Annotated in this window: 49 protein-coding genes and 6 pseudogenes (1 of these 55 cut by a window edge); 26 read left to right on the forward strand and 29 right to left on the reverse strand. The window is 69.6% G+C overall.

From position 1 onward, the window contains the following. The 3 genes in view from ACF08F_RS33570 to ACF08F_RS33580 are tightly spaced (at most 7 nt apart) and all read right to left on the reverse strand, a layout consistent with a single transcriptional unit that may run on beyond the window. Positions 1-590, reverse strand: partial view of a response regulator gene (locus ACF08F_RS33570; RefSeq protein ID WP_392302306.1) — the 5' portion only. It extends 133 nt beyond the left edge of the window; 590 of the gene's 723 nt are visible here — the first part of the coding sequence; its start codon is at positions 588-590; its stop codon lies beyond the left edge, outside the window. Further along, entirely contained in the window at positions 587-1,891 is a 1,305-nt protein-coding gene (locus ACF08F_RS33575) for a sensor histidine kinase (RefSeq protein WP_392302307.1), read from the reverse strand. The genes ACF08F_RS33570 and ACF08F_RS33575 overlap by 4 nt, the downstream gene beginning before the upstream one ends. A 7-nt stretch (positions 1,892-1,898) precedes the next feature. Further along, positions 1,899-2,564 carry a DUF998 domain-containing protein gene (locus ACF08F_RS33580; RefSeq protein ID WP_392302308.1) on the reverse strand — a complete coding sequence of 222 codons (666 nt, stop codon included), beginning with the start codon at positions 2,562-2,564 and terminating at the stop codon, positions 1,899-1,901. A 341-nt stretch (positions 2,565-2,905) separates the two neighbouring features. Here ACF08F_RS33580 and ACF08F_RS33585 point away from each other — a divergent pair, with 341 nt between their 5' ends. Further along, positions 2,906-3,358, forward strand: coding sequence for a hypothetical protein (locus ACF08F_RS33585; protein ID WP_392302309.1), 453 nt, complete (start codon positions 2,906-2,908; stop codon positions 3,356-3,358). Between the two features lie 274 nt (positions 3,359-3,632). On the opposite strand, the gene ACF08F_RS33590 is transcribed toward ACF08F_RS33585, so the two are convergent. Then, the gene (locus ACF08F_RS33590; protein ID WP_392302310.1) at positions 3,633-4,466 is read right to left on the reverse strand and encodes an NAD(P)H-binding protein; all 834 of its coding nucleotides are present in this window, start codon (positions 4,464-4,466) and stop codon (positions 3,633-3,635) included. 111 nt (positions 4,467-4,577) lie between these two features. Between ACF08F_RS33590 and ACF08F_RS33595 the strand changes: the two genes are divergently transcribed. Further along, positions 4,578-5,174, forward strand: a complete 597-nt coding sequence (locus ACF08F_RS33595) for a TetR/AcrR family transcriptional regulator (RefSeq protein WP_392302311.1) — start codon at positions 4,578-4,580, stop codon at positions 5,172-5,174. 415 nt (positions 5,175-5,589) lie between these two features. Here the strand turns inward: ACF08F_RS33595 and ACF08F_RS33600 are convergent, their stop codons facing one another. Beyond that, a complete protein-coding gene (locus ACF08F_RS33600) occupies positions 5,590-6,198 on the reverse strand; it encodes a hypothetical protein (RefSeq protein WP_392302312.1) in 609 nt (202 codons plus the stop codon). A gap of 243 nt (positions 6,199-6,441) precedes the next feature. On the opposite strand from ACF08F_RS33600, the gene ACF08F_RS33605 reads away from it, so the two are divergent. Beyond that, positions 6,442-6,897, forward strand: coding sequence for a hypothetical protein (locus ACF08F_RS33605; protein WP_392302361.1), 456 nt, complete (start codon positions 6,442-6,444; stop codon positions 6,895-6,897). 278 nt (positions 6,898-7,175) lie between these two features. Here ACF08F_RS33605 and ACF08F_RS33610 read toward each other — a convergent pair. The 6 genes and pseudogenes from ACF08F_RS33610 to ACF08F_RS33635 all read right to left on the reverse strand — a co-directional run. Beyond that, positions 7,176-7,467: pseudogene (locus tag ACF08F_RS33610) on the reverse strand (IS5/IS1182 family transposase); the annotation flags it as partial. A 100-nt stretch (positions 7,468-7,567) separates the two neighbouring features. After that, complete coding sequence (locus tag ACF08F_RS33615) at positions 7,568-7,771, reverse strand: EF-hand domain-containing protein (RefSeq protein WP_055645667.1); 204 nt, start codon at positions 7,769-7,771, stop codon at positions 7,568-7,570. A 982-nt stretch (positions 7,772-8,753) separates the two neighbouring features. Next, on the reverse strand, positions 8,754-9,278 hold the full coding sequence (locus tag ACF08F_RS33620; RefSeq protein ID WP_392302313.1) for an AAA family ATPase: 525 nt from the start codon (positions 9,276-9,278) through the stop codon (positions 8,754-8,756). Positions 9,279-9,303: 25 nt separating this feature from the next. Then, a pseudogene (locus tag ACF08F_RS33625) lies at positions 9,304-9,783 on the reverse strand (transposase); the annotation flags it as partial. A gap of 85 nt (positions 9,784-9,868) precedes the next feature. After that, entirely contained in the window at positions 9,869-11,158 is a 1,290-nt protein-coding gene (locus tag ACF08F_RS33630) for a hypothetical protein (RefSeq protein WP_392302314.1), read from the reverse strand. Between the two features lie 847 nt (positions 11,159-12,005). After that, entirely contained in the window at positions 12,006-12,500 is a 495-nt protein-coding gene (locus ACF08F_RS33635) for an excalibur calcium-binding domain-containing protein (RefSeq protein ID WP_392302315.1), read from the reverse strand. Between the two features lie 359 nt (positions 12,501-12,859). Here ACF08F_RS33635 and istA point away from each other — a divergent pair. The 3 genes and pseudogenes from istA to ACF08F_RS33650 all read left to right on the forward strand — a co-directional run bounded on the left by istA (position 12,860) and on the right by ACF08F_RS33650 (position 15,574). Next, positions 12,860-14,229: pseudogene (istA, locus tag ACF08F_RS33640) on the forward strand (IS21 family transposase). Then, entirely contained in the window at positions 14,226-15,020 is a 795-nt protein-coding gene (gene istB, locus ACF08F_RS33645; RefSeq protein ID WP_392302316.1) for an IS21-like element helper ATPase IstB, read from the forward strand. Before istA ends, istB begins: the two are co-directional and overlap by 4 nt. A 50-nt stretch (positions 15,021-15,070) precedes the next feature. After that, positions 15,071-15,574 carry a hypothetical protein gene (locus ACF08F_RS33650; RefSeq protein WP_392302317.1) on the forward strand — a complete coding sequence of 168 codons (504 nt, stop codon included), beginning with the start codon at positions 15,071-15,073 and terminating at the stop codon, positions 15,572-15,574. A 339-nt stretch (positions 15,575-15,913) separates the two neighbouring features. Here ACF08F_RS33650 and ACF08F_RS33655 read toward each other — a convergent pair whose 3' ends face one another. Then, the gene (locus ACF08F_RS33655) at positions 15,914-16,198 is read right to left on the reverse strand and encodes a Scr1 family TA system antitoxin-like transcriptional regulator (protein ID WP_392302318.1); all 285 of its coding nucleotides are present in this window, start codon (positions 16,196-16,198) and stop codon (positions 15,914-15,916) included. 138 nt (positions 16,199-16,336) lie between these two features. Then, entirely contained in the window at positions 16,337-16,786 is a 450-nt protein-coding gene (locus ACF08F_RS33660) for a DUF6879 family protein (protein ID WP_392302357.1), read from the reverse strand. A gap of 102 nt (positions 16,787-16,888) precedes the next feature. On the opposite strand from ACF08F_RS33660, the gene ACF08F_RS33665 reads away from it, so the two are divergent. The 5 genes from ACF08F_RS33665 (at position 16,889) to ACF08F_RS33685 (ending at position 23,852) form a co-directional block, all read left to right on the forward strand. Next, positions 16,889-17,614, forward strand: a complete 726-nt coding sequence (locus tag ACF08F_RS33665) for an antibiotic biosynthesis monooxygenase (RefSeq protein WP_392302319.1) — start codon at positions 16,889-16,891, stop codon at positions 17,612-17,614. Positions 17,615-17,807: 193 nt separating this feature from the next. Beyond that, positions 17,808-18,242: a DUF6892 domain-containing protein gene (locus ACF08F_RS33670; protein ID WP_392302320.1), complete on the forward strand. Its 435-nt coding sequence runs from the start codon at positions 17,808-17,810 to the stop codon at positions 18,240-18,242. A gap of 486 nt (positions 18,243-18,728) precedes the next feature. After that, the gene (locus ACF08F_RS33675; protein ID WP_392302321.1) at positions 18,729-21,116 is read left to right on the forward strand and encodes a DUF4157 domain-containing protein; all 2,388 of its coding nucleotides are present in this window, start codon (positions 18,729-18,731) and stop codon (positions 21,114-21,116) included. 585 nt (positions 21,117-21,701) lie between these two features. After that, a complete protein-coding gene (locus tag ACF08F_RS33680; protein ID WP_392302322.1) occupies positions 21,702-22,208 on the forward strand; it encodes a hypothetical protein in 507 nt (168 codons plus the stop codon). A gap of 831 nt (positions 22,209-23,039) precedes the next feature. Next, entirely contained in the window at positions 23,040-23,852 is an 813-nt protein-coding gene (locus ACF08F_RS33685; RefSeq protein WP_392302323.1) for a universal stress protein, read from the forward strand. 126 nt (positions 23,853-23,978) lie between these two features. On the opposite strand, the gene ACF08F_RS33690 is transcribed toward ACF08F_RS33685, so the two are convergent. Continuing rightward, positions 23,979-24,455, reverse strand: coding sequence for an SRPBCC family protein (locus ACF08F_RS33690; RefSeq protein WP_392302324.1), 477 nt, complete (start codon positions 24,453-24,455; stop codon positions 23,979-23,981). A gap of 428 nt (positions 24,456-24,883) precedes the next feature. Between ACF08F_RS33690 and ACF08F_RS33695 the strand changes: the two are divergent. Continuing rightward, positions 24,884-25,284 (forward strand): annotated as a pseudogene (locus ACF08F_RS33695) (transposase); the annotation flags it as partial. A gap of 29 nt (positions 25,285-25,313) precedes the next feature. On the opposite strand, the gene ACF08F_RS33700 reads toward ACF08F_RS33695, so the two are convergent. Beyond that, complete coding sequence (locus ACF08F_RS33700; RefSeq protein WP_392302325.1) at positions 25,314-26,213, reverse strand: aminoglycoside phosphotransferase family protein; 900 nt, start codon at positions 26,211-26,213, stop codon at positions 25,314-25,316. A 265-nt stretch (positions 26,214-26,478) separates the two neighbouring features. Between ACF08F_RS33700 and ACF08F_RS33705 the strand changes: the two genes are divergently transcribed. The 4 genes from ACF08F_RS33705 (at position 26,479) to ACF08F_RS33720 (ending at position 31,681) form a co-directional block, all read left to right on the forward strand. Then, positions 26,479-27,783, forward strand: a complete 1,305-nt coding sequence (locus ACF08F_RS33705) for a hypothetical protein (RefSeq protein ID WP_392302326.1) — start codon at positions 26,479-26,481, stop codon at positions 27,781-27,783. A gap of 142 nt (positions 27,784-27,925) precedes the next feature. Beyond that, positions 27,926-28,504, forward strand: coding sequence for a hypothetical protein (locus ACF08F_RS33710; RefSeq protein ID WP_392302327.1), 579 nt, complete (start codon positions 27,926-27,928; stop codon positions 28,502-28,504). 392 nt (positions 28,505-28,896) lie between these two features. Further along, a complete protein-coding gene (locus tag ACF08F_RS33715; RefSeq protein WP_392302328.1) occupies positions 28,897-29,148 on the forward strand; it encodes a hypothetical protein in 252 nt (83 codons plus the stop codon). Between the two features lie 1,165 nt (positions 29,149-30,313). Beyond that, complete coding sequence (locus ACF08F_RS33720; RefSeq protein ID WP_392302329.1) at positions 30,314-31,681, forward strand: pyridoxal phosphate-dependent decarboxylase family protein; 1,368 nt, start codon at positions 30,314-30,316, stop codon at positions 31,679-31,681. Positions 31,682-32,679: 998 nt separating this feature from the next. Here ACF08F_RS33720 and ACF08F_RS33725 read toward each other — a convergent pair. Further along, positions 32,680-33,021, reverse strand: a complete 342-nt coding sequence (locus ACF08F_RS33725) for a HopJ type III effector protein (protein WP_392302330.1) — start codon at positions 33,019-33,021, stop codon at positions 32,680-32,682. 413 nt (positions 33,022-33,434) lie between these two features. Between ACF08F_RS33725 and ACF08F_RS33730 the strand changes: the two genes are divergently transcribed. Then, on the forward strand, positions 33,435-35,024 hold the full coding sequence (locus ACF08F_RS33730; RefSeq protein WP_392302331.1) for an MFS transporter: 1,590 nt from the start codon (positions 33,435-33,437) through the stop codon (positions 35,022-35,024). Between the two features lie 176 nt (positions 35,025-35,200). Here the strand turns inward: ACF08F_RS33730 and ACF08F_RS33735 are convergent, their stop codons facing one another. Together ACF08F_RS33735 and ACF08F_RS33740 are read right to left on the reverse strand one after the other, a co-directional pair. Continuing rightward, on the reverse strand, positions 35,201-35,464 hold the full coding sequence (locus ACF08F_RS33735) for a hypothetical protein (RefSeq protein ID WP_392302332.1): 264 nt from the start codon (positions 35,462-35,464) through the stop codon (positions 35,201-35,203). Then, positions 35,454-35,660, reverse strand: a complete 207-nt coding sequence (locus ACF08F_RS33740; protein ID WP_392302333.1) for a hypothetical protein — start codon at positions 35,658-35,660, stop codon at positions 35,454-35,456. Before ACF08F_RS33740 ends, ACF08F_RS33735 begins: the two co-directional genes overlap by 11 nt. Before the next feature lie 372 nt (positions 35,661-36,032). On the opposite strand from ACF08F_RS33740, the gene ACF08F_RS33745 reads away from it, so the two are divergent. After that, a complete protein-coding gene (locus ACF08F_RS33745) occupies positions 36,033-36,950 on the forward strand; it encodes an NADP-dependent oxidoreductase (RefSeq protein ID WP_392302358.1) in 918 nt (305 codons plus the stop codon). On the opposite strand, the gene ACF08F_RS33750 is transcribed toward ACF08F_RS33745, so the two are convergent. From ACF08F_RS33750 to ACF08F_RS33760, 3 genes are all read right to left on the reverse strand, one after another. Next, the gene (locus ACF08F_RS33750; RefSeq protein WP_392302334.1) at positions 36,937-38,217 is read right to left on the reverse strand and encodes an ATP-binding protein; all 1,281 of its coding nucleotides are present in this window, start codon (positions 38,215-38,217) and stop codon (positions 36,937-36,939) included. The two genes, ACF08F_RS33745 and ACF08F_RS33750, sit on opposite strands and share 14 nt — an antisense overlap. 16 nt (positions 38,218-38,233) lie before the next feature. Then, positions 38,234-38,992 (reverse strand): two-component system response regulator CseB, encoded by a 759-nt coding sequence (gene cseB / locus ACF08F_RS33755; RefSeq protein WP_392302335.1) that lies wholly within the window; start codon positions 38,990-38,992, stop codon positions 38,234-38,236. A gap of 66 nt (positions 38,993-39,058) precedes the next feature. Beyond that, complete coding sequence (locus ACF08F_RS33760) at positions 39,059-40,075, reverse strand: endonuclease/exonuclease/phosphatase family protein (RefSeq protein WP_392302336.1); 1,017 nt, start codon at positions 40,073-40,075, stop codon at positions 39,059-39,061. Positions 40,076-40,789: 714 nt separating this feature from the next. Here ACF08F_RS33760 and ACF08F_RS33765 point away from each other — a divergent pair. Further along, positions 40,790-41,323 carry a hypothetical protein gene (locus ACF08F_RS33765; protein WP_392302337.1) on the forward strand — a complete coding sequence of 178 codons (534 nt, stop codon included), beginning with the start codon at positions 40,790-40,792 and terminating at the stop codon, positions 41,321-41,323. A gap of 225 nt (positions 41,324-41,548) precedes the next feature. Here ACF08F_RS33765 and ACF08F_RS33770 read toward each other — a convergent pair whose 3' ends face one another. Continuing rightward, positions 41,549-41,968, reverse strand: a complete 420-nt coding sequence (locus ACF08F_RS33770; protein WP_392302338.1) for an MmcQ/YjbR family DNA-binding protein — start codon at positions 41,966-41,968, stop codon at positions 41,549-41,551. Positions 41,969-42,060: 92 nt separating this feature from the next. Continuing rightward, entirely contained in the window at positions 42,061-43,461 is a 1,401-nt protein-coding gene (locus tag ACF08F_RS33775) for a hypothetical protein (RefSeq protein WP_392302339.1), read from the reverse strand. A 553-nt stretch (positions 43,462-44,014) separates the two neighbouring features. On the opposite strand from ACF08F_RS33775, the gene ACF08F_RS33780 reads away from it, so the two are divergent. From ACF08F_RS33780 to ACF08F_RS33795, 4 genes are all read left to right on the forward strand, one after another. Then, on the forward strand, positions 44,015-44,137 hold the full coding sequence (locus ACF08F_RS33780; protein ID WP_392302340.1) for a hypothetical protein: 123 nt from the start codon (positions 44,015-44,017) through the stop codon (positions 44,135-44,137). 534 nt (positions 44,138-44,671) lie between these two features. After that, on the forward strand, positions 44,672-45,340 hold the full coding sequence (locus ACF08F_RS33785; RefSeq protein ID WP_392302341.1) for a hypothetical protein: 669 nt from the start codon (positions 44,672-44,674) through the stop codon (positions 45,338-45,340). Next, positions 45,331-45,888 (forward strand): TetR/AcrR family transcriptional regulator, encoded by a 558-nt coding sequence (locus ACF08F_RS33790; protein ID WP_392302342.1) that lies wholly within the window; start codon positions 45,331-45,333, stop codon positions 45,886-45,888. The genes ACF08F_RS33785 and ACF08F_RS33790 overlap by 10 nt, the downstream gene beginning before the upstream one ends. A gap of 72 nt (positions 45,889-45,960) precedes the next feature. Then, on the forward strand, positions 45,961-47,646 hold the full coding sequence (locus ACF08F_RS33795) for an alpha/beta fold hydrolase (protein ID WP_392302343.1): 1,686 nt from the start codon (positions 45,961-45,963) through the stop codon (positions 47,644-47,646). A 695-nt stretch (positions 47,647-48,341) separates the two neighbouring features. Here ACF08F_RS33795 and dnaB read toward each other — a convergent pair. Then, positions 48,342-49,742 (reverse strand): replicative DNA helicase, encoded by a 1,401-nt coding sequence (gene dnaB / locus ACF08F_RS33800; RefSeq protein ID WP_392302359.1) that lies wholly within the window; start codon positions 49,740-49,742, stop codon positions 48,342-48,344. A gap of 546 nt (positions 49,743-50,288) precedes the next feature. On the opposite strand from dnaB, the gene ACF08F_RS33805 reads away from it, so the two are divergent. Continuing rightward, positions 50,289-50,912, forward strand: a complete 624-nt coding sequence (locus tag ACF08F_RS33805; RefSeq protein WP_392302344.1) for a hypothetical protein — start codon at positions 50,289-50,291, stop codon at positions 50,910-50,912. A 543-nt stretch (positions 50,913-51,455) separates the two neighbouring features. On the opposite strand, the pseudogene ACF08F_RS33810 reads toward ACF08F_RS33805, so the two are convergent. The 3 genes and pseudogenes from ACF08F_RS33810 to ACF08F_RS33820 form a co-directional block, all read right to left on the reverse strand. Then, a pseudogene (locus ACF08F_RS33810) lies at positions 51,456-52,294 on the reverse strand (IS5 family transposase). 515 nt (positions 52,295-52,809) lie between these two features. After that, positions 52,810-53,145, reverse strand: a pseudogene (locus ACF08F_RS33815) (IS5 family transposase); the annotation flags it as partial. A 123-nt stretch (positions 53,146-53,268) separates the two neighbouring features. Further along, complete coding sequence (locus ACF08F_RS33820) at positions 53,269-53,838, reverse strand: DUF6434 domain-containing protein (RefSeq protein ID WP_392302345.1); 570 nt, start codon at positions 53,836-53,838, stop codon at positions 53,269-53,271. Positions 53,839-54,022: 184 nt separating this feature from the next. On the opposite strand from ACF08F_RS33820, the gene ACF08F_RS33825 reads away from it, so the two are divergent. Beyond that, positions 54,023-54,430 carry a hypothetical protein gene (locus ACF08F_RS33825; RefSeq protein WP_392302346.1) on the forward strand — a complete coding sequence of 136 codons (408 nt, stop codon included), beginning with the start codon at positions 54,023-54,025 and terminating at the stop codon, positions 54,428-54,430. Between the two features lie 980 nt (positions 54,431-55,410). Here ACF08F_RS33825 and ACF08F_RS33830 read toward each other — a convergent pair. Beyond that, positions 55,411-55,755 (reverse strand): hypothetical protein, encoded by a 345-nt coding sequence (locus ACF08F_RS33830; protein WP_392302347.1) that lies wholly within the window; start codon positions 55,753-55,755, stop codon positions 55,411-55,413. Between the two features lie 400 nt (positions 55,756-56,155). On the opposite strand from ACF08F_RS33830, the gene ACF08F_RS33835 reads away from it, so the two are divergent. After that, entirely contained in the window at positions 56,156-56,515 is a 360-nt protein-coding gene (locus ACF08F_RS33835) for an STAS domain-containing protein (protein ID WP_392302348.1), read from the forward strand. 388 nt (positions 56,516-56,903) lie between these two features. Here the strand turns inward: ACF08F_RS33835 and ACF08F_RS33840 are convergent, their stop codons facing one another. Beyond that, on the reverse strand, positions 56,904-57,569 hold the full coding sequence (locus ACF08F_RS33840) for an alpha/beta hydrolase fold domain-containing protein (RefSeq protein ID WP_392302349.1): 666 nt from the start codon (positions 57,567-57,569) through the stop codon (positions 56,904-56,906). Positions 57,570-57,671: the final 102 nt, after the last annotated feature.

The raw sequence follows: 57,671 nt of genomic DNA on the forward strand, positions 1-57,671 counted from the left end.
GCGATCGCGCGGGTGATGTGGGTCTTCGCGGTGAGCGGGCTGATGAAGAGCTGTGAAGCGATCTGTTCGTTGGACAGGCCGGTCGCGATCAGGCGGGTCACTTCGAGTTCCCGCGCGGTGAGCGCGGTGAGCTGTCCGGCGGTGTCGGTGGGGGCTGGCGGGCGGTGTGCGAACTGTTCGATCACCCGTCGGGTCGCGCCGGGTGACAGCAGCGCGTCGCCGGCCGCCACGGCCCGGACGGCCTGGCGCAGGTCGTCCGGTTCGGTCTCCTTGGTGAGGAAGCCGCTCGCTCCCGCGCGCAGGGCTGCGAAGACGTACTCGTCAGTCTCGAAGGTGGTGAGGACGATGACGCGGCATCCCGCCAGTTCGGGGTTCTCGACGATCGTCCGGGTGGCGGTGAGGCCGTCCGTGCCGGGCATACGGATGTCCATCAGGACAATGTCGGGGCGGACAGCGCGGGCCACGCGGACGGCCTCGTCGCCTGTGCCTGCCTCGCCGACGACCTGGATGTCCTTGGCACGGGCGAGGAGGCTGGTAAATCCCGCCCGTACCAGGGCCTGGTCATCGGCGAGGAGCACCTTGATCGTCATGGGCGGAAGCCTGGCACAGGTATGACGGCCCGCACGAGCCATCCGCCGCTCTTTCCGTGCGGTCCTGCGGTGAAGTCTCCGCCGAGCGCCCGGACCCGTTCGTCCATCCCGCGTATGCCGTGTCCGTTGGTTTGTGGTGGCTGTGCCGGTGTCCGGCCGTCGTCGGTAACGCTCGCCTCCACCCGGCCGTCGTCGGTAACACTTACCTCGACCTGTCCGTCGGCGCATCGGATGTCGACCTTGGCCTGTGACGCCTGTGCGTGGCGGACCGTGTTGGTGAGGGCTTCCTGGACGATCCGGTGGACGGCGAGGGAGACGGGTGCGGGGACGGCCGCGAGGTCGCCTGTCGTCTCCACCCGGATGTCCAGCTCCGTCGACCGCATACGGTCGACGAGCGCCGCGATCTCGAGCACCCCGGCCGCGGGATCCTCCGTGACCTCTCCCGGGGCACGCAGCACGTGGACGAGCGCGCGGAGGTCCCGCAGGGCCTCGGTGCGGACCTGCTGCGCGGTGGCGAGAGCGTTGCGGGCTTCAGCCGGAGAGTCGTCCAGCGCCTCGGCGGCGACTCGGAGTTGGAGCCCGACGACGGTGAGGGTGTGCCCGACGACGTCGTGCAGTTCCCGGGCGATGTCCAGACGGGCCTCCGCGATCCGCCGGCCGGCCTCCAGGTCCCTTTCCCGCGCGGCCCGCAGCAGGCGCTCGTCGAGCTCGGCACGCCAGCGCAGCCGGTTACGGTAAGCGGTGGCGGCGGCAAGGAGGACTGCGAGCCAGAGGGCCTCGGCACCCAGGGATCCGACGGCCTCGCGCACGGTGGCGCCATCCGCGCTCATCTCCCAGGCTCCGGCGCATGCCAGCTCGGCCAAGCCCACGCCGGCCGCCCACGGCAGGCCGGGCCGTCCGGGCCGGTCGTCCGCGGCCAGTACGGCGTAGGCGGCGGAGACCGGCCACACCCAGCCCACGTCGGTGAGCCCGGCCGTGCGGAACACGACGACGGCCTGCACGCTGAGCAACAGCACAGCGAGCGGCCACCGGCGACGCATCAGGAGTAGCGCCCCCAGCCACGCGGCGAGCGGCAACGTTCCCACGACGTCCAGCCGGCCACCGAGCTGGGCGGTGACGGCCAGGACGGCAACGGCGGTCCCGGCCGCGAGGAGCCCGTCGACAAGCGGGGCCGTACGGGGAGCTGCCGCGACGAGCCCGTCGACAAGCCGGGCCGTGCGAGGGTCGGCCGCAACGAGCCCGTCCACGAGCCGGGCCGTACTGGGGGCGGCAGGAGCATCACGGACGGCGGGTTGTTCCATGCGTCGATCATGCACGACGGTCCCGCCCCCGCTCACGGGAAATACCCGCCACCACCGTGAGTGCGAGCGCGACCCACCCGAAGTCCACAGCGAGCACCAGGCGTTCGGCGAGACCCACGAGCGTGGGGGCGCTGCCCACGCCGAGCGACGGCCCGCCGCCCATCACATCGACCAGAAACACCGCGAGCGCGACCGTGGACACGACCGTGGCCACGGTCAGGGTGTTCAGGGCCGTTCGCAAGCCGGGCCGCCGGGCCACCAACATCCCGCGCAGCAGCACGGCAGCCGTCGGCAGAGCCGCGAAGGCAAGGAAAGCAGCGTTCCCGTGGACGAGTTCGGCAAGGGAAGGACGGCCCCAGTTGCCGGGCGGGTCCGCCGGGAAGAACGCCGCGACCAGGATGCCCACCGTCCACACGGCGAGTGCGGCCCGAGCCACCCGCCGGATCCCGGACCCCAGCCGGAACACCAGGACCGCGGACGCGGTGCCGACGGCCAGCAGCGCCGCCGGGACCAGCCAGCCGGCCGTGCCGTGCACGTACCGGCTCAGCGTCTCACTCACCAAGTCATACTCCGGATTGAGCACCTCCACCACAGTCATCGCCAAAGCCCCGATGCCGACAAGGGTGAGCGGAGCCCGCACCCCCGCAACCGGAGCCGCGTCCATCGCCGTCATACCGTCCTCCTCCGTGCAGTTCTCGTGATCCAGAACCTACGAAGAGGGCGGCAGCAGCCGCGTCGTCCCGATGCAGACAACCTGCCGTACACCAACTGGTGCTAACGCCTCGCCCGGCTGCACCAATCGGTGTACACACCACGGCAGCCAAAAGCCACGTACCTGCTGGAACAGCTCCACTCCAGCAAGGCCGGTCAGACACGGTTGAGGGAGAGCCAGACCGTGCCCTCCCCTCGGGAGGCTGCGGGGGCAGCCGCCGCGCGGGACGCGGGTCCAGCGCTCGCTTCCGCGCGGATCCCGGGTGCGAGTCCTTGCTGGACCCTGCATGCCAGGATGATGGTGTGATCGAACCCAGCAGCAACGCGGACTTGCGTGGACCTCTTCACGACGCCAATTCAGTGTCATGGGCAGTCCGAGCGGCTGCCGGGCGACGCCTGGCAGCCTCAGCAGACGCGGCAGGCGCCGCGGAGGCCTTGCGCCGCCTCCTACTGGACGAAGGGGATACGGCAGTCACTCAGACGACGGCGGAAGCGCTCCTGGAACGTCGGGACGTCGTCGGCTTGCGCCTGGTCTTGGAAGCCTTGAACGTTGCCGACGATGACACGGCCGATCAACTCGATGACGCCATCACCAACATCTGTCGTCAGTCCGACAGAGGCGTGGCACAGCTGGAACAGTTCTGCCGGGAGCTGGCAGCAGAGCCCGCCGAGAGCATTCGAAATGAAGCCTCCGCCATTTTGCTGCAGCTTCGCCGATCCAGCGAGGGCGGGCAGACAGGCACGCGAAGCTCCTGACAGACGCGGGCAATCTGAATCGAGCAGTCCCCTGGCGGGTGCGTCATCGTCATAGACGGCTGTCCAGCTCTTGGTCAGCGCCGTCAGCCTGGAAAGCTTGCCGACAGCCTCAAGCCGTCGGGCGCTGACTTCGTGTGCACCGGGAGTTGCGGCACAGCCTGTGAGCCCCCTGATCTTGTTCGGAACAAGGGGCCGACCGGCTTTCCGAAGGGCCAAACGTGCAGGAGCCGCTCCCCGGCCCTGCAAGCGTCCCGATGCGTGCCGGCTCCGTCGGTCACGTGAAGGCGGCGGCGTTGCGCTTGGCCCAGTCGGCGAAGGTGGTGGCGGGGCGGCCGAGGATCTCCTCGACGTCGGGGCTGACGGCCTGCTCGCGCGGGGTGGGGGTGCCGATGATGTCGAGGGTGGTGTCGGCGACCGGGGCGGGCATGAAGGTGAGCATCTGCGCGCGGGCCTCCTCTCGGGTCTGGTCGATGAAGGTGACCTGCTCCCCGAGGGCGTCGGCGATGGCGGCGGCGCGCTGGAGCGGGGTGGTCGGGGCGGGGCCGGTGAGTTCGTAGTCGGCCTTGGTGTGGCCGGGCTGGGTGAGGACGGCGGCAGCCACGGCGGCGATGTCGTCGGGGTCGATGGCCGGGAGACCGACGTCGCCGAAGGGGGCGGCGACGGTGCGGCTCGCCTTGACCGAAGGCGCCCAGGCGTAGGCGTTGGAGGCGAAACCGCCAGGGCGCAGGATGGTCCAGTCGGTGCCGGAGTCCATGACGGCCTGTTCGTATGCGGCGAAGGCCTGTCCGTGGGACAGGGAGTCGGGTCGGGTGACCACACCCTGGGAGGACAGCAGGACGATCTTGCCGTAGTTCGCGAACGGAGCGACGACGGAGGTGGGGTCGCCGGTCATCATGAGGTCGCCCCCGACGAGCAGGAAGGCCGCATCCGCCGTGGTGGGCAGGTCGGCGGACGACTGGGCGAGGTCGGCGGCGATGGCATGCACGCCGGGCGGGACATCGGCCTGGGTGATGCCGCGCGAAACCGCGGTCACCTCGTGTCCCTGTTCGGTCAGCAGGCGGACGAGCGTGCGGCCGACGTTTCCGGTGGCGCCGGTGACAACGATCATGAAGGGATCCTCGAATCAGAGCAGGTTGGCCTGTTTGGCGGTGAGTTAGTTAGCTGACTAACTAATTGACTGGATGGAGCGTAGCACGAGTCGCGTCGTATAGTTAGTCGGGTGACTCACTCAAATGAGCCGGCCCGTGCCCGAGTCGCCGGCGCGAAGCGGCAGCGGCTGATGGAAGCCGCAGCTGACGTCGTCCACCGGCAAGGCGCCGAGCGCACGACCATCGCCGACATCGCGCGCGCGGCCGAGGTGCCCGTGGGCAACGTGTACTACTACTTCAAGACCAAGGACGAACTCGTCGCCGCGGCGCTGTCCGAGCACGAGCGACACCTGAACCTGCTCATCGGCCACCTGGGCCGGCTCCCCGATCCTCGTGAACGCCTCAAAGGCCTGATCGAGGGCTGGGTGAGTCAGCGTGACCTCGCCGTCCGCCACGGCTGCCCCACCGGCACTCTCGCCGCGGAGCTGGGCAAACGCGACCAGGGCGGCCTGGACGTCGAAGCGGGCAGGGTCGTCCGGCTCCTGCTGACCTGGGTGGAGGGCCAGTTCCGCGAGCTCGGCCAGCCGGATCCCGCGGGCATGGCCCTCACCCTGGTGGGCGCCTATCAGGGCATGTCCGTGCTGGCCAACGCCCTGCGAGACCCGGGGGTCATGGACCGTGAGGGCGCTCGCTTGATCGCCTGGATCGACTCCCTTGAGGCCGCCTGAGCCCACCGCGCCGTACCAGGGGCGAGGGCCCGCTGCGGCGCCGAGCGCCTGGCGAGGGCGGACGTCCCGAAGGGCTTCCTTGAGCGGAAGCGATCGGCCCTGCCGCGGAAGCGGGTAACCCACTCGACGTGCACACGCGGGCGGTCGGGCGGTTCCGATAGCGGCCCATCGGTGGCGCCGCGTTTTAGGAGACAGCGGGGCGTTGTGATGCGGCGTACACAGACTTTCCGCTTCCACTCCCTGGCACTGCCCCCTGGATAACTACACGGACTTTCAGACCTACACCCACCCACCTACTCATCCCCGCAGCCCACGTTGGCTATTTCAAGACCCTCACGCACACGAGTGGCCGCTGCATTCGACGAGCAGTGGTGCGTGAGTGAGGGCGAGCCGAAGTCACGGGACGCTGAGCGGCTCAGTCATGGAGAGTGACGTGGGGCAGCGGACGGCCAGTGGCGTCGAACAACACGGCTCCACAATCGCAGCGCTCGTCGGCCAGGGTCTGGTCCGCCGACAATTCCCAGACCAGCATCTGCGAGCAGTCCGGGCAGTCCAGGCTGACCAGGGCTACTTCGGGTTCCGATCCCCAGGCCCGCACCGGGAAGCCCTGGTGCATCAACCCGGTGAGCTCACTCTCACCGGTCAGCGCGACCAACACCTCGTAGGTGTCAATGCCGTTCTCCCACACCATGAGCGTGCAGCGGAGATCTGCCAGCACACCGGAGAGTTGATCGAGCTGACGGACCGGCACATCACCACGACGCACAGGCGGGTCGGTCTCAGCTGCTCGGTCAACGACACTGGTATCGATGTCTGCCGACTCCGCCCCCAAGGCCCGCACCCGGCTCGCCACGAACGCAGCCAGCCGGCCAGGGTAGTCCTCACCGGCCCAGTCCAACGAGAACATCACACTGCCGACATCAACCCCCCTGACCCGTTCACCAGGGCTCAGAACCAACTCCCCAAGATCTGTCACGACGATCACGCTACCAACCACCAGACAGCAGACGATGCCGTCGGGCATGCATGACCAAACACCAACCTCAGCACCTACCTGCGCTACCTCTCAGACGTCATTTCGAATGGTCCGCACGACCTTTCTGGACCATTGATGCCTTCGGTGGGCATCGGGAAGAGCTTCGTGGTGAGCTGATCCGTGCAGGGGGCCGGGCAGAAGGTTGCCGGGGACGGGAAGTGTGCAGTGGTCGACAAACCTGGATGCTGTTGCTGTGCAGCGTGAGGTGGGGGAAGGAAAGAGGTACGGACGGTGCTGTTCTCGGTTCCGGATCAGGCCTGGTGGTGGATCGCCGCTGCGGCGACCGTGGCAGCCGTGATCACGTTCGTGGTGCTGCCGCCTGAGCCTGACGAGGTGCCAGAAGCGGTCCGAGCCACAGTTGAGCGGAACAGGAGGACCGGCAGGTGGGGTGCCTACCTGGGGCTTCCCGTCCTTGGTGCCATGGCCGGTCTGACAGCGCTGATCCGGCCGGAACCGGCGCCGGTCATCCTGTTCCTGTACAGCGTTGCGGCCGGATCAATGCCGGTTGCCCTGCTCCCGATCCGGCGTCGGATGTATCGACACTACTTCGCCCAGCTGCAGACCCCCGGCAGCAGAATCACCTTGGACCGCGTTTCGGCCACCTGGCTTTACAGCATCCTTGCCATTGCGGTCCTCACATCGACTGCGGCAGTGATGTCGGCGACGTATGAGCCCCGGGGTCTTTGAAGCAGCGCCCTGTCGGGTGAGTCATCGCTAGTTGATGAGGCTGGGTGGCGATCGCCGTGAAGCGAGGAAGTGCACGGGCTTGCGCTCGCAGCGTCAGCGGACCCCGCACGCCCCATGAAGGCGGTTCCGAAGCGGTTCAGCTCGACGTTGTACCCGCCATCCGCCCCGAGGATGAACGGCAGTGCCTCCCGAGTACCTGCGCGTTCCAAGACCGCGACGGCGGACTCAGGATCAGGGGCGTGCTGAAGAGATGCACAGGGCCCGCGTCGAGCACGCCTTCGCTTCGGGCGAAGGCTCGTCCAGATCAAGATGACTGCGAGGTGGGTGCGCCCTCGTAGGCGACAGCGAGTTTGTCCGTTCGAACGGCCAGGCCGCGCCACTGCTTGAGGTGGTTGATTCACCGCTCGACGGTGTCACGCCGCTTGCATGCCTCCGCGTCGAAGCTGGGTGGGTGGCCGCCGACCCGGCCTCGCCGGAGACGGCGTCCGACCTGGTCCGAAGGCTTGCGGGATGACGGCCGGCCCGGAGGCCTCGGCGGCGACGGTTCCAGCAGATTGCGCGGGATGAGTACAACCCGGCCTGCGGGCCCGCGGCCACGCCGCCGGCTCGCGCCCAGGGCGCGAGCGCATGGAGCAGGACCAGGCGCTCGCGCTGTCAGGCCTGACGCTACTTACTTCAGCAGGGTGCGGAACTCGTCGAAGTCGAGGACCCCGTCGTGGTTCGCGTCGGCCGTCATAGCCTTCTTCACCTCTTCCGAAAGGTGCCCGTGGGCGCCCTCGGCCTTGAAACCCTCCGCCAGCTCGACGATATTGATCCGCCCGTCGCCATCCTTGTCGATCTCGTCGAACAGCGCCCTGAGCTCGGCCTCGTTCACGACATACCTCTCTCACGTTCACGGGCCCCAAAAGCCCACATGCCCACCACCCTGCCACACCATCGAGAGCGCGCTGACGACCAAGCCTGCGGACGGGACCGCTTCGCCGACCGACGCCCCGGGCCATCACGCTCCGAAGCCAGGCCGGGTCGTCGAGATGACCGAACAAGCGAACACGGGGGAGATCGTCGTGGACCGGCACGACGCCGCCCGGGCGCCGCCCGGCAAAGATCGGATCCCGTGCCCTGAACTCCCTTCAGGAGCGTCCCGAAGGGGTAAGTTCTCACAAGTTCTCAACCCCGCGGCCGCCCGCTGCGAGGGGCAGCCCCGGCCGCGTGCACCGCGAAGACGCCGGCAGGAGGCTGACCGATATGGACGCCGCTTACGGATTGTGTCGAACGTGCCGCCCGCCGGCCGTAGACGAGGACGGTGTCCCCGGGGCTGAACGGAGGCCGTACCACGGTCCGACCTACTGGAGGCCCTGGCACGAGCCGCCCAGGCGGCTACCCGGGAAGGTGCCAGGGCTACGGCCGCGTCCCTGGAGGAGGCCGGCGCGCACTTGCTGGCGGACTGGATGCGGGCCGTCCTGGTCGGCGAGTTCAAGGCGGGTGTGTCCAGCCTCCTCAACTGGCTCCTCGACGACGCCGACGAGCCGCCGCTGGTCTCGGGGGCCGAAGAGATCTGTCCGGGCTTCCGACCGGCGCGGCTCGCTCCCGCGCGGCCGGAGTCCCTCAGGACGTCGGCCACTGCGGCGGCACGACCCAAGAGCCCAAACGTCGGCCTGACCCTCTACCAGGTCCTGGACGCCCTCCAGGACCTGCTGCAATGCTGGACCGGCGCCTGCACCACCTGCAGTCGGCCATTGCCCGCAACAGAACCAGACGCAGAACCCAACGAAGCACTATTAGGGGCTGTCCGGCGGATCACTTCCGGCTGGTGCAGGGCACGTCGTGTACGGGTGAGTCGTCCTGGGCCGCCGCAGTCACGCGAACGACGGCCACCGGTCGGCAGCCCACTCCCGCCAGTCGACCCACCCGGGCGGCGGGCCGGTGACCCTGCGGCCCTCCAGCTCCGCCGCGTCGGGCTCCTCGAAATGCGCGCGCCCGCGCCTGACGTCTGTCTCGGACATCGGCAGTGTCTCGTCGGGATTGGTCGCCCAGCGGTGGGCGATACGGGCGCGTTGGGTCTCCTCGTCCACCGGCAGGTAGACCATGCGGAAGCACGCCCCCTCGGTCCGCACGAGCCAGCGGATCGCGGACCGTTCGTCCCGTGACCAGCAGCCGTAGTCCACGACGACGTTGGTGCCGAGTCTGACCGCCTCCAAGGCGAGCCAGAGCATGCGCCCCTCCAGCACGTCGCGCTTCCCGTCAGCCTCCGCCTCGCCGAACAGGGGAATCATCCAGTCGTCGGGCGTCAGACGCAGCGCGCCGTGCTCCGCGGCGAGCTGTCGGGCCCGCGTGGTCTTCCCGGCCCCTGGCAGGCCGACCATCAGGAACAACGTGGTCACCCCCAGATCGTGGCAGGGAAGCGAATCAGGCGGCCACCGTTTCACCCGCCCGCTCAGGGTTGAGCCTCAGGCGGATGGAGGCCACGGTGACAGTGCAGTGGAAGACGTAGGCGCGCTGGTCGTCGTAGCGCGAACCACTGCGCGGAAGTGCTCAAGCCGGTTGATCGTGCGCTCGTGCGCTCGACCTCATTGCGGCGCTTGTGTGTCTCCTTGTCGAAGCCCGCTGACCGGCCTCCTCGACTTCCTCGGTGACTGCGGTTGGCCCCCGCTGGTCCTTGGGTTCCGGGCTGGTGTATTTGATCTGGCATCTGCGCAGGTAGCGGCGGCTACGGCGGGAGCTGAATCCCTTATCGCCGCCCAAGCGGTCGGGAGGGTTCCGTGGCTGCCTCCCACCGAGGCGCCTTACCCTGACGCGTTCGAGGACTGGGATTCGCTGCGGGCTGTCGCCCTGCTCACCAGGAGTGATCAGCAGCGCCAGAGGCGCAGATGCATCCTCACCCGGCAAGGTGGTGGGCGGTCCGACAGGTTCCTCCAGAACATCCTGTGGGCTTGCCACGGTCTTTCGGATCCGTCGGCTGACCCGTCGCCTGTCAGTGAGCGTGTGAGGGCGTTCCCCCCGTCGAATCTGCAGAGATGCGCCCTGCTGGCGCCTCGCCGGGCCTGGGCATCCGGACGGGGCCGATGGTGCGGGTCACCTGGGACGTTCCATCGGGTCCGGTGGTGATGAAGGACAGCTCGGCACCTTCGTAGGGTGCCCCGAGCATGACGGCTTCTCGGAACCTCGTTTTGGTTGTCGGGACGTCGTCGATGTCGTCGATGCCGTCGATGCCGTGGACGGCGTCGATCTCCGCCTCATCCGCGTCCGGGAACACCGGTACACAGGTAAAGGCGAAAAGAGGTGTACTCCCGGCGGTGTCATCGGCCGCGTAGGCCCAGGTCCGGCCCTCGTGGTCCATCCGCTCCAGCACCCGCAGGGCGGGCACAGGTCCGCGATGCACCGCTGCGGCACGTCGACGTGCCAGATATCCCGTCGTCAACAGCGAGACCCCGGGCAATCCACCGGCCAGGGCCAGCAACTGCCACTCGATCGCGTCGTACGGCTCGGCGACCAGGCGACGCCATCCCTCGCCCTCCAACACCTCCACGGTGGTGCCAAGGCTGTAATCCTCGGGGAAGAGGGCGTCGACGGTGATGCGACGTCCGTCATCGGTCCGGACACGCAGCGACATGTCCGTACGGCCGGTGACTTCGGCCTCGGTACGCGTCGCCCGAGCGGCCTGCCCCTCGTCCGCGTGCACGGCGCGCAGGCCCAGGACGATCGCGCCGCTGGCAACGGCGCACAGCACCAGCCCGGCGCAGATCGGGATCACCCCCCGCGTCAGCGGGCCGGCAGGCTCCACCCGGCGTTGCCCTGCACGAGCTGTCGTCTCGATGAGCCGCCGCTGCCCCTGTCGGGCGCTCAGCCGGGCCCACGCCGCTGTCCAGCCGAAGCCGAGGGCCGCGATGACCGCCAGATTCGCCGCTCGGGATGCCCAGTCGGCCGAGGGCAACTCCTCCCAGGCGACGATGACCGCCAGAACCGGTGCGGCGACAAGGGTGAGCTCCGGAAGCCGGGCGAACCAGTACAACATGCCGATGGCCAAGCCCATCTGCACCATGCCGATCCAGTCCGGACCGCACGGGACCACTGCACTGCACACCGGGACCGGCTCCATGGCGATCGCAGCAACCACCGTCGCGAGCAGTGCCAGGACGGGCCAGAGGGGCCTCGCCCACGAGCCTGGGCGGGCGTCCGCCCAGGCTGCTGCATCGACGGACAGCCAGGCAGGAACGCCTTCGGATGCGGAACCCGACGGTATCGGTACAGAAGTCTTGGACACCCGAGGATTATGCGTCAGCCCCTTTCAAGCCGATGCGATGCAGCTTCGCCGGCCACTGAGCGGGAGCCGTGGCAGTGTCGGCAGTGCGGGCAGGAGCCTCGCAGCGCCGAGGACCGGCGGGGCTCTCCGTTGGCACGGGCGAAGGCGGACCGGCTGCGGCTGATCTGGGTGATCTGCCAAGGCCCACGGCTCCTGCGGGGCAGGCAGCTGATGCTGTCGAAGAGGCCGCCGCTCAGGCGCTTTGGCTGCGCGACTCTTACGAGTGGGACCGCCTCGCTCCCGCCCGCCAGGCAGCGCAGCGGGCTGAGGAGAGAGCCTTCGGTCTGAGCAGGGATGTCGCGACGCAGCCGAAGAAGCAGATCGACAACACCCGCGCGGGCTGAGGCACGGTACCGACTCCCCGGTCAGCACCCGAGAGGCCAATGCGGGCACGCGGCGCAGCGCCCGTTCGCTGCCCACACCCGCGAGCACGAGTGCCGTGTCCGTGTCCGTGTCCGTGTCCGTGTCCGTGTCCGTGTCCGTGTCCGTGTCTGTGTCCGTGTCCGGACGGTCCCACAGCCCGCGCAGAAACTCCGGCGCCGGCCCCGGAAGGCGCTGTGCCTCGTCCAAGACCAGCACGCGGGGCTGCCGCAGCGCGTTCACCAGGATCAGGTCGGCCTCCCGCGCCCCGCGCGGCAGGCGCCTGCCCAGCTCCAGGGCTCCGCGAGCACCCGGCGCAGTTCGGGCACCGTCGGGTGCACACCGACGTGGAATCCAGGCATCCACCGCTGCCGGGTGGGCCCGGAAGAGGTTAGGTGCACCACCCACCCAGTTGGTGTCGAGGTTGCAAAGGAGACCTGACGGGCTACTAGGGGCCGGCGTATGGCTCGCAAGCGACGCCGTCACCGTCCCGGTCGAGCTCATCTCGATACCCAGATTGGCCACGAATCAGCGGTGCCGCTCCGGCGTCCCGCGCTGCATCGCAGTTCTCGTAGTACGCCGCTGCTGGTGTGGCCGGCTCCGACGATTCAGGCGTCACAGGGTCGGTAGCCACAGGGTCGGGGATGTCGGGCTCGGGTGTATCGGACTCGGGCGTCTCCACAGGCGGCGGTACCGGAGCTGGAGCGGCTGGTGTCTCAGTCACCGTCTCGGTCTCAGTCTCGGGCACCGTCTCGGTCTCAGTCTCGGTCACAGTGACTGTTGGGGAAGGGTCCGGGCGTTCACCCTCAGCGGGTCCCCCACAGGCGCTGATGATGGCTCCTAACGCGAGGAATGCCACCAGTAGGGCAGCGATCACAAATCCGCCCTTGCCCCATGCCGAGCGACCCGCCCACCAGCCGCCCGTTCTGTCGTGGTCGTCCATGTGCACCACCGCCGCGTTGCAGTATCTCCACTCAGTGGAGCATCACCCGGTCGGCCCCGCATCACGATGAACCCCGCTGATCGTCCGACCCAGGCTTCACCATCACGTCGCGACACGCCCCCGAGAGCGAACGCATGAACGCTCTCGGGCGCCGTTCTGACTGCCCGCCCATCGTCCGCCGTGACCACAGACTGGCTTTATCGAGCAGTAGCGACGTCGCTTGTCGATGGTTTTGGGAGGCGCCCCTTTCCACGGATGGGTGATGTCGACGAGTTCGGGAGGGACCGGGGTTCTTGCCAGGGCAGCATCGAGGTGCTCCTGGTGAAAGGTGCTGGTCATGCCGCGGATGTCGAAGGTCGATGCGAGAGCTTGAGCGCAAGCACGGCGTGACGTGGAGGACGGTGAGGAAGGCCTTGGACTCGTCCTGGCCGGAGCCGCGCAAGAAGCTGCCGCCGCGGGCGACCGGAGTGGACCGCTACAAGCCGGTTATCGACGAGATCCTGCGGGCGGACCTGGACGCGCCGCGCAAGCAGCGGCACACGGTCACCCGGATCTTCCACCGGCTGGTCGAGGAACACGGCGCCGACGTCTCCTACGGGATGGTCCGCTACTACATCGCGGCCCGGAAGCCCGAGATCCTGGTCGAGTCGGGCAAAGCCCCGCTGGAGCCGTTCGTCCCCCAGACCCACCAGCCCGGTCACGAGGCGGAGGTCGACTTCGGCGACGTGACGATCCGCCTCGCCGGCGAGCTGGCGACCTGCTACCTGTTCTCCTTCCGCCTGTCGTATTCGGGCAAGGCCGTCCACCGCGTGTTCGCCTCCTGCGGCCAGGAGGCGTTCTTCGAAGGCCACGTCCACGCGCTGCGGACGCTGGGCGGGGTCCCGCGAACCAAGGTCCGCTACAACAACCTCAAGGCGGCCGTCGCCCGCGTGCTCGGGCTGAGCCGGGCGAGGGTGGAAGCTGACCGGTGGATCGCCTTCAAGTCGCACTACGGCATCGAGAGCTTCTACTGCCGGCCCGGCATCGAGGGCGCCCACGAGAAGGGCGGCGTCGAGGGCCAGATCGGCTACTTCCGCCGCAACCATTTCGTCCCCGTCCCCGAGGTGTCCTCGCTCGCCGAGCTGAACGAGATGGTCGAGCGGTGGGACCGGCGGGACGACGCCCGCCGGATCGGCTCCAGGTCCCGGACCATCGCCGAGGACTTCGCGCTCGAACGACCCCTGCTGATGCCGCTGCCGGAGGAACCGTTCGAGACCGGGCGGCTGTTCACTCCGCGGGTCGACCGCTACGGCCAGATCCCGCTCGACCGCTCTCGAACAGGCCCGCTCGGCCGGCAAGTTCACCCCGGTCCACGACGCCTGGTGGACGCAGGCCATGAAGATCCACGGCGAGCGGACGGCACCCGCGCGCTGATCGAGGTGCTGCTACTCGGACGCCACATGACGCACGGACACGTCGTCGCCGGCCTGGCCGCAGCCCTGCGGGCCGGGGCGATGACCGCGGACGCGGTCGCGCTGGAGGCCCGCAAGGCCGCCCAGGCCGAGACCGAGCCCGCACCGGACGCCCGGACCCTCGGCCAGGCGCCGGCGACGGTGACGTCTCTGCACGAGTGGCGGCTCGCGCATCTTCCGCCGGACACCAGGCCGCTGCCCTCGTGTCGCACTACAACCAGTTGCTCCGACGCCGCCGCACCAGCGGCAGCAGCCACCGTGAGGGAGAAGCGCAGTGACCATGCCCCGACAGCGAGGCTTGACCGAGCAGGCTGCCGACGCCGCGATCGACTCCGCCTGTCGCTTGCTGCGGCTTCCGTCGATCCGCAACGAGTTCTCCGACATCGCCGACCGGGCGATGAAGGACCAGATGACCTATCGCGGCTTCCTCGCCGAGCTGCTGATGGCCGAGTGCGACGATCGGGCCCGCCGCCGGTCGGAGAGGCGGATCAAGGCGGCCGGTTTCCCGCGGGAGAAGTCCCTGCGGTCCTTCGATTTCGACGCCAACCCGAACATCGCCCCGACCACCATCCACACCCTCGCCAGCTGCGAGTGGATCAAGAAGAGCCAGCCGCTCTGCCTGATCGGCGACTCCGGCACCGGCAGGTCCCACATGCTCATCGCGCTGGGCACCGAGGCCGCGATGAAGGGCTACCGCGTCCGCTGCACGCTCGCGACGAAGCTGGTGAACGAGCTGGTCGAGGCGGCCGACGAGAAGCAGCTGAACAAGACGATCGCCCGCTACGGCCGCGTCGATCTCCTCTGCATCGACGAACTCGGCTACATGGAACTCGACCGCCACGGCGCCGAACTCCTCTTCCAGGTCTTGACCGAACGCGAGGAGAAGAACAGCGTCGCCATCGCCTCGAACGAGTCGTTCGACGGCTGGACCAAGACTTTCACCGACCCCCGCCTCTGCGCGGCCATCGTCGACCGCCTCACCTTCAACGGCACCATCATCGAGACCGGCACCGACTCCTACCGCCTCGCCTCCACCCGAGCCCGAACCGGACAACCCGCAGCGGGCTGACCCCTGAAACCGCTGGACTGCTGGTCAGCGCACCTGTCAGGCTCCGCCTCGTGGAGATTCTCGATGTCCTGACCAGCATGGCGAAGACAGGTCGGCTGGGCCCGGTGTTCAGCGGAGCCGACTGGAACGATGTGACCGCGGCACTCGGCGAGCCGTGGGACATCGGAACAATGAGCCGGAACAGAGAGTGGCCGCGGCTCTTCGCCTACGGAGACCTTGAGCTGAGTGTCTGCCGCTGCCGCAAGGTTTCCCTCATCTGCGTCCAGACCTGGCGTGACGTCGTCGAACTCCCTCCGTCGGTTGTCGGGGGGACGGGCACCTTCCCGGCAGGGCTCAAGCACGCGGACGTCGTTTCCGCGTTGGACAGTGCTGGCTGTTCCTGGGAACCGCATGCTCCGCTGACCTTCGGCACCCAGTGCTCGCTCACTGCGATCGCGTCAGGAGCGAACTTCACCTTCGAGATCCCTGAGGGCGAGGAGCCCGTGCTGAACGTCATGGGCCTGCCCGGCGACGGACACGACTGCTCCGCACGGACCGCAGGCCAAGATCACTGACGCGAAGCGCCGTCAAAACTCCTGAAGACTTTCCCGTCAGAGATCGCTAACCGCTGCTCAAACTGGTCGACAAACGCTGTCACTGAAGGTGAACGAAGCCAACAGACGGACAGCAGCCGGGGGGCGAGCATGCTCGCTGGTGCACCGCATGTCAGGTCGCGGACCGCGGCGCGGGTCGTCAAGTCCTCGTGGAATGTCTGATCCGGCCTGGCTCCGATGCGGAGAACCGCTCAACGGTCCTGACGGGGCCGGCAATCGGCCAGCCAGGAATCGCCCGCCGACGGCAGGGCACAGATGCGCCGAAGGGGACGATGTCGAGGCGGACGGTGTCCAAGCCGATCACGCCAGCGAGTCGGTCGAGTTGGGCGGAGAGAACCGGCGGCGGGCATACGGCGGTGTGGAGAGAGCGGCCTCCCACATGACGATGTCGAAGGTCCGGCCGGGCTCGTAGGGGATGGTCTGACGTCGCAGGCGGGCCCGGACGTCGTCGTCGGTGTCCCGTAAGGAATCGTGCAGTTCGCTATCGCGGGTGAAGACGGCGCGGGCGTAGTCGGCGCTCTGGAGTATGCCGGCAACCGTGGCGCCCTCCCACGCGCGCAGGTGGGTAGATCGCTCGTACTCCACCGTGAGGGTGTCCTGTACCGGACGGTGGCCGGCGGCCGGCCGGCGGCGCCACGAGCGGTGCGGGACTCCACGCCCTGCACGCGGGCCTCGAGCTCGCCCGCCGCCTCGGGGTGGCCGGCGGCGGCCCACGCGCGGACGTCAACCACGGTGGCGTTCTGGCGGCGGTCTCCGGCATGGACACCTTCGACTGCGTCCAGCCGAGGCGCCTCGCGAACTCGCGGCCGAGGTCGAGCCGCGAGTTCGCGGAGCCGCACGCCGAGGCCGGCGCGGGACTGCTGGAAGTCGGTCGTCACCCCCCGGGCGGTACCGCGCGGTGCCACGACGCCTCTCGGAACTGGCAGTGCCGCAGGACGTACACGGGTTCGCTATCGGCTCGACGCCGGTCATCTCGTCGGTGTCGTCGAAGTGGAGCAGCGCGACGACTCGGGAGTCGAAGTGCCAGAAGTCTTCGGCAGGCAGGCGCAGCTCGTTCGCCTGGGCGCGGGTGAGGATGCGGACGTCCTCACGCACGGCGCGGTTTCGGCGTGCATTGTCGCCGAGGCACAGCCGGCCCGGGTTGGCGGGCTCGTCGACGACGCGGACGAACAGCGGGGCGAAGGATCACGGCACCGAGTCCCGCACGAACAATTCCCTTGACCTCAACCAAGCTTGAGGGCGGAGGGTGGAGGCAGTCACAGAGAGGGAGAACCCATGAACGCCATCGCGCACCCCGACGCCCGTCCCGACCTGTACCGCCCCGGCGTGGGCGCCGTCCTGGCCAGCACCTGGTCGGTCGGCACGCCCGAGCGGCAGCGGACGGCCGTCGAGGCGATCCGCAAGGCCTGGGAGAGCCGGGAGTGGCCGGACCTCGGGCTGCTCTCGTACAGCGTCTACATCGGGACGGACGGCGACACTCTGCTGCACTACTCGCAGTGGACGACCGAGGAGGCCTACGACGACTTCGTCCGGACCTACCGGGGCGACCGGAACGCCGAGATCGACGCCGCCGTACCCGGCATCGAGCGAGTGGAGCTGCGCCGCTACGCGCCGCCGCGGCGTGCCGCCGCCTTCGGTGAGGCAGGTCAGGGCCAGGTCTCGGCCGCGGTGCCCGGGGCCGTCGCCGTCGTCGAGGTCGACTTCGAGGGGCCGGACGCCGACCGTCAGGAGGCGTGGGTGCGGGCCGTACACGAGGCCCTCGCCGACGACACCGGGAGGCGGCCGGCGATCGGCGGGATCGGCGCCCACTTCCATCTGTCCACCGACGGGACCCGGGTCCTCAACCTCGCCGAGTGGGAGAGCGAGCAGGCTCACGCGGAGTGGCTGGCGGACGCCGGCGCGATCGGCGCGGCGTGGGAGCAGGTGCACCATCACCCCGGGCTCACCGGCAGCCGCGTGCGGCGGTACACGCCCGCGCTGAGCCTCAGCGCGGGCGTGTGACCTCAGCGTCCGGCGGGAGTGCGGCCGAGGGCGCACTCCCGCGGGCGTGCTACGGGCGGAATCACAGGACCTGCGGGTCGTGGTCATGGTCGTAGCCCTGGCCGGCAAACTCGGCGTTGATGTGCACGCCGTCCTCCGCCGTCCTCCGCCTGGGCGGAGGACCCGTGTCGTACGTCCGTGATACCCATCTCCCATGAGCCAGTTCCGCGACTTCAACCTCAAGCTGCTCGTCATCGAGGAGCTCATGTACGGCCCCGATCCGCTCCTCCCGGTCTACGACCTGCCTACGCGGCTGGCCGAGCGAGGGATCGACGACCCCGCGTCCTACGTTCTGAGGAACGGTCTCCACGCGCAGGTGCTGCCGGAGTCCCGGGCCTATTTCGACGCCCTGGAAATCCCGGCCGAGATGCTCGCCCGCGTCGAGGAACTGTGCTTCGACGCCGGGGCAGACGTCTTCTTGCACTGTGCCCCCGCCTGGGACGGCGAGGACGACCTGTTCGACGTCCGCTCACTCGACGACCTCGCCCTGCTGCCCAATCTGCGGGAGATCACCTTCCTCGAGGACGGAGTCCTGGCCGTGCCGAACGCGGCTGAGATCTTCACCGCGCGCGGCATCGACACCGACTGAGCACCCGCACCCGCGACGACCGCGGACCCGGTGCCGTGCATCGCCCCACGCGTCACACGGGTGGAGCGGGTGGCAGTGGCGCGAGTGAAGCCGATGTCGAGGTGTAGCGCGCGACGAGGGGCAGTGCCCGGCGGTGGTGGTGTGCCGAGCTCTTGCCGCCGGACAGACCGGTGCGGCGGCTCGCGCTGCTCGGCCGGCCGGAAGGGGGACTCCAGGGACGCGACGGCGGCCGTTGACAGGTGCGGTGGCCGCCCGCGTGCCCGCAGGGGCCGGCCGGTCTGTGGCCGGCGTCGCGTCATGGCGAGGAGATCAGTCGTCGGCGAGGCGCAGTGCCCGCCCCTTCTGCGCTCAGACATGAAGATCCATCCGAGCCCGGGTTGCCCGTTCGCCCATCGGACGCTGCCCTGGCGAACGTTGTGCCCCGCCGACCCCGCCGACTAGACAGGGGAGGAACATACCCGTAACGCGCCCTTCAAGGGGAATTCCATGCACGCCAAGGACGCACCGAAGCCGTCGACCGCGACGAGGACCGATGCGGGCGCTCGTCGTGACGCGCCGCGCGGCGGCTCGGTCACCCCCACCACCGGTGTCGGCGGTGTCCTGTCCCCGCAGACGGTCCTCGCCCTCCAGCGCACGATCGGCAACGCCGCCGTCTCCCGCCTGGTTGAGGAGTCCCGGCACCAGCACGGCGCCGGCTGCGGCCACGCGCAGAGCCCCGAGGCCGCGCCCGCCCCCGTACAGCGTTCCGCCGTGCACGGTGTCCTGCGCAGCTCCGGGAGCCCCCTCGACGACGGCACCCGTGCCGACATGGAGTCCCGGCTCGGCGCCGACTTCTCCGACGTGCGCGTGCACAACGACAGCGCCGCCCGCGCGTCCGCAGCCGAGGTCGGCGCCCGCGCGTACACCTCCGGCAACCACATCGTCATCGGCGACGGCGGCGGCGATCGCCACACCCTCGCCCATGAGCTGACGCACGTCATCCAGCAGCGTCAGGGCCCGGTCTCCGGCACGGACGACGGCTCCGGTCTGCGCGTCTCCGATCCCTCGGACCGCTTCGAGCGGGAGGCCGAGGCAAACGCCCGGCGCGCGCTGTCGGGCTCGGCTCCGGCGGCGGGTGCGGTCGCCGAGCCCGTGCAGCGTACGGCCGGGGGGACGCGGTCCTCCGCCCCTTCCGTCCAGCGCGTGCTGACGGATCCGGGGCAGACGACGAGCTCTTCGTCCCTCTCCTCCGCACCGCCCGCGCAGGAGACGGCGGTCGCGACCGCTCCGGCGTACGGCACCGAGATCAGCACCGCGGAGGAGGCGACCGCCCACGGGCTGAACGCCGACAACACTCTCGTCGTGAACGCGGGCCACTCCGGCGACATGTACCACGTCCGGGCCGCGATGCTCCTCGACCCGGGCCTCAAGCTCCTCATGTACGGCCTCCTGGACGACTTCGACGAAGTGGCCGACCGCCCTCGCATCGCGGGCTCCGTGCGCACCGCGAGGATGACGGAGGAGAACTCCCCGGCGAGACTTGAAGCAAAGCGTGTACGCGACAACGAGTTCAAGGCCAGAAAGCGGGAGATCCAGGAAGGGAGCAATGATCTGGACGTTCCGGAAGGTCTCACCATCACGGCAAAGAAGTGGCGCAAGCAGCAAGCGGAACTCCAGGTCAAGGCGGCAGAGGCACAGATGCTGGGTGCCTACGCCGAGAACATCGAGCGGGAAATCCACGCCGAAACCGAGCGCAGGTTGGCCGAGGAGAGCGGCGACCGCCCCCGCGCGAAGCGTGCCGTCGCCCGCAAAGCCACGCACATGTACCAGCTCCACGAGGATCTGGGGCCCAACCGGGTCTTTTTCACCAAGAAGTCCGGGGAGAGCCTCGGGCTCGCGCACGGCGGCGGGGAGAACATCTCCACCAACAAGTTCAAGAGCGGCATGCTGGAGCTGGGGGCCTGGGTCGGCGCCGGGGGCGACGCGACGCGGATGCAGGACTTCCACCGCGACTACGCGGCTCCGGACGCCGCCACCGCAGAGGCTTTCGACTCCGCCCGCTCGGATCACAGTCACCCGCTGAGCAGGTTCGCGCCGGGTGTCCCGTACGTCATCGTGAACTACCGGGACAGCGGCCACACCGGGGAGGGGAACGCCCCCGCGCTCGACACCGGGCGGGAGGGTCTGGCCCAGCTCCAGAGCATGATCAGAGACCACCCCGACCTCGGGGGTGCGCAGCCCGTCCTCATCGGCGGCCATCCGGAACCGGACACCGTCCCCGGGCCGCACCTGCTCAAGTACTGGGAGTGGGAAGGAGTGAGAGGCCGTCGCAGCGAGCTGGCACTGCTGAGCTACCTCAAGGAGAACTTCACGATCGTCGGCGCGATCGGCATGCGCAGTGGTGTCACCGATCAGTTCGCCTTCGCCGGGATCAAGACCCTGTCGATCGACATCTCCCCCAACCAGCCCAGGCCCGGGAACGGCGCCGCTGTGGACAACGAGAAGGACGTGGAAAAATACCCGTCCAAGGGCTGGGAGCGCGGCGGGAAGCTGGAAGCGATCCTCGGTCCGCAGTACGGGCGTGCTTTCCTCAGTGAGGCCAGGTCGGGCGACCAGGAGGTCACCGACGGCACGTGGGCGGGCGCCTTCGGGGAGCGGGACCAGGCGATGCTCCGTGACGCGATCGGGCACTTCTTCGCCGCGGAGCGCGTCGAAGGGGGCACTCAGGCGACGCCCGACAACTTCCGGCACCACTCCCACCCGCTGCACCAAAACAGCCGTGACGAACTCGAAGAGAGCACCGCGCTGGGCAACGCGAAGAAGAGGGCGATCCGCGAGAGGGTCGCGGCGCAGATACGGCAGGACGAACAGGACGCGGCGACGAAGAGTCGCTGATTCCCTGGCCCGAGTGACCCAACTCCGTTGCCGCATAGCACACTTGGGCACCATACAGAGTTGAAACACGCTCAGTTCCTGCGCGGCCCATGCAGGGGGAACTGGAAGACAACTCGGGCCCGCTCACGCTCGACGGCGGTGGGGCCGTGCCGCTGGAGGCGGGGATCCCCGGCGGATCGGAGCTTTCCGACTGCTGGGGGGCTCGGTTCCGGGGGCATGGGGCGATCCATCTCGGCGCTGTGCTGGGGAAGCTCTCGGCAGTGAAGCGGGTCCTGCCCGTGCTCGCCGAGGACGCGGACTTCCTCAGCCACTTCGGGCACGCGCTGGACAATCTCGCCCGGCGGCCCGCCGGGGCCGTTCATCCCGGAGGTCAGTCTCAACGAGGCCATCCGGCTGCACGGCGGGCCGATCCCCGTCGGCTCGCTGTGGCGGATCCTGCGGCACGCCGCCGAGGAGCTGCGGGTCGTGCACGGCGCCGACATGGTGCGCCGGGCCCCCGAGCGGCGCTGCCGGTGGCGGCAGACCGCCCAGGCACGGCGCTAGTTCGACTTCGGCGACCCTTCTACCTGGGCCACTGAGCAGGCCGTGACCGTCGCATCGGGCAAGATGAGCACCATGGTCAATGAGGGAAACACGGACTTCACGCTGCCGCGAGGTGCGACAGGCTTCTCCGTGCCGAACGACGGCTCCCTTCCGGTTACCGACCTGCGGCCGTTCCGGACCGCTTTGTATGCCGCTGCGCGAGTCGCCGAAGGCCAAGTAGGTGACATCGAAGAGCAGGAATACCCCCGAACCTTCCACACCGCGTCGATCGTCGATCCCACGGGCGAGAGCGTCATCCTGTGTCACGCCCATCACCCCTGGATCGCCTTCGCACAAGAACGCCGGAACTGGTATGCCGAGGAGTTTCTCCCCCCTCCACCGTGGGCCTCTACCTTCGCTGAAGCAGGATTCATTGTTCTGAGCAGCGAGCAGCTCGCCACGCCTCTCTCCGACGTGGACACATCAGTGCTTGCAAAGGACGAGTGGCGACAGATCCGCTCCTACGGCATCACCACTCTGGGCGGGACGCTCTTCAACTCATGGGCCTGATGACCAAACAGAGGCGTTGAACGACAAGCTGAGACCCACCCTCGTACGTTGAGGGCCGGGGTCGGGTCCCGGTCGGCCGCGCGAGCGGCGTCGAGTTCGGCCTGCCGCTCAGGGGAGAGGTGATGTCCTGTCCCTCGTGGGGCGGGTGTCAGGCAGAGGCTGCCGAACACGAGGCATTGCGATCACGGCGGTGCGCCCGGGTGGGCACTTCAGGCGCGGGCCGACAGAGGCACCCGGGACTGCTGGTGCGGACGGCGGAGCCGGCATGCGAGTGAAGGTGCTACGCGGGCAGGCACGCCACCGAACCCGCCTCCGGAACGCGAGCAGCCCGAGCAGCCCGAGAGGAGTCGACACGCGACCTCGCCGGCCGAGCTGGCCCACCGGGGCCGTGACCGTCCGCCCGGGTACGGTCGCCCGGGTACGGTCGCCGACGCCATCGGGAGGCGCAGCCGTACCGTCGCCGAGCCGCTCGGGATCCAGGAGCACTCCGTCTGGCGGTACCTCGATCCGACCGACCTCACGGACAGCATCGCCGAGCAGTGGCAGATGGCCGAGAACAGCAGCCCGCCCGGTCAGGTGCGAGGCGACCGTGGGCTCTGATACACGCCGCGGCGAAGCGGCGCCTGCCTGCGGCGGCGACCCGGGCGGGATGCCGTTGTCGAACCAGGTCGTGAGACACCTGTGGCGGAGGTCGTAGACCCGACCAGGCCGTGGGCCGGTCGCCGCCGTGAACACGTATTCATGGCGTGGTGCGGTGGCCCGCAGGAATTGCAGCGACGTGTCGGCGACGCCAGGCTGGGAACCCCCGAGGTTGAACGGGAGCAGCGAGCTATGGGCAGACCGGTCGTGGTCGGTGTGGACGGTTCGGCGATGGGCCTCACCGCGGTGGAAGCAGCCACAGCGGCAGCGGCACGGCGCGGTGCGGAGCTGCGTGTGGTGCATGCAGAGGTGCCGATCAAGCCCAGGCTCGCGGTGCCGGACCCGGCTTCCAGGACTCTGGTCCACGATGCTGTCGCCCGCGCCCGTGCCGTGGCCCCTGGCCTCGTGGTGACCGGGGCCGTGGTGACGGGCGATGTGGTGCACGTACTGGAGGTCGAGTCGCGATCCGCGCAGCTCATCGTCGTCGCCTCCAGAGGTACGGGAGGCATCGCAGGCCTGATGCTGGGATCCACACCGGTGTCCTTGGCCTCCCGGAGCCACTGCCCGGTGATGACGGTCCGCGAAGCACACCGGGCCTCCGCTGACGAGGAGCCCGTCGTCCTGGGGATCGACGGCTCTGGGGACAGCGACAAGGCTGTCGACGTCGCCTTCGCCGAAGCCGCGCAGCGCCGGGCCCCGCTCGTGGCGGTTCACGCATGGCAGCCGGACAAGGCGCCGGTCGGCGCGGCTCCCGAGTCGGCGGGAAAGGTGCTGGCCCAGGCGACCGCCGGCCGCGCCGACACCTACCCGGACGTCACCGTCAGACGCGACCTGGTGGACGCCACGGCGCGCGAGGCCCTGCTCGACGCGAGCGAGGCGGCTCAGCTGCTGGTTGTCGGTGCTCGCGGGCGCAGCAGCCTGGCCGGATTGCTCCTCGGGTCGGTGAGCCAGGCCGTGATGACGCACGCGCACTGCCCCGTCGTCACCGTTCGCAGGACGACCTGAGGGCCCAGAAGGGGGGCTGACTCTCCGCCGTGGCTCCAGGTCTCTCGGTACCGGACGGGGGCGGCTGCCCGTCGAGGTCGGACCGACCCTGGGCCCTGGGCGTCGGATCGGCAGAGGGGCGACGCATCACCGGCCAATAGCCTCCGAGGGCAGATCAGCGATGCTGCCGTGCTGCTCGCGGACGGCGATCCGGGCGAGTTTCGTCAGCATCATGCCGTTGCGAATGGAGACGACGTAGTCGACGGGGAGCCCGTGCATGCGGGTGCCGGGGCCCCGGAGGGGGTGCCATTCGAGGAGGAAGAGCGTGTTCTCGCCCCATGGGATCAGGTTCATGGCGATGCGGGCCGCGCCGAAGGGATCCGCTTTCGCCTCCAGTTCCAGACGGCGACCGGGCTCGCAGATGCGGACGACACAGGTGTCGTCGAGGGTGAGGGGGCCGACTCCCACCCGGACCCGGAGCCGGGCGCCCACCTCGGGCCAGTGCGGGTCGGCTGCGATGACCTCTTGCGTTCCCGAGACCCACTCCCCGTAGCGATGTCCGTTGGACAGCAGGCCCCACACACGGGACGGCGGGCTGAGGATCAAGCGGCGATTCCGGGACACTGCGACCGCCTTCCTTACTCCGGTGGGGAGCGGTGTGCGCAGCCTCGGCTGACGCTCTCCGCGATGCTCCTTACCAGCCTGCACACTGTGCCTCGCATCGGCCACCGCGCCGCCCACAGGGCCGTGAGGACCTGTCCCTTCCTGCGCCAGGCTGTCGTCGCGACCACTCCCCCGTGGCCCTCTGGCCCGGAGGCCGAGATCCCCCGCCCGCACTGTCGGCCGGTCTGCCGCCGGGGCACCCGACCGGCGGTCCGCCGCGCGAGCGGCCCGAACCGTCCTCTGTCCCCGTGCCCTGCGCGCGACCCTCCACCGCGTCCAGCGGCTGTGAACGACTTCGTACGACCGAGTACGCCCCCTCGGCAGCGGCGTCGGTACGCCGTCACGCCTGCGCGCGGCCCCGCCGGACCCGCCGCTCCGGTGGCCGCGGTCAGCTCCCGCCGCTGTTCGGCTGCTCGCCGGCGACGGTGTGCCGCGTCATCCAACGGCTGCGGCCGCTCCTGGCGATCGAGTCGGCCGCCCGCCCGGCCGACACAGTGGACCGGCTATGGATCGTGGACGGCACCCTGATCCCGGTCCGCGACTCCCGGTCCGCGACAGGAAGGTGGGGGCATCTGCACGCAACTACCGGTTCTCGGCGAACGTGCAGGTCATCATCGACGCTGACACGAAACTCGTGATCGCAGCGGCCCGGCCGGTGCCCGGCAAGACCTCGGACGCGAGGGCACAGCGGGACTCCGGCCTGGCCGCCGTCTGCGAGGGCGTGACCGTGCTGGGTGGCGGCGCCTGTATCAACACCGGACTCGTCGGTTCGCACCGTAAACGCCCGGGCTGAGCCGACGCGACCTTCTGCAACACGCTTCAGCCGATGAGCGCCTCGGTGATCTGACGGGTGGTCTGCGCGGCGACCCGGGGGTTGACGGCGGCGTAGTACGTGTAGGCGTTCAGGGCCGTGGCCAGTGCCCAGCCGCGGCCCCGGATCCAGGTGGCGTCGTCCACGCCGAGCGCGGCGCGGAAAACGGCCCGGCTCCCGGCCGACATCAGGGTGAAGGCGATCATCAGGTCGCAGGCCGGGTCGCCGATGCCGAGTCCGCCGAAGTCGATGACCGCGCTGAGACGGCCGTCGACGGTCAGCAGGTTGCCGGTATGGAAGTCGCCGTGGAACCAGACCGGTGGGCCCTCCCAATCGGGGGCGCTGAGCGCCGCCTCCCACAGCTCGGTCATGGCAGCGGCGTCGAACGTGCCGTCGACTTCTGCGATGGCGGCCCGCGTAGCCTCGTCCCGTGCAACCAGCGGCCCGGCGGTGAGGTTCTCGCGGGTGCCCTGGGGCGAGATCTCCCCGGGCTCGAACCGTTGGAGAGCGGTCAGGAACCCGGCCAGTTCGACAGCGGCCTCGGAGGAATGGCCCAGTACCTCTGCAGTCGCCACCTCACCGTCCAGCCAGCGGGAGACCGACCAAGGCCACGGATAACCAAAGCCGGGCTCCCCCAGCCCCACTGGCACGGGGACGGCCAGTGGCAGGTGCGGGGCGAGCCGTGGCAGCCACTCGGACTCCTTCCGGGCCTGCCTGATGGCACCGGCATGGCGGGGCAGCCGTACGGACAGCCCCTCGCCCATCCGGTAGATCACATGGTCCGAGCCGGCCGGGTCAAGCAACTCCAGGGGCAGCTCGGCCCACTGCGGGAACTGCCTGTCGACCAGGCGCCTGACCAGCGCGGCATCAATCGCGGGACGGGCGTCCGTGACTCTCCCGGTTGCCAAGAGCAGCTCCTGCAGTCGGCCCGCCCCTTGCGGCGGGCAGTTGGAGCCATCACAGTCCGTCGCGGGGCGCCTGTCGACCGGATTTTCCCACCGGCGTCACCCCTATCGGACACCCCGCGCGTCAGTTTCTCGAAGGCGGTCCAGTGCGCCGCAGTGCGGGGTGTATGGCGGGCCCCAACCGACCGGGCACTTAGCGCAGTTGGCTTCTTCACCGTAGGGTCTGATGCCGAGGGGGAGCCCCTCGCCCGGCGGGGGAAGGGGAACCATGGAGATCTATGCCCACTGGCTTGATGGTGAGCACCTGCGCGTGTCCGGGTGGGGTCCGCAGGACACGTCATTGGCCGTCATGCTGAAGATCCAGGCCCTGTTGGGGCACACGGTGGTGCTGAGCGACGTGCAGCTCATCGACAGCCATGCGGTACAGGCGCTGTTCGAGACGGAGGACTTCCGGTCCTTCGTGCGCGGCTGCCCGTCGTTCCTGCGCTGCACCACCGCCGCTCCGGCGGGCAGCGACCCGTTCGCCCTGGTCACCACCGGCCTGCACCGCGCCCTGGAGCCCGGCTGGCTCTCGTCTTCGTTCGACACGGCGGAGCCCCTGGTCAGGCTGTCCGAAGCCGTTCTGGAGCGTGGGGAGGCGAATCCCGGGCCGCTGTTCGCGCGGGGTACCGCCCTGGGCGCACGGTACGAGGAGGGTGGGGTGATCCGGCGCAGGCTGGAGGCAGTGGCCTGGACCCTGCATCACTTTTCCCGCGAGGCGGGAGTGCCGCTCGGCACGAGCGCCGTGACGCGCCCCTGCTCGTACCGCGACGTGTTGGAGGAGGTGGCGGAACTGCCGGGGCTCCCCGGCCACGACTACGCCCCGGTGGAACGCACCCTCGCCTATCTCGACGCGCACGTGGAGCCGTCGGACCGGCACCGCAGGGCCGTGCTCTTCGCCCAGCTCGACGCGACGGACCCGCCACACAGGACGGCGATGTGGAACACCGCGACGCAGGCCTGGAACGCAGCGGTGCAGCGGACGCTGGGCACCGACGGGGCGTCCCCGCGGTCGCTCCCGGAAGCGGCCGACATCGGGCTCTACCTCGGGCGTCCGACGGACGCGCTCTTCGAGCCCGCCGACCCCGGGGCCACAGCCCCTGCGGAACACGGGATGGCCCCGGGCAACCTGGCGGCGGTCGCCGAACTGGGCTGGCAGGACATCGCGAAGGTCCATCAGGACGAGGTCGTGACCCGTCGCCGCGACGCCTTCCAGGCGGCGCTGCGCGCCGGGGACGCGGCGGCGGCCGACGACGCCCTCCCCGCACTGCTGCGGGCGGTCCGGCGGAAGCTGCCGGCCTCCGGAGAGCGGCCAGGGCGGCTCGCCTGGGCCGCCGCCGAGGCCGGCCTCGGGCTCGCCGGCGCGGGGCTGGCGCTCGGCACCGGCGAGGCCCTCGGTCTCGTGGGACCTGCGCTGGCGTTCGGCCTGGCGGCCGAGCGGCTCCTTCGGGGCGGCCGCAACCGGTCGCACATCGTCAACACGCTGATGACGGCGGGTGGAAGAGGGGCCTGGGCCCGGCGCGGCGAAGCCTGACAGGGCGCTGGGTGCCGGGCGGTCGAGCGGTCGGCGCCTCTGCCCTGGCACACGCCTCAGGCGGTACTGAACCGGTGGGCACGGCCGCCGCGCTCGTACGAAAGGCAGGGACGTTGTCGGTGGCGGCCTGTACGTTGCGATCATGGGTCTCTATCTGGTGAGTGTCACCGCGCAGGACTGGTCACAGCTCGGGGAGGACGGGTACGGGGATATCGCCGCCGTGCTGAACACCGAGCTGGAGCGGCGCGGGCTGCCCCCTTACGGGCTGCGGCAGGTCGCAGGGGAGGCGCCGGGCTGGTTCGAGGAGAAGGTCAGCCCGTCCATGGACAGCTTCGTGGCGCTGTGCAGGACGCGGCTGACCGATGCGGAGGTGTCGGCCCTCCTCGACTGGAGTGTGCTGGTGCCGTTCGCGTTGGAGGAGGAGATCGTGCTCCCCGTCGGCACCGCGTACTCCGGCGAAGAGACAGTGGTCGCCGGGGCCCCGCGGGTGCTCGCCTTGGCCGAGCGGCTCGCCGACGCCGTCGAACTGCCCGTGGACGCGATACCGGCGGGCGAGAACCTCACGCTGAGCTTGTGGTTCCTGGAAGGCGGGGCGGAGCGGACCGCCCGGGCGCGGCCGGGCCCGTGGGCCGAGGACCGGGACGCGGCCTTCTACGTGGCTCTCTACCTGCGCGCCGCGCAGTACGCCATACGGCACGGCTGCCCCATGACCTACTCCTGAGCTACCACGGGGCCGAGGGCCAGGAGCCGCTTCCGCCGCCCGCCCGAACCCGTGCCGAACACCGCCACGTTGCATTGCTCCCGAAACCCAGTGGCAGCGCCACGCGCACCCGACCGATAAGCGAGCCCAGCCCGCCGCTCCACCTCCTGCCTCAGGTGCGGTGCCGACCGGTGGTGTGAACAGGCACGCCCATGGCCGCCCTCCATCCTCACGATGCTTCGCGCCATGCCGCCGACACGCAACAAGTTGTCGATCCGCTGTACAAAACCCTGCACACAGCCTTCGAGGCATCGCATCCAAGTAGCCGCGCACGTGTACTCACAGTGCAGAGGAGGCACCAGGGGGTGATCCTTGGGGCAGTCGCGTGTTCGTTCACTGCCGGGAGGCTTGCCATGGCACTTACCACCGTTGTTTCGATGACTGTTAGTGACGATGCGCTCGACGAGGCTCGCAGGGCTCTACAGAGCCTGGCCGGTAGCGCTGTCGGTCCCGTGGAGAGCCCCGTTCCCCGGGCCGACGGCCCCGGGGCGAGAACCAAGATGGTGCTGTCGCTGGCCGGCGATGTCCGGGAGCACGTTGACGAGCAGCTCGCCGCGGTGCCTGTCCTCGCGTACGAGGTCAAGGTCGTGCCGGAAGCGCATTGAGCGCATCAGGCATTTGCAGTACGGCGAGTCTCTGCGTCCTGGTATTCGAGCAGACGCATCCTTTTGGCCGTGGTTGATAGCGTCCCCCGACGGGGGCTCAGACCCAGTGCAGGAGCGAGGGGGTGTGAGGTTCGTGCAGCTCAGTGTCGCGGGTCGCGCCGCATCGTGGCTCAGGTGTCGTGCTACGGCCGAATCCGCCGAGGCTGGCCGCCACTATCAGAATGTGCTGGGGCGAGGGCCCAAGCCTGTGTGATCAGCGGCGCGTGAGGGATTCGGCAGGGGAGTACGGTGTCCCGAACCGCCTATCGGTTCGGGACACCGTGGCGGACGATCAGTTGAGTGCTGTGGCGGTGTACCCGCAGTGGCGTTGTGGGCCCGGCTCAGGTTCTGACGGGTCAGCCGGTGCGGCGCCGATACCGGGCAGGCCGCGCGAGTGCAGCTCGACGTCGCCGGTGAGCATTCCGGCTAGGGCGTGTTGCGAAAGTAGCGCCGGCCGCCCGAAGGGCGGGCCCGACGGCGTCTGGTGCGTGCGATCGCAAGGCGGAGGGTCACCCCGATACTGGACGTATCGGGGTGATCCCGACAACGCGGCGAGCGTGCGTGCCAGGCGCCGTCGGACAGGCGGGACTTTCGCAACACGCCCTAGGTCCTGGGGGCGGGAGGGGCGGGGTGGCTGCAAAGCCGGGAAGCATGCCGCGTACCGTCACGCGCATGCACGACCAACGAGACCAGGATCAGCGCACCGGCAAGGCCGCACCCACGCTGCCCAGGGCGCCACAGGGGCCGAAGCAGTGGTCTTCGTTTGCGCGACATGTGAAGTCCCTCTGGCGGGACCACTCACTCGACTGGTGGTCTCCAAGGTGCCTGCGCCGGCTATGCCGCGCTACGGGATGATCGCCATCGAGCACGGGCAATACCAATGCTCAAGATCTTTGGAGCGGCCTCGGGTTGGACGCGAACGGGCAGACCTTCCCGAGACGTTGCCCTGGCTGTCCTGACGATCTGCTCCGATTCCTCGTTCCCTCTGGATGGCGGCGCGGACGCGGCGTTGGAGAGCATCACCGCGCACTTCGTGCCGTCCGGGGGAGCACAGCAGCCGGAACGCCGGGGGACCCCGCCCGCGGTCGGCTTGCGGGGCGGCGCCGACGGTCGCATAGTCCGAGGTATGGACGCGCGCGAGGCAGCGCTCCGAGATGCGTACGACCATGCTGTCCGGTGGCTGGCGAGTCTGCCTGACCGCCGGATACCCGCCCGCGCTTCGGTCGACGAGATCGTCCGAGCGCTCGGTCCCGATCTGCCTGGAGGCCCCAGCACGCCCGCCGACGTCGTCAACCTGCTGGCCACGGCCTGTGAGCCGGGGCTCACCGCGTTCCCCAGCGGCCGCTTCTACGGATTCGTGGTGGGCGGCACCGAGCCCGCTGCCCTGGCTGCTGACTGGCTGGTCAGCGCCTGGGACCAGAATTGCGTCATGCGCACTGTTTCGCCCGCATACGCGGCGGCTGAAGAGATCGCCGAATCCTGGCTGCTCGATCTGCTCGGCCTGCCGAGGGACAGCTCCGTAGGCTTCACCACGGGTGCGACGATGGCCAACTTCACGTGCCTCGCCGCCGGGCGGGACACGGTACTGCGGCGCGCCGGCTGGAACGTCGCCCGCGACGGCCTCACGGGGGGCCCGCCCGTGCGTGTCATCGCCGGCGAGTCCCGCCACATGGCCATCGACCTGGCCCTGCGCTACCTCGGGCTCGGACGACCCGACCTCGTCGCTGCGGACGATCAAGGCCGCATCGATCCCGAGGCCCTGCGGAAGGCCGTGACGGCCGACGGCCAGAGCCCCACGATCGTGATCCTCCAGGCCGGCGACATCCATTCCGGCGCCTTCGATCCCTTTGCCTCGAGCATCCGTGCGGCGCGCGAGGCGGACGCCTGGGTGCATGTCGACGGGGCGTTCGGACTGTGGGCAGCCACCTCGCCGCGCTACGCCCACCTCACGGCGGGCTGCGCGGACGCGGACTCCTGGGCAACGGACGCTCACAAGACGTTGAACGTGCCCTACGACTGCGGACTCGCGATCGTGCGCGACGCCACTGCTGTCCGGGCGGCGATGGGCCAGCGCGGCGACTACCTCATCCAGCACGAACACGGCGACCCCATCGACAAGGTGCCCGAACTCTCGCGGCGCGGCCGAGCGTTCACCGTGTGGGCCGCCCTCAGGTCCCTCGGTCGATCAGGCGTCTCCGACCTCGTCGAGCGGTTGTGCCGCCACGCCTCCACGTTCGCCGCCGGCATCGCCGAGATCGACGGCGCGACCGTTCTCAACGAGGTCGCGTTCACCCAGGTCTGCGCCGAGTTCGGCAGCGAGGCACGCACCGACCGGATACTCGCCAGGCTGCTCGACGACGGCACGGCGTGGATCAGCGGCTCCAGCTGGCACGGCAGACGCGTCATGCGCATCTCGGTGAGCAACTGGTCGACCACCGACGACGATGTGGCGCGCACGCTCGACGCGATCCGGCGAGCGGCCGCCGGGACCTGACGCCCGTCGCACGCCCCTGCACCAACAGCGGTAGGAGCTGGAGGATGCAAAGGGGTCCGCCGCCACTCCGAGGATGGGGTTCGAGAAGCTCCGCAGCTCCGGGAAATGAGCGCGGGTAACGGGCTGGCGGTCGAAGACAGCGGTGTTGTCGAAGACCCCGGCCAGACGGAGTCCGGCTGCTCTCAGGGCCCGCTTGGCGCACTGCTGAGCAACCCGTCGGGCCCCCACTGGGGCGACCTGCCCGGCTTCGACTGCGTCATCGCCTCCGACGGCGACGAGCCCGCCGACTACGCCTACGGCGCCCCGGCCGTCCACGAGCGGGAGTCGCGAGTACCTCTCCCCCGCCCCGACACCACCGACACGTTCAACCTGTCGGAGCTGATGGTCCGCCCGAAGTGGTGCAGGCAGAGCAGCGCGCTGCGCAGGGCGGCGAGGATACTGCCCGAGGTGACACGGGGTCCACTCCTCGACATCCGACGACGCACCCTCAAGGACGTGATCCCTCCCCGCGGAAGGGTCTTCCCCACACCAACAGAGGGCCTGGTTCCAGTGCCGGCCACCCGCACCCCGGTCCGCGTGACGCGCACCCGACAAGCGTGTCGTGCCGGGCCCGGGGTGGCTGGTCGGCCCCATGGTGCCGGGCGGGGGCAGGGCACCGGTCAGGTCACCCGTACAAGCTCAGTTGCGAGAGGTCCGTACCCGCGTACCGCACCGAGCTCGTCGATACCCTCGGGCCGACCGACACCGAACGCCCGCCTTCGGAGTCTCGTGGTCACGACCTGGCGCACGTCCACCGCGACCTCGGTCGCGTCAACCTCGCCCACGACCCCGCCCGACGGCCCCTCGGCCACTACACGGCCCTCGGTCCCCGAGGCCGAGAGATCCGCACCTTCCTCACCGGGCTGCCGCCACCGACGGACGAGCCCGATCGGCCGGAGCCGGGGCCGGCCGCTCGATAGCGAGGGGGGGGCGGACCCCCCCGCTGGCGCCATCATCATTCAGCTCTTGCGAGCCAGCGGCTGCCCCGCGAACCTCACTCCCGCCAGGCCGTGGGCCATGAGGTTGCGGATGTTGCCGTGATCGGTGTCGTTCGGCGTCGCGAGCACGCTGCGGTAGTGCTCACCGAAGGCCAGCAGCGCTTCCTGGTCGCTCAGCCCTTCCAGCAGGGCCAGCCCCAGCGTCTTGCAGGAACCCTCGTTCTCGCCCGCGGCGTTCTCCGCGTCCCCGTTGCGGAACGCCTGCGGCTGGTAAGCGTAGTGCGCGGAGACGAAGGCCAGGGTGTCGGCGAACTCGTGCTCACCCGACGCGAGGCTCGCCCGCAGCGCGTTCAGATCGGTCATGTCGTTTCCCTCGGGTCGGACAGACGATCCTGTTGCCGTCCGTGACCGGACGACGATACCCCCACCGTGCCGCCCTCGGCGGCGGTGTCTCAGCTCCGCGCGGTGCCGTCGCTCGCCTGCGCGACGACAGCCTCGGCCGCCCGGGCCTTCTCGCGCATCTGACCGACGGGCGGCAGGAGTAGTCCGATCACTGCCCACACAGCGTCAGAAATCTCCCCGTCCCTCACGACCGGCCAACGCTCCGATGGCCGGAAAGACACCACCAGGCACCACCGCGGGCACACTCGGGCACCTTCCACCGAACGGAAGACCGGAGACACCGCCCACTCGAACGGGTCACTCTTCGGCGCCGCCGACCCCCGGGGCGGCGGCCTCGGCATGCACACACGGAGCGCCGGGACGATCATCCGAACATGGCAGGTACTTCCCCACCCCCCACCCCGACCGGGTCTGTCCGCAGCGAGGCGCCCCGCCAGAAGCTGGCGCTCACAGCCATGCTCTTCGCGGTGTCGATGACCTTCATCGACCAGACCATCGTCTCGATCGCCGCCCCGAACATCACCGACGAGCTCGACCTGACCGCCTCCGGCATGCAGTGGGTCGTCAACGCCTACCTGCTGTCCCTCGCCGCGTTCTTCGCGCTCGGCGGCCGGCTCTCCGACCTGTTCGGGCACCGCCGCGTCATGCTGATCGGCACCCTGGTCTTCGTCATCTCCTCGGTGCTCTGCGGCTGTGTGCCCTCCGGCGACCTCGCCCAGACCTGGCTGATCGTCTTCCGCGCGACCCAGGGTCTCGGAGCTGCCCTGATGTTCCCGGCAGCGCTGGCCGTCGTCATCGCCGTCTTCCCCGTCGACCGTCGCGGTCGCGCCCTCGCGCTCTTCTTCGGACTCTCCGGCGCCCTCACCGCCGTCGGACCCCTGCTCGGCGGCTGGCTGACCGCGTGGACGTGGCGGGCGATCTTCTGGGTCAACGTGCCGGTGGCCGTCGTCGCCATCGTGCTCGCCGTGCTCGCCCGGATCCCCGAGAGCCGCCGCTCCGAGCGCCTGGACATCGTCGGCGCCGCGCTGGTCGCCGTCGGCATGGGCCTGAGTGTGCTGGGCTTCCAGCAGGCCTCGTCCTGGGGCTGGGGCAGCGTCGCGACCTGGGCCTGCATCGTCGGCGGCCTGCTCGTCCTGGTGCTGTTCCTCGGCTACGAGCGGCGCACCGCCCACCCGCTGATCGACTTCGACGTCTTCCGGGACCGGGCCTTCACCGTCGACAGTCTCGTGCTGTTCTTCGCGATGCTCGCCTTCGTACCGGTGTTCTTCTTCTCGTCCGTGTACGCCCAGGTGTCGCTCAGCGCCTCTCCGAACCAGGCCGCGCTCTTCCTGCTGTACTTCTTCATCGGCTTCGGCCTCGCCTCCCAGTGGGGTGGGCGGATCCTCGACAAGCGCGGCGCCCGCCCGGCCATGAAGCTCGGCTGCGCGCTCGGCGCGGTCGGGTTCTACCTCTGGGCGCAGAACATGACCGAACTGTCGATGCACGACCAGTGGCCTTACGCGGCCATGGCGGGCGCCGGCATCGGATTCCTGCTCGCACCGGCCTCCACCGACGCCGTCAACCGGGCCATCGACGCCTCGTACGGCGAGGTCACGGGGATCACCCAGACGATCCGCAACTACGCGGCGGCCATCGGCATGGCCGTCTTCAGCACCGTGCTGTCCCATGTCTCCACGGACCGCATCACCACCACGCTCCAAGACCGCGGGCTGCCGCCGGCCGAGGCCTCGGCCACCGCGGAGAAGGTCGCCGAGGCGGTCACCGGTCACCCGGACGGCCAGGGTCCCCCCGGTGACGGGCCGGTAGCGAAGGCCCTGCAGGGGGCGGGGGACGCGATCCGGATGGATTTCGCGGAGGCCAACCAGTGGGTCTTCTACGGCATGGCGATCGCCCTGGCCGTGGCCTTCCTGTGCTCGCTGGCCCACCCCGGGACGCGCGTCACCGCGCGCACTCCGGACAACTGACCCGCCTTCCGCGCTCAGCGCCGACCTCTTCGTCAACAGGGAGCCTTGTGGGCCGCAACCCGATCGCTCTATGCCGTACCGTCCTCCCGCCCCGTCGTCGGACCGTTCTCGCGCCACGACCGAAACCACCCCGGCCACACCCCGGTGAACGCGCTGGCGACGGATGCGTCGGGAGCTCAGTCCACCTCGACGTAGGTGACGATGAGGATGCTGCCGAGCGCGGTCGCGTAGAAGATCACGCGGATACCATCGTGCTGGTAGTCACGCAGCGCGGACGCGGTGGCGTGCGCCTTCACGACGGTGGGGTCGGCCGCGATCACGTTGAGCGCCGTGTCCAGGCAGCCGGTCTGCTCGGTGGTGAGGACGCGAACCTGCGTCTCGGCCGGCTCGATGAAGACGATCCTCGGGCGCCGGCCGCCCCGGTTGTGCTTAGGCGACACCTTGCGCCCCGCCATCGCGCTCGGGCAGGCCCTGCTCGGCCCGAATGTCGTCCCAGTCACGGCACCGGTCCAGGTCGATCCCTTCGGCCGCGAGGTTCTCGAGGACGTAGGCAAGCACCGGGTTCCCGGGGAACTCGGCGCGCGCGGCGTCGCGCAGCTCGCGCTGCTCGGCCTCGTCGAAAGTCAGGTGCGCCACGGTGGCCCCCTCGTGGATCGGGTACGCCCTTGAGGCTAGCGCAGCAGGCCTTTCGCCGGGGGCGAGTCCAACTCTCGGCCCTCGGCTTGCCGAATCTGTTCCTCCACCCACTTCTGCTCAGCTACCGCGCCACTCTCCAGGTCCTCCCGGGTTCCGGAAGCTCGTCGTCCCGCAGGTTCTCTCCACGGCAGTTCACCGCATCCCGGTAGGCCTCGCGAACCCCACCAGGTGATGGTCCGCAAGGGCCGCACACCAGGCTCCCACCCGCCACTGCTTCCGGGCGAGCCTTGCGATGTGTCCGGGGCTCACCGTGCTCAGATGGAGCGGGGGCCGAACGGTACGGGAGAGGCGTCGCGGATGTCCGAGGGCACTATGAGGGCGATGACGTATGAGACCTACGGCGGGACGGAGGTGCTCCGTGAGACCCGGTTGCCCCTGCCGAAGGTCGCCCCTGGCGAGGTTCTCGTCAAGGTCCGATGTGCCGGGGTGAACCCGGTCGACTGGAAGATCATGGCGGGCGGCCTCGACGGCCTGATGGATGTCTTTCACCCGGTGGTTCCTGGTTGGGACGTGAGCGGCACCGTGGAGCGGCTCGGCATCGACGTGCCCGAGTTCGCGGTCGGCGACGAGGTGATGGCCTACGCCCGCAAGGACTGCGTGCACGGCGGTACCTTCGCCGAGTACGTCAGCGTGCCCGTACGTGCTCTCGCCGCCAAGCCGGCCTCGTTGAACTGGGCGCAGGCCGCCGGACTGCCGCTGGCCGGCCTGACGGCCCACCAGCTCCTCACACGTCTGGGGACGACCTCCGACGACACCGTTCTCGTGCACGGCGCGGCCGGCGGCGTCGGGTCCCTCGGCGTGCAGCTGGCCCGGGCACGGGGAGCGCGGGTCATCGGCACCGCCTCCCCGCGCAACCACGATCGGTTGCGAGGGCTCGGCTGCGAGCCCGTCGCCTACGGCGACGGGCTGACCGAACGCGTTCGTGCCCTGGCTCCGAACGGAGTCTCGGTTGTCGCCGACTTCGTGGGCGGGGTACTGGACACCACCCTGGCTGTTCTGGCCGAGGGCGGGCGGCATGCTTCCATCGCCGACCACACCGTCCTCGGCGCCGGTGGCCAGTGGATGTGGGTCCGCCCGGACAGCGAGGACCTCGCGGCTTTGGGCAGGCTCGCGGACCAGGGCCGGCTCACGGTCGATGTCGCCGCAATGTTCCCGCTCTCCGAACTCGCCGCGGCCTTCACCCTCAGCCAGGAAGGCCACACCTCAGGGAAGATCGTCATCGAGGTCTGACCCCGGACCCCGGACCGTGAACCGGGGTCGACGCCAGGTCGAGGGTGGCGGTCGCGCCTGCGCCGGGGGCGTTGGCGAAGGTCAGCCGGGCCCCGAGGACACCGGCCTGCCCCAGTGCGATGGTGAGTCCGAGGCCGTGGCCGCGACCCCGTGCTGAGGTTCCCGTGCGGAAGCGCTGTGGTCCTTCGTCGAGGAGCGTGGCGGGAAAGCCGGGCCCGTGGTCCCGTACGGCGATCCGGGTGCCTGTGACGGTGACCTCGACGGGGACTGCTCCGTGCCGGTGGGCGTTGGTCACCAGGTTGACCACGATCCGTTCCACCCTTCGCGGGTCGGTCTCCACCACCTGGGCGTCCCTGGTCGTGACGAGGGTCTGCGTCCCGGTCCGGCGCACGACGTCGGCGACCAGATCCCCCAGTGGTACGACGTCGGTCCGGGCCCGTTCGGCCCCGGCGTCGAGCCGGGAGATTTCCAGGAGGTCCTCGACCAGACCGTTCAGTGCCGAGGCCCGGTCGCGTACGAGTTCAGCCGCTTCGTCGTTCTGCGGGAGCAGTTCTGCGGCGGTGGACAGGCCCATCAACGGGGTGCGCAGTTCATGGGCGACGTCTGCGGTGAATCGCCGCTCGTTCTCCAGCTTGCGCTGCAGGGTTTCGGCCATCATGTCCATGGCGGCCGACATCTCGGTGATCTCGTCACGGGCCCGGCCGCGGGGGCCGATCCGGGCGTCGAGGTCACCGTCGGCGATGGCCCGGGCGGTGCGGGAACCGTGGCGCAGCCGGCGGTTCATCGGTTCGGTGGCCAGGGCGGCGAGCGGCACGATGACCGCGAGGGCGGCCAGCACGGCTTTGATGATGCTGCGGTCCAGGAGCTGGAGGCTGCGTACCTCGGTACTCATGTCCGTCCGGGCGACGAGTACGCGGTTGCCCTCGACGGGCATGGCCGCCCATAGCCAGTACCAGTTGGGGGGCTTTCGGTCGTACCAGGTCGCGTACAGGTCGTTCGGGTTCTTGGCGGCCAGGGCGTGTGCGAGGGGCGCGTCGAGCTGCTGAGGGGTACGGATCTCGACGTCGATGGGCGCGGTGCCCGTGCGGGCGTATTCGCGCTCTGCGGCGGTCAGGCGGGCGGCGACGCGTTGTTCACCGGTCCGGTCACCGCGTTCGGCTATGGCTTGGTGGACGAGTACGCCGATCACCGCGGCCACCGCGCAGCAGGCGGTCGCGGTCAGGGCTGCGATCTTCCAGCGCAGGGCGCGTGGGTTGAGGAGTGCCATGTGCCGGGTCGGCCTCTCAGTCGCGGACGAGTTTGTAGCCGAAGCCGCGGACGGTCTCGATCCGGCCGGTACCGATCTTCTTGCGCAGGCGTAGTACGCACAGGTCCACGACCCGGGTGTCGCCTTCCCAGCCGTAGTCCCAGACGTCGCGGAGCAGCCGTCGGCGGTCCAGCACGATCCCGGGTGCCGCGGCGAACTCGAGGAGGAGGCGCAGTTCGGTGGGGGTCAGCGGCACGGGCCGGCCGTCGCGATGTACTTCCAGACCGATGGTGTTGACGGCCAGGTCGCCGAAGACCAGTACTCCGGGGGTCACCGCGTCGGCTTGGTCCGTGCGTGCGTGGGTGTCCGTGGGGCGGGTGGGATGCTTACCTGCTTGTTGAGGTGGTTGGAAGCTCGCGCGGCGCAGCAGCATGCGGATGCGGGCGACGAGGACGGCGGTGTCGACGGGTTTGACGACGTAGTCGTCGGCGCCCGCTTCCAGTCCTGCGACGACGTCGAGGGCGTCGCCGCGCGCGGACATCATCAGGATCGGTACCGAGCTCTCGTCTCTGATCCGTCGGCACAGCCCGATACCGTCGAGTTCGGGCAGCATGACGTCCAGGATCAGCAGATCATGCGTGCCGGCCCGGAAGACCTCCAGGCCGGCGAGTCCGTCAACGGCCACCGTGACCTGATAGCCGTAGCGCTCCAGGAAAAGCTGGACGGCGCGACGGATGACGGCGTCGTCCTCGACCACGAGGACGCTGATGAGACCTGGTTCGGGGATGACCGACATGTCACCTGTCTATTTCATGCGCGATCATATGTTTCGTCATCTTAGTCACTTGCTCGGGCGGTCCGGTCACAGCCTCAGCGAGGCCGCGACGGGGAGGTGGTCGCTGCCGGTGGCGGGCAGCGACCAGGAGGAGGCGGGGCTCACTCCCCTGACGAGGATCTGGTCGATGCGTACCAGCGGGGTCGATGCCGGCCAGGTGAAGCCGAAGCCGGCGCCCGCTTCCCGCTGCACGGAGCGCAACTGCGAGGTCAGCGGCTTCAGCGCGGTGTCCTCGCTCGTCCCGTTGAAGTCGCCCATCACCACGACGCGGGGCAGCTGCTCCGCAGCCACGGCCTCGGCGAGATTCCTTCCCGCCTCGTTGCGGCGGGCGGTGGCGAAGCCGGTGGTCGGGGTGACACGTACCGACGCGAGGTGAGCGGCGAATACGGCGACGGGGCCCTTCGGGGTGTCGACCGTGGCCCGAACCGCACGGGTCCAGGGCATGATCGGCACGGGTTCCACACGGTGCAGCGGGTACGTGCTCCACAGTCCGATGCCGAGGTGCACCGAGTGGTACGGGTGGCTTGCGGCCAGCTCACGCTCGTACACCGGTGTGGTCTTCGCAGACAGCTCTTCGAGAGCGAGCACGTGCGCCCCGGACCGGGCGAGGGCACGCGCGGTGCGCCCGGGCTCCCGGTTCGCCTCGTCCACGTTGTGCGTGAGCACGATGAGGTCTCCGCCGGCGGAGCTCTTGTCGACGACGGCACCGCCGAAGAGAGAGACCCAGACGACCGCGGGCGCGACGACGGCGACGGCCGCGAGCCGGGAACGTCGAACCGCCGCCAGTATGAGCAGGACCGGGACGCTCAACCCGGCCCACGGCAGGAACGTCTGGAACAGGCTGCCGAGCTGGCCGACCTCGTTGGGAATCCGGGCGTGCAGCATCATCAGCAGCGCTCCGCCCAGTGCCGAGGCGGCGATCAGCCGGCCGCGACGGCCCGCCGGGACCCTGCCTGCGCGCGACCGTGCGCCGTCCCGTTTCCGGGGCAGGTCGGCGGGCACCGCTCGGGTGGCGGCATCGGGGCGGTGGGGAGTGCTCAGCATGTCAACGGCCTCCTGCCTCACGTACACCGGCGATCGGGTACGGGCACACAGTCGCGTGACCACCCTTCCAGCCGGTCCGAGCACCGCTTCGAACGCCCCACGGCTGTGTTTCAACTGGGTATCGACGCGAGCTCGCCCCCGGTCCCGGCCACCGGAGGCGGCTCTGGCCCCGGTTGCGGCGCCGGTTCCGGTCCCGGTTCCGGGCAGGTTCCGGGCACGGCCTGATGCGGCTCCTGGCTGCCGCGTCGAGAGCCCGCTTGCGCGCGGTGCCGGGACCAGGTTCCGCCTGCCCGGCTCCCCCACCGGTGCGAACCGGAGGTGCTGCTGCCAACTCGACGCGATGTGGCGATACGAACTGCGCGGCAAGGGCCGTTGACGCCCCCGCCTGGGCGCGGGCCTCATGTACGGGGTGGGGAAGCCGGCGCCCGTGCTCGCGGCGTGGCCGTGCAGTCGAGGCGGGCCCGGGGAGGCCGGGTGTCGCGCGGGAGGAGTCCGGCGGCGTCGGCGTTGTCGGACCCCGGTGCTAGGGCGTGTTGCGAAAGTAGCGCCGGCCGCCCGAAGGGCGGGCCCGACGGCGTCTGGTGCGTGCGATCGCAAGGCGGAGGGTCGCCCCGATACTGGATGTATCGGGGTGATCCCGACAACGCGGCGAGCGTGCGTGCCAGGCGCCGTCGGGCAGGCGGGACTTTCGCAACACGCCCTAGCGTCGCGATCATGGCAAACCGTTCGTATCTCTACTCCGCAGACTCCCTGCCGGACGATGCAGGCATCCCCCAGCAGATCCGATGCGTATCCGAGCACAACGGGGACATCCCGCTCGCGCACAAGCTCATGGTGGGGCGCGGCACGACCATCGTCCCGTCCATGATCTGGAACCCTCCGATCGGCATTGCCGCGGACTACGCCGGCGGCGCGGACCTGCTCCGCGACCTCCTGCGCGTGGTCGGCAAGGGTCTGGAGGACGACGCCGACTTCGCCGCATGCGTTGCCCGGACCACGGCGCACCTCGAGAAGCAGCAGGCGAAGTACTTCGTCCTCGAGACCGGGGAGATCGTCTCCATGACGGGCGACGATCCGGCGGCGAGCGTGCGGCATCTGGCGTCCGAGGACATCCCCGACGCCGTCGCCAGGGCCGAGGCCGCGATCGCCGGCCGGAACGACGACTGGCTGGCCTCGGTGCGGGCCGACTGGGAGAGGCACTTCGCGTCCTTCTACAGCGAGGCGCTCTACTTCTCCTTCCCCGACTGACCGCCGGCGGCACGGTGCCGGAAGGTCAGGCCACAGTCCGTCGCCGTGCCTGCTTCGGGGTGCGGACGAGACGACCTCTCCTGACACGAACCGCTGCACCGGATTCGCAGCGAGGGGCACGCCAGGTAGGTCGACGGAGCCGGCGCGGCGTACTTGCATGCCGTCGGTGGAGAGCACCGGTCCATCGCCGGGTTGCACGGCTCCCCCCGCGGACAGCCCCTTCGGTCAGTCGAGCGGCGGCAGGAGGGGGAGGCGGGCGGCGAGGAATTTCGGGGCCATCTCGCGGTAGCTGTCGGTGATCAGTTCGGCGAGTTCGGTCCAGTCGGTGTGCTCACCGAGGACGGCGACGACACGGTTGTGGCCCCAGTCGGCGCGGCGGAAGGGGAACCCGGGGGCGGTCAGGCCGAGGAGGTCGTCGGCGGGTACTCGAAAGGTCATCACGACGGGGTCCTGATCCGCGGTCGCGTACGCGGCGTAGTTCGGGGAGCGTTCCACGTCCGGTGAGTAGACATGGGCGAACGTGCGTGTGCGGATCCGCCAGCGCATGCCGATCCAGGCCGGTTCCTCGTAGGACTCGGGCAGCTGGCGGCAGATCGACCGCAGCCTGTTCAGAATCTCCGGCGGCACGTCTCCAGGACTGGACATGGGCCGACACTATCGACCGCCGCCCGTGGCGTGCCAGGCACGGTTGGTGGGGGGCTGCACAGGGATGGCTGCGGTCCGGTCGACCAGCCGTGTCAGCTCGCCGTGGCGCGGTCGAGGAGGCGTTCCATCGTTGCCACCGGCAGTGCGGGGTGTGCGGCCGCTGCGTGGACGACCCTGGGGTCGGCATTCGTGAGCAGGGCCTCGATGACGTCCGGTGGTGAGGCCGGGTGGGACGCGATCGTGCGGAGCGCCTTACGCGCGGGTCCGGTGTCCCGTGCCATCCGGCGGAGCAGCTGGGCGGGGCAGCCAGGGTTGTGAGCGATGGCGCCGTACACAGGTGGTCCGTGGCGGTCGGCGATGGCGGCGAGCTGGTGGCCGGTGAGACCTGGGTGGGGTGCGATCTTGCCGACGACCCCGATGTCGGTGTCTTCGGCGAGCCGGTCGACGAGCCGCGCGGGAAGGTCCGGGCGCGTGGCGACGAGGGCACGCACCTGGGCCACGCGGCTCGTGGCCAGTGCGTGCAGTTCGGGCTCGGTCGCGTTCAGGATCCGCGGCAACGGCCCCTCCGGGAGCCTTCGGCGGCCTGCGAGCGCGGTGAGGCAGGCCAGGGGTACGGACGGGTTCTCCGCGACGGCCAGGCGGACGCCGGGGTCGGGGTCTTCGGCGAGTCCGAGGATCAGCGGTTCACCGATGCTGGGATTGCGGGCGAGGGTCTGCCGTACGAAGGCTGCCGGGTGGGTGGCCAGGCGGGCGTGGAAGGCGGCTGGGAGGTCGGTCCGTTCCGCGATCTCGGCCGGTGCCGCGGCTTCCTCGGCGTCGAGGAAGCTCTCGAGACCAACGGTCGGTACGGCTGGGTTGGCAGCGGCGGCCAGCCGGATCCTGCGGAGGCCCGGGGCATGGTCGGGGCAGCCTTCGGTGCGGTGGTGGCATGCGGCGCAGCGGGTGGGCGCGGGGGTACCGCCGTCGGCGAGGAGCGCGGCGAGCAGCTCGGGCGGGGTGCGGTCGTTGTACGCGAGGCTCACTCGGACCACGACGTGGGGGTGGCGGGCGAGTTCCTCTGCCAGGTCGGCAGGCAGGTCGGCGGCTTCGGCCGCCCGCTCGGCCACGGCCGGGTCGGGATCGCGGGTCAGGGCGGCGAGGACGTCGGGCGGCAGGCCGGCGACGTAGGAGGCCAGGTCGCCACGGACTTCCGGGTCGTGGTGCGCGGCGAGTTCGCGCACCACTGTTTCCGGTGCGATCCCCGCCTGGGCGGCGGCCTGCAGGAAGGAGGGGTCATGGCGTGGCACCTCGGTCCAGGGGACCTTGCCGCGCGCGATCAGCGAAAGGACGTCGACGTCTTCGTGGGCCAGGAGGATGCGTGCCTGGGGCTCGGACAGGTCGTCGCGATACGTCAGTTCGTGGCGCACGTCTTCATCGCCCGTCCTCGCGAGCCGCTCGAACAGATGGCCCGGGAGGGCCGGGTTGGCCGCGATTCCGCACAAGACGTCCTGCACCGGATCTCCCTCACATGCCTCTGAACGGACCCGTCACCCTCGTCCTGCGGGTGGAGCGCCGGGACCGGCGAAGGGTGTGACGCCGCCGGAATTCGGATCCGGGTCTCCCGCCCCGGCGGACCGGCGACCGGGTGCCCTGGGCCGCCGGCCGACGAGGGCTGCGTCGGCAGCGTACGGGCCGGAACAGGTGAGCCGCACTGCGATTTCGATGTCGGCGGCCGGTGATGCGGTCCTCAAGCCCGCAGCGGAGTTCGCGCGACGGCTCCTGCTCCGCGAGCGTGGTGGTGCCGTCAGCCGGTGGCCCAGCCGCGGGTGGTGCTCATCATCACGACAGCGCCTCGCCGTTCCGCACCGTCGGTGCGGGGGCAGGACGCCGGAGCCGTTTGCTCCGCCGGAACGGCGGTATGGCAGAGGCATGGCGAGAAGACTTTCCTTTCCGGTCCCGGTCCTCACCGTCGACAACCCCCAGCGCATGGACCGACCTGTGACTTCCAGGTGGGTCGTTTGGGGCGACCTACAGGTCTTTCCGGGCGAAGCGTTCTCTTCTCTGAGCGTGAGCGCCGCCGAAACCGGTGCCGCCGAGGTCATCGGCGCACGCCTGACGGCCATCCAGAAAGGGAGAGACCCCGGCTCCTGGTACCTGGTGGCCTACGGGACCGCGCTCTCGTACGGATAGGGCAGGGCGGTCGGAGCGCACAGCAGGGCGCGGCGAACCTCCGAGCAAGGCTCAACAGGCGTTTCAGCGGAGTCCGGCGGCCCCGGCGCAGTGGGTTGAACGGGAAGGCGCGGACCGGCCCGTGCCGCGCGGTCCCGCTGAAGAAATGGTGATCGACGGCGAGGCAGAGCCGGTGGCCGTGAAGCTGGTCGCGGGGGTCTCGAACACCAAGGCCCGGCGGGAAAACTCGCCCAGAAACAGCTGGAGGCAGTGCGGGAACTCGTCGTGCAGTGGGCGTGACGCCGGCACCAGTCCGTTGAACCGAACCGCATGAGGTGCTGGGGCGCGACGGTCCCAGCACCTCGGCAGCTACCGACCGACACACTCACGCCGGGGCTACTTCGACGTCTTGGCCGCCTCGCTGCGCGCCTGTGCCACCTGCTTCCGCTCCGCTCGACTGGCTGCACGTGCGTCGTACAACCTTGCGAGGCCCTCAAGGATCAGGCGGGTGCGGCATGGATCGCCGCTCTCACGATGCCCGAGGGGAAATCCGCTTTGTCCCAAGCCCGTTCGCCCCACCGCCACCTCACCGGCGCCGTCGCCGTGGCCCTCGCCGCCGCCTGCGTGGGCACGCTCACGACGGGCGCGGCGGGCGCCGCGACTCCCGGGGCCACGACGACCACCACCGTGTCGCTTGGTACGGCCCAGGAGGGCGTCGCCGCGCTCCTGCCGGACTCCGTGGTCCTCGGCCACGGGCCGAAGGGGTTCCTCACCTCGCACAAGGACGGCGTGACCGGCGCGACCGTCCACCGGTGGACGCGGTACGCGGACGGCGTCAGCACCGTCCTGCCCGTGGGCGCGTACCGGGGCGGACTCGGCACGGACGTGGTCGTGAAGACCGAGGGCAGCACGTACACGCTGTACGACATGGCCGCGGGCACCGCACCCACGGTCATCGACACGAGCTCCCTGGGCGCGACCGCCACGCTCTCCGCGGTCCACGGCTCGACCCTCGTCATGCGGGTCCCGCGCGCGGCGGGCGGTGTCGACCTCCGCCTCGTCGGCAAGCCGGACGGCCCGCTTGAAGACCGTGTCGTCACCGGAATCGCGCTTCGTCCGCGACGGCTCCTTGCTGTCCTGAGGAGCGGGAGGCCCCGGAAAGGCGCACCCAGAGAGACATTGAGAGAATATGTAGATCGGTCTACAGTAGCTTCATGGGACTGAAGGGCGCCGAAACGCGCGACCGATTGCTGGACGCGACGCAGGAGTTGATCGAGGCCGGGGGTTACCTCGGCGCCGGGCTCAACCAGGTGATCGCGGCCAGTGGCGCGCCTCGCGGCTCGCTGTACTTCCACTTCCCCGGCGGCAAGGACCAGTTGGTCGGCGAGTCCGTCCGACGGGCCGGGCGCGCGATCGGCGGTGAGCTGGAGAGCCTGGCGGACTCCAGTCACTCGGTGACGGAGTTCGTCGAAGCGGTACTGCGCCACCTGGGCGAGCGGCTGGAAGAGTCAGGGTGGCACAAGGGGTGCCCGGTGGCCACCGTCGCGCTGGAGACGGCCAGCACCAACGACCCGCTGCAGGAGGCATGCTCGGAGGTCTACACGTCCTGGGAGGCGGCTCTGCGCGCGCGGCTGGCGGGCCACCCGGACGGCGACGACCTCGCCATCACCATCCTGGCTCTCGTGGAGGGTGCACTCCTGCTGGCCCGGACGCATCGCAGCAAGGAGCCTCTGGACCGGGTCGCGCGCCGGATCGGCGCCCTGGTCGGCTGATACGGCCCGCCGTCACCGGCGGGTCTTTTACTGCCTCAAAAATATGTAGACCGATCTATTAAGGAGAGTTCCATGGACGCGATCGTCTTCGGCGCGACCGGCTTCATCGGCCGTTCCCTCGTCGCCGAGCTGCTCGCCCGAGGCCAGCGGGTGGCGGCGGCCGTACGCGACGACACCCTCACCTCCTGGCTGACCTCTCAGGGCGTCGACCTCCGCCGACTGGAGATCGTCACCGCCGACATCACTCGACCGCTCGCGGAACTGCCCGACGTCCGGGACGTGTACAACGCAGCCGGCCGCTTCGCCTTCGGCCTCAGCGAGCGGGATGCGCGGTCGGTGAACGTCACCGGGGCGCTGAACGTGGTCGAATGGGCCGCCACACTGCCCCGGCTGCGCAGGCTCGTGCACATCAGCGGATACCGGGTGAGCGCAGCCGACGGTCACCCCGACTACGCAGAACTGGGGGCCTACGAGGCCTCGAAGCTCGAGGCCGATCTCGCCGTACGGGCCCGTGCCGAGGCGCTGTCGGTGCCACTGACCGTCGCCAACCCCAGCACCGTGATCGGGCCGGGCCAGTACATCGGCCTGGCCACCCTCGTCGAGGACCTGTGGAACGGACGGCTCCCCGCACTGCCCGGAGGATCCGACACCTTCCTGCCGGTCACGACCATCGACTACCTCGTGCGGTTCCTGGCGGAGATTCCCGCGTCCCCCGCGGGTGAGCACTACTGGGTGCTCGACGACGACACCCCGCTCCTGCCCGACCTGATCGGCACAATGGCCGCTCACATGGGCGTACGGGCACCTCGCCGGACCATTCCCGTCGGCCTGCTGCGGCGGCTGCCGCAGCGGTTGACCGGTGCCGACCCCGAGACCCTGTCGTTCCTGTCGGCCGACCGCTACCCGACGGCCTCCGCCGATGCCTTCGCCGCGCGCATCGGTCTGGAGATGCCTTCGGCGACCGAGGCCCTGCACACCTGGGCCGACGACCTGGTGGCCGCCCGCTTCGGTTCCGCATCACCCTGGCAGAGCCAGTACGGCTTCCACACCGTCGCCGGCGCTCCCACCTGGGTGACCGGCGACCGGCATCGACCCTCCCACGTCCTGCTGCACGGCCTGCCGATGAACGGCGACCTCTGGAGGCCCGTCGCCGCCCACCTCCCCGGCCCGGTGCTCGTCCCCGACCTGCCCGGCCTGGGCCGCTCGGCCCCGTCCACCTCGTCGATCGACGCGTGGCTCGCCGATCTGACGGGCCCGGTGCAGACCCAGCCCGTACTGGTCGCGCACTCCCTGGCCTGCGGGACCGCGCTCCGCTTCGCCGTCGACCATCCGGACCGCCTCGGCGGCCTTGTCCTCGTCTCCCCGGCGTTCCTTCAGGCGCCCGCCCCGCGGCTCGCCCGCTCCGTCGTGGCCGCGCCGATGCTGCGCCGCATGCCACCTCCTCGGCTGGCCCGGACGCTCGGCGTCCCCGACGGACCGGAGGTGCGGAGCGCTGCGGCCGACCTCAGACGCCCCGGCGTGGCGCGTCGCGTGGTCGCATCCCTGCGCGGGGACGCCGCCGAGCGTAGCGAGTGGCGGGCTCTCCTCGACCGGGTGACCGTCCCGGTCCAGATCGTCGTGGGTTCGACGGACCCGCTGACCGAGGCCGTCGACGTCCCGGTGATCGAGATCGCCGGGGCCGGCCACTACCCCCAACTGACCCACCCCGCCCAGGTCGCCCACTCCCTTCGCGCCACCGGCGCTCCGACCAACGGGTGAGCTGGAGCCTGCCTCTTCGATGGTCGGGGCCGATTGATCGGACGGGCCCGTCCGGTTGGTGATCAACGCCATTGATGGATCACCAACTCATTGGGTTCACTCGTCGAGGACGTAGCGAACGTGGGGGCGCAGCCGGTGACGATGTGCGGCCGACGTTGTCGGCGGCGATGGATCTTCCCTGTTTCCACAGGGAGTTCGGCCTGGTTCCTGGCCCGCGGGGGTGCGGAGGACCGTGTTGAGGGTCGGCGTTGACCAACTCGTCCGGTTTCAGCTCGGGTGAGTGCGAGGGCAGGAAGTGCAGCTCGGTCTCGTCGTCAGGCGTGATGCGTGCTCGGATCTTGGACGGGAGGCCGTGTGAACGCGGAAGGGCGCAGCCCGTGGAAATCATGTGATCCACCGCAAGATCGTGAACGTCGCGCCTGCATGCCATCCTGCCCAAATCGGGCATGTCCCTGCCGGTCGCGGGCCTCCTTCCACTGCGCGACATACAGGCGGTCACCGTCGGGGTATCCAGCGCCTCGCCCAGCGTCTGCCACTCATCGCGCCCGAGCCGCCGCCACACCGCCCCCGCGGCCCCGGCCGGGTCGGGGGTGATCCGCTCCAGCTCGGTGACGACCACCAGCACCGCCTGGTGGTCGTCGCCGGCCGTGATCCCGCACGAACCCCACCTTTCGTCCTGCCGCAGCGTGCCAGGGTCAGTCCTGCGCCATTTCGACGAAGCGCCCATAGTGTCCTTGGAAGGCCGTTGTGAGGGTGACGGTGGGCCCGTACCTGTGCTTCGCGACGATCAGGTCGGCTTCGCCGGCGCGGGGTGTGTCCTTCTCGTACATATCTTCGCGGTGGATGAGGATCACGAGGTCGGCGTTGTCTTCCAGAGCGCCGGAGTCGCGGAGGTCGCTGAGGAAGGGCACCTTGTCGGTGCGCTGTTCGGGGCCGCGGTTGAGGGTGGAGACGGCGATGACGGGGATCTGGAGTTCCTTGGCCAGGTGCTTCAGGCTGCGGGCGATCTCGGAGACCTCTTGGTAGCGGGATCCGAGGGGGCGGGTGCCGTAGTTGAGCAGCTGCAGGTCGTCGACGGCGATGAGCTTCAGCCCGTGCCGGCGGTGCAGGCGTCGGCAGTGTGCGCGGAGCTCGGTGAAGTTGGCGTAGGGGTCGTCCTGGAGGTAGAGCGGGGCGCTGGCAATTGTGGGCATCCGTTTGGCGAGGCGGGTCCAGTCGTCGTCGGTCATGGTGCCGGAGCGCATGTGGTGCAGGGCGACGCGGGCCTCGGCGGCCAGGATCCGCATGGTGGTGTCGGTGCGGCGGGACTCCAGTACGAAGAAGGCTGCCGGCAGGTTGTGCTTGATGGCTGCGGAGCGCAGCAGGTTCAGGGCGAGGGTAGAAGATCCCATGGAGGGGCGGCCGGCGATGACGATGAGCTGGCCCGGGAAGAAGCCGCCAGTGAGGGCGTCGAGGTCGCTGAAGCCGGTGGGGATGCCGGCGATCGCGCCGGGACGTCGGCCGATGGCCTCGATCTCGTCCAGGGCGCCTTCCATGACATCGCCCAGCCGGTGAGACTGCGGGATCCGGAAGCGGCCGCGGTCGGTGGCGGCGAAGATCTCGGCCTCGGCGGTGTCGACGAGGCGGTCGACGGTCTCGGCGGTGACATCGGTGGTGAGGTCGTCGATGCGGGCGGCGGCCACCCTCATGCGGCGCAGCACGGCCATGCCCTGGATGGTGCCGGCCGCCTGCACCCAGGCGTCCTTGGACGTGGGCGTGCTGGCCAGCCTCTGCAGATACACGTGGCCGCCGACGTCGGCGAGTTCCTCGTGCTTGGCGAGCTGGTCGGCGACGCTGCGCATGTCAGGGTCTTCGTCGCGGGCGTAGACCTCCAGGATCGCCAGGTAGATCCGGCCGTGGGCGTGGCGGTAGAAGTCGTCGTGGTGGAGGAGTTCGACGACGCCGGCGATGGCCTCGGTGGAGCGCAGCATCGCACGCAGCACGGTCGCTTCTGCATCCAGATCGTGAGGAGGCTGCGGGGTCGGGGGGTCGTCCTGGGGCACGGGTCTCCTCCACGTCGGCCCGACCAGCGGGTCCTTGCTCTCAGCAGCGTCCAGCGTAGCGACGGCTCAGGGAGGCCGTACGGGTTCAGGACAGCCGGCCGCAGTCGGCTCGGGCCCTTGCCGCCGCCTTGCCTGCCCGACGTCGGCCGGGGGTACAGCGGTCGGCCGTTCGGTGCCGGAGGGGAAGAGGTGCGTGGGCTCATGCGGAGCCGAGTCCGCCTGGCATCGGAGGATATCGGCGAGCCGCGCGTCCAGGTGCGGGGCCCGGGCCGCTGCCGCAAGGGCGTGCGGCACGCAGGCCCGGGCCGGCCCCGGCACGTGGACTTCCCTGCCGCAGCTGGGGCCGCCACCCGCTGCCCGCTGTGCCGCCCCGGTGCCGCCACGGCGCCTCCGGGCGGCGTGCTTGGCATGGCGCAGTGCGATCACCGCCAGTTGTCACTGAGGCAGGCTTGTTGTCACTGGCAAGGCCGTAGGGGCGGACGGGTGAGACTTGGCAACGACGACTTCGCCCACTACGCGGCATGAACGACCGGCCTGCGGGCCTGAGGTGAGCCCCGGCAGTGTGGAACCGGGCGCCTGAGGCCGCACGTCCCCCCGTACATGCTGATCGTCCTGGGGATGCTTTTCGCCGTCGCGCCCGCCGTCGTCTGGACGACGATCGCCCGCACCCGCCCTGTCGGCTTCGCGATCGGCGGCACGCTGCTCGCCGGAGCGAGTCTGCTGATCTGCGTCCAGCAGGGCTGGATCCACGTCCCCAGGCCCGACGCGCATCTCGTGTTCACGATCCTGGCACCTCTGCTCATCGCCTGCGGTGCGGGACTCGAAGGCCGGAACGACAACTCCCCTCCCCCGGAATGGATTCCCCGCCGCAACGGAGCGATCGGCTTCCTGGGGATGCAGTTCGCCCTCACCCTCGTGGCCAGCCTCCTGTATGCGCTGATGCTCGGCGAAGGCTCGGATGCTCCGCCGTCCAAAGCACTCCCCTCATTGCCGCCAGGCATCAGCACGGTCAACGAAGGCACCAGCTGCGGTTCCGGCGGTTGCTGGCGCGTTGCGACGGTGAGAAGCGGGGACGGATTGTCCCGCCCGGAGATCATCCGCGAACTCGGCCTCCAGCGGGAGAGCTGCCACTCCAGCGGCTGGCTGCTTGACTGGCGTGACGTGTGTGTCGGAGCCAGGGACAACGGCGAGAACGTCACCATCTACGCCGGCTGGGGATACTGAAAGAGCGTTTCGTCCCGGCCGGGGTTTCTGGTAACTCGGTCGCAGACGCTTGGTACGGGTGTCTTGCGTGCGAAGATCGTGCCGTGTGCGCACCCAGGAAGCGGTTTCGCGCGTGGCCGCCCGAGCCGCCAAGGAGGGGTGATGGAAATGTTCGCAGGGAGAACGGCGCGGCTAGTGGTCGGCAACGACGACGAGGTGCCGTTGGATCTGATGCTGGAGCCCTGGGGTGACGTCCATCGGATCTTGCCGAAGGAGGAGTGCGTCGTTGTCACTCATTCCCCTGCGGGAGATGGATCGTGGCCCGGGACGCAGCTTGGGGACGAGCCGTTCCAGGTTGACCACCGGCGTGACTCGGTCACTGTGTGGGCCAACGGCCACTGCTTCCACCTTTTTGACAGGAGGGGCAACGAAATCGACCCGTACATCTACGGGGGATGCCCTGCCCAGAGCCCGGCCGCTTGAAGGACTGCTTGACCTGGTGGAGCGGTCGTTCAAGTGCTTCGCAAGTGCCCCAAGAACGGGCAGTGATGCCGCACCGCACGGTCAGGTGTCGCGCCGGTTTGGGGTGGATTCGCGGGTGAGCCGTCGGGTCATGAGGTCGATCATCGCGAGGCGGATCATGGCTTCGGAGCGATGTGGGTGGGTTTTGTAGTCGCGGGCGAGGTGGCGGTGGTTCATGAGCCAGCCGAAGGTCCGTTCGACGACCCAGCGGCGCGGGATGACCTTGAAGCCCTTCTGGCCCGGGTCGCGGCGGGTGACCTCGACGTTGATGCCGAGGGTGGCGCCGTGTTCGATGGCCTTGGTCCGGTAGTCGGTGTCGGCCCAGGCCTTGGTGATCCTCGGGTGAGCTTTGGCGATGTGCGAGAGCAGGTGGATTCCGCCGGCGTTGTCGGAGACGCTGGCTGCGGTGACCCAGACGGCGAGGAGGAGGCCGAGGGTGACGACGCCGATGTGGCGCTTGCGTCCTGCGATCTTCTTGCCCGCGTCGATGCTTGGCCGGTGGCCGGGACGTCGGCGGAGGTCTTGACGCTTTGAGCGTCCAGCACGCACGCGCTCGGTTCGGCGTCCCGGCCTGCGGCCTCCCGGACCGCTCGGCGGAGCAGGCCGTTGAGCTGGTCGAACACGCCGTCCTTCTGCCAGGCGGCGAAGTATCCGTAGACGGTTTCCCACGGCGCGAAGTCGTGGGGAAGGTAGCGCCAGGGGATCCCGGTCCGGTCCACATACACGACCGCGTCCATGATGCGGCGCAGGCCGTGCTCGGGCGGCCGCCCGATGTCCAGACCCTTCCCTCTCCGCTCGGCCCGCCAGGCCGACACGATGGGCTCAAGCAGTTCCCATCGGGCATCAGACAGGTCACTCGGATACGGCCGCTGTCGAGACATGTTTCGATAGTTCCGTCGAACGACGTCCCGCCACAGGGCGCAAACAGGGGTGAGCGGGGGCGCCTTGGGATCAGGCAGGAGTGAACGGGCCGAGACGTGCCCGGCAATGGCGTCAGCTGCCTCCCACGTCACGGTTGGCCGCCCTGGCCTCAGGAGTCACAGCCCAGTCCACTACCCAAGCAACCGCTAAACACTCCATACGGGATAAAACGCTCTTTGAGAGGCCGTTTCCGGCCGGACGCGATGGTCCTCAACGAGGACCTGTGACAAGCCGCATGCCTCACTGGTGACAATCAGGCTGCTTCGACCGGTCTCCTGCACCAGCCCAACAAGTTCTGCCGGTACCAACTGCCGTGCTTCGACACAGGTTCAACCCGCCGGCACGACGCAGCGCCACACGCCCCCACCTGCCGCTCACCTGAGGGCGCTGGGAGCAGGGTTCTCTGCCACGGTGTTTCGCCTTGGTGTTCTGCCGTTCCGGCCCCCTTTGACGCGAGTCCCGACGGCGGTCCGGTCCGGGCACCGGCCGCGTGCTGATGGGCCCGCACGATGGTGCAGTCCACTGAGACGTCCCAGTCGATCACGCCCGCGGCATCGGCGGCGGCCTGGACCTGCTGCAGCAGACGCACCCAAGTTCCGTCGGCCGACCACAGGCGATGGCGTTCATAGAAGGTCTGCCAAGGGCCGTACTTCTCGGGAAGATGCTTCCGCCGCACGCCTGTCCGCACCCGGTGCAGGATCCCGTCCATCACCTGCCGGTGATCCCGCCACCGGCCACATCGCCCATTGTTCACCGGCAGGAACGGGCGCAACCGTTCCCACTCGGCATCCGTCAGACCGCCCCGCCCCATGCCCGCAATGAAGACCCAGGCGCGGAGCGGTCGCATGATCGCCCGGACAGCTCCTCAGCGGCGAGGGGGCAGCGTGGCATGCCTCGAACGTCGTTACGGCGCCCAGTCATCGCTCCGACCCGGTCACCTCGCTGCCGGGCTGCGAGGTCGGCCGCGGTGAGCCCTCCAAGCGGCGAGCGCTTCGGTGCGACTGCCGGCCGGATGCTCGGCGTGCCAGTCACGCAGGAAGCGGTTGAGCTCGAACTGTGCGCCGATCTCCTGAATCTGGGAAGCAGTCCGGCGGGTGGCATGCCAATGGGCGACGGCGTCGGCCAATGTGCGCCCTGCACCTTCGGCAACAAACGCTCGCATGCACGCATCGAAGTGGAAGCTCGGGCCGATCTCCCGGCGGAAGTACTCACGCAGCACCTGGCTGCACCGCTGGCCCTCGGGAATCGCAGTGGAGCCGTTCACCGGCGCGGCAAGCTGGTGGCCGGTGCCGCGCGTCCGGGGTGGCGCGGCCACCGGGGCGACGCCGTCCAATGCGGCCCGCAGCCGCTGCGTCAGCGCCGCCTTCCCACCGCTCCGCGAGACCCCGATCTCCCGGGCGAGCGCGGTCAGCTCGGCCAGCGTCCAGTACCAGCGTGCCAGCTCGTCCCCGCTCAACGCCGCACTGAGCTCCGGTCGCGTCTCAGCACCCACGTTCGAACTCATGTCCCCATGGTAGGTGTTCCGTCTCATCAGGTACTGCAGAGACAAGGCTGCTGACCTGCAGGCTGGCGGTGAGTCAAGACTCACCGCCAGGACGTGGGCGCATGGAACCGGTTTCGTCGACGCTGCGTCTGAGGGCCAGGAAGGGGGCGGCGTGATAGCTCAAGGCAGGGCCCGTCGTCGTCGCGTGGCGGCTGTTTCGATGCGCGCGCGGCTCGTCGCGGTAACGCTCACATCCTTGTTGGTTGCCGGTTGCGGCATGCTGAACGATCCGGTCAAGGAACGCTGGGAGTCCAGAACCGAGTTTTCACGTTGTGGCGAGGTGAGCCTGGATCAGGGTGAGGAGATGCGGAAACAGGCGGCGCGGGAAATTGCCTGCCTCCAGCGAGCCCTCAAGAACGGCGAGAGTGCGGAACTGAAGGTGGCCTATCCCACCGTGGAGGGTGACCCGATTCGCGAGTACTATCGCTTGACGCCGCAAGGCAGGCTTGAGGTGTACACCGACAGCACAGACGATCAGTACTCGGACCAGAAGTGGTCGTTCGCCGAGTGCTACACCCCGGAATGGCTGGCTGAGATCTCCTGCGATCGATGACCAGCGCCAACTACCCCATCTGGCGCGATGAGGTCGCCTGTTGACTCCCAGCAACCGACGGGAACCACCCGACAGACGCTCGCACGCTGAGGCGCATTCCCCAGGAACTGTCCCCGCTGCGTGATCCCGGTCCGTAGGGCGAGGCCTGCGGGGACGTTCATACCTCTTCCCATTCGTGGACGCGGCCTCCGCGCCACCCGCCCCCTCCCCGTCTCATGGATCACATCTCGCGGTCCTCTGGTTCTGATGCCTCAGGCAATCTGCCCCTGAATCGGTAGACGTCGTGGCGGGCTCCCCAGACCAGGCGATGCAGAAGCGCGGAGAAGTATCCGAGACAAGCAGCCCTCAGCCGAGTCCCGAAGGTCCGCGGGGGCGTGCGTCTGTCTGGCCTCGAAGACGCGCAGCCGCGGCCTTTCCTCCCTGCTCGCTTCACTTCGCTGACCGTCGTGGTGCGAGTGCGGGATATACGTCCCGTGGGGAGAAGAGCGTTCCGCTTCCGTCGGGTGGGACGAGCCAGGAGAGCCCGGACACTCTCCGGCCGGGGGCAGGCACGGCCAGCCAGGTCCCGGTCGTCAGATGCCGAGCAGCGCGCTCCAGCCTCGTGGCGGGGCTGCCTGGAGTCATCAGGAGCACAAGCTCCTGGCGCCTGGTGTCGCGGAGCACCGGGCCGGTTGTCGGGTGCCCGGAGCGTGCGACAGCGTTCAGCAGGCTGTGTCCCAGCGTCTCCGGGACCGCCAAGGCGTCCCAGAGTCTCCCTGCCGGAAGGAGCACCACCCCCTGTTCGTTCAGTCTCCATTCACGCAGACACGCGGTGGGGTCATCCCCCGCGGAAGCCAACCACCGAGCCGACCACAAAGTGGGATTCATCTGCTACCTCGCTTCCGGGATCAGCTGACGAAGTGGCCGACTATCCCCGATCAACAGCGGTATGGGCAGGGAGGCGGAGCGTGGCGAATTCAACCCGCGATTCTTGTGATCTGTCAGACGTTGCCAGTCCCGCTGAGCCATCGCCGGAGCGCGATGTGGGTGGTGTCGTCCAGCGTGCACAGGGCCTCGATGGCGTCGAGGTCGCCCGGCAGGGGCGCGATACCCGCCGTGGTGAGGGCGGCGTGCAACTCCAGCCGACGGCGGTCAGCCGGCTCCAGACGAAGGGACGGGCAGTTCGTAGGCGCAGGCGCGGGCTGCGGGTGGTCGCCGAACGCCGTGATGCCGCCGGCCGTGGACGCCTCCTCGCACCCGTCGTCGATGTACGCGCCGGGGAAACGGTACGGGTCGAGATCCAACAGCGCGGCCGGAGTGTCTTCGAGCGCCTGAAACCCATTCATGAGTGCCTCCGCAGTCGTCGTGGAACTGCAGAAGACGACGACGCGGAGTCAAAGACAGTTGCAACACAAAGTGACATCCACTCGCATGTCCCCTACGCCATCTCGTCACAAGAGAGATGACCTGACCGGCTGGGTACACCGCATAGAGCCCGACATCCCTTTCCGATACCACGAAGTACCTGGCTGAGGGCTGGCCCCTCTCCGGTCAAGAAGCTCGGCGCGGTCGCCCTCATCCGGGTGGAGACTTTCCCTCTTGCGGGGATTGTTGCTGGTCACATGGGGTGAAAGAGCCACGTGGCTCGCTACCCGGGCCACGGCGAGCAGTGTTGATGGAGATGTGAGTACTTCAAACACCGCCCCGATAAAGCCGGCTCCCCTGACCGTCCCGGTTCCTTCTGTCGTGCACGACTCGGGCGCGGACACCGCGCCCTACGTCATAGGCATCGAGTCCTGCACCAGCCTCGGCACCACGCTGGTCATCCAGCTCACCGGAGAGATCGACCGCTACAGCATCGGCCCGCTGAGGGCGCTGCTGGCCTCCGCAGCCGACGACGGCTACACCGGTCTCGTCCTGGACACGGCCCGGGTGGCCTTCTGTGACTCTGCCTTCCTCGCCGTTCTCGAGTGGTGGCCCCAGCGCGGGCGACGTCTCAGGCTGGCGAACCGGTCCAGAGCCGTTGAGCACCTCCTGAACGCGGCACGTGCGACGGGTCTCCGTACCGTCCACGCCGACACCCCCGCGGCGGGGGCCACGGCATGACCTTCCTCATTTTGACCGGCATCCCCGCACTTGCCGCCGTCCTCCTCGACCAGGGGAATCACGGTGCACCTCGCGTGCATCGTCGGATCCCGGTCCGACCGTTGCCTCTCGCGGCGCGGAGGAGGCTCATCCACGGCCACCTGGCGCTTCCGCTCCTGGACGCCACGGCATGAGCGAAGGATGGATGCCCCGGCCCCGCCTGGACCAGGCCCCGGCATCCATCCCCCGCTGCACCGTCTCCATGCACCCCGGCCCGGAAGTCGTTCTGCAGTCCTGGCGCTACCCTCGCGCCGGCCACATCGCCGGTTCCCCCGGAGTCGGAACCCGGGTGAAGTTCAGGGTGCTGGGGGTTCTGGCCTGGGTGCTGGGGCGGTTCACGTCCGCGCTCTCACTGCCCGGCGGTGAGAGCGGCTTTGAGGAAGGCGCCGCCTTGGTGGATGGCGGCTTTGGTGGGCGGACTGTCGCGGAGAGCGTTGAGCGACGCGAAGTCGTGGACTGTTCCGAGGTAGCGGACGGCGGCCACGGCCACGCCCGCTTGCTGTAGCCGGCGCGCGTACTGTTCCGCCTCGTCCCGGACGACGTCGGCCTCGGCCGTGACGACCAGTGCGGGTGGCAGGCCCGCGAGCTCGGCGGTTGTCGCCCGCAGCGGGGAGGCCGTGGCTTCGGCGAGTTCGCGATCGTCGTCCGTGTACTGCTGCCAGTACCAGTCCAGGGCCTTGGTGGTGAGGAGATAGCCGGACCCGAAGTGTTTCCGCGAGGCGGTGCCGAGGTGCGGGGCGGTCATCGGGTAGTAGAGCAGTTGTGCGCGCAGGCGAGGGCCACCGCGTTGCTTGGCCATGAGGGTGAGCGCTGTGGCCATGGTGGCACCCGCGCAGTCGCCGGCCACCGCAAGCCTCCGACCGTCCAGTGCGAAGTCCGGGGCGTTGTCGGCGTTATGGGACCCTCCGCCGTGGGGTCGGAGGGGGATGCCGTACTCGGGTGCAGGCCCGTGGGTGAACTCCTCGACCGGGCAGCGGTGGTAGCGCTGCAGGTGACGCTGAGCGCCTGGCTGCACTTCACAAGGGACACCGGACAGCCCGACCCGCAGAACGATGGCCCCACGTCACCCCGCCGCTCCCGGGCCGAACCCTGATCCTGACAGGCCGTGATGTGTCAA

It is taken from the genome of Streptomyces sp. NPDC015130 (genome assembly GCF_043080005.1).
Taxonomy (GTDB): Bacteria; Actinomycetota; Actinomycetes; order Streptomycetales; family Streptomycetaceae; genus Streptomyces.

Bases quoted from the DNA above. Each gene is read 5' to 3' on its own strand.
- ACF08F_RS33795 (WP_392302343.1), top strand. From the start codon at position 45,961: ATGGACGCGATCGTCTTCGGCGCGACCGGCTTCATCGGCCGTTCCCTC.
- ACF08F_RS33750 (WP_392302334.1), bottom strand. From the start codon at position 38,217: ATGGCACTCCTCAACCCACGCGCCCTGCGCTGGAAGATCGCAGCCCTG.
- ACF08F_RS33675 (WP_392302321.1), top strand. From the start codon at position 18,729: ATGCACGCCAAGGACGCACCGAAGCCGTCGACCGCGACGAGGACCGAT.
- ACF08F_RS33710 (WP_392302327.1), top strand. From the start codon at position 27,926: ATGGGTCTCTATCTGGTGAGTGTCACCGCGCAGGACTGGTCACAGCTC.
- ACF08F_RS33590 (WP_392302310.1), bottom strand. From the start codon at position 4,466: ATGATCGTTGTCACCGGCGCCACCGGAAACGTCGGCCGCACGCTCGTC.
- ACF08F_RS33665 (WP_392302319.1), top strand. From the start codon at position 16,889: ATGAACGCCATCGCGCACCCCGACGCCCGTCCCGACCTGTACCGCCCC.
- ACF08F_RS33720 (WP_392302329.1), top strand. From the start codon at position 30,314: ATGGACGCGCGCGAGGCAGCGCTCCGAGATGCGTACGACCATGCTGTC.
- ACF08F_RS33805 (WP_392302344.1), top strand. From the start codon at position 50,289: ATGCTGATCGTCCTGGGGATGCTTTTCGCCGTCGCGCCCGCCGTCGTC.
- ACF08F_RS33685 (WP_392302323.1), top strand. From the start codon at position 23,040: ATGGGCAGACCGGTCGTGGTCGGTGTGGACGGTTCGGCGATGGGCCTC.
- ACF08F_RS33725 (WP_392302330.1), bottom strand. From the start codon at position 33,021: ATGACCGATCTGAACGCGCTGCGGGCGAGCCTCGCGTCGGGTGAGCAC.
- ACF08F_RS33600 (WP_392302312.1), bottom strand. From the start codon at position 6,198: ATGCCCGACGGCATCGTCTGCTGTCTGGTGGTTGGTAGCGTGATCGTC.
- cseB (WP_392302335.1), bottom strand. From the start codon at position 38,992: ATGTCGGTCATCCCCGAACCAGGTCTCATCAGCGTCCTCGTGGTCGAG.
- ACF08F_RS33670 (WP_392302320.1), top strand. From the start codon at position 17,808: ATGAGCCAGTTCCGCGACTTCAACCTCAAGCTGCTCGTCATCGAGGAG.
- ACF08F_RS33790 (WP_392302342.1), top strand. From the start codon at position 45,331: ATGGGACTGAAGGGCGCCGAAACGCGCGACCGATTGCTGGACGCGACG.
- ACF08F_RS33715 (WP_392302328.1), top strand. From the start codon at position 28,897: ATGGCACTTACCACCGTTGTTTCGATGACTGTTAGTGACGATGCGCTC.
- ACF08F_RS33830 (WP_392302347.1), bottom strand. From the start codon at position 55,755: ATGAATGGGTTTCAGGCGCTCGAAGACACTCCGGCCGCGCTGTTGGAT.
- ACF08F_RS33730 (WP_392302331.1), top strand. From the start codon at position 33,435: ATGGCAGGTACTTCCCCACCCCCCACCCCGACCGGGTCTGTCCGCAGC.
- ACF08F_RS33705 (WP_392302326.1), top strand. From the start codon at position 26,479: ATGGAGATCTATGCCCACTGGCTTGATGGTGAGCACCTGCGCGTGTCC.
- ACF08F_RS33575 (WP_392302307.1), bottom strand. From the start codon at position 1,891: ATGGAACAACCCGCCGTCCGTGATGCTCCTGCCGCCCCCAGTACGGCC.
- ACF08F_RS33820 (WP_392302345.1), bottom strand. From the start codon at position 53,838: ATGAGTTCGAACGTGGGTGCTGAGACGCGACCGGAGCTCAGTGCGGCG.
- ACF08F_RS33580 (WP_392302308.1), bottom strand. From the start codon at position 2,564: ATGACGGCGATGGACGCGGCTCCGGTTGCGGGGGTGCGGGCTCCGCTC.
- ACF08F_RS33635 (WP_392302315.1), bottom strand. From the start codon at position 12,500: ATGGACGACCACGACAGAACGGGCGGCTGGTGGGCGGGTCGCTCGGCA.
- ACF08F_RS33770 (WP_392302338.1), bottom strand. From the start codon at position 41,968: ATGTCCAGTCCTGGAGACGTGCCGCCGGAGATTCTGAACAGGCTGCGG.
- ACF08F_RS33760 (WP_392302336.1), bottom strand. From the start codon at position 40,075: ATGCTGAGCACTCCCCACCGCCCCGATGCCGCCACCCGAGCGGTGCCC.
- ACF08F_RS33745 (WP_392302358.1), top strand. From the start codon at position 36,033: ATGAGGGCGATGACGTATGAGACCTACGGCGGGACGGAGGTGCTCCGT.
- ACF08F_RS33765 (WP_392302337.1), top strand. From the start codon at position 40,790: ATGGCAAACCGTTCGTATCTCTACTCCGCAGACTCCCTGCCGGACGAT.